Below are 54,758 nucleotides of genomic sequence, written 5' to 3'. Positions count from 1 at the left end.
GCTCAACCTGGAATACCTGAGCGCCGAGGAGTGGATCGAAGGCTGTCACGCGCTGCCTTCGCTGCAGCCCACCGGGCTGAACAAGTACTTCTTCTTTCCCGGCTTTACCGCCAAGGTGGGCGGGCTGCTGCGTGAGCAAGATCTGCTCGATCAGCGTGACGGCTTCCTCCAGGCTGCCGCGGTCCGGGACGACTTTCTCGCTGGGCTGGGCGTGCGGCGCCAGCCCGGGGAGCGGCTGTTCTCGCTGTTCGCCTACGAGAACCCGGCGCTGATCGACTGGCTCGACGCCCTCAGCGCCGGCGCCCAGCCTACCTGCCTGCTGGTGCCGGAAGGACGGGTGCTGGCGAACGTCGCCGCCTGGCTCGGCGTGGACTGGCTCAAGGCCGGCGACGGCCACCGTCGCGGCGCCCTGCGGGTGCAGGTGCTGCCCTTCGTCTCCCAGCAGGAGTACGACCGGCTGCTGTGGTGCTGCGACTTCAATGCCATCCGCGGGGAGGACTCCTTCGTCCGCGCGCAGTGGGCGGCGCATCCCTTCGTCTGGCACATCTACCCGCAGGAAGAGGACGCCCACTTCGTCAAGCTCGAGGCCTTCCTGGCGCGCTATGTGGCGTCTGGCACTCCTGAACTGGGCTCCGCGGTCAGTGCCCTGTGGCTGGCCTGGAACGGTCGCGGCGACCTGGCAGCCGCCTGGTCGGCGCTGGACACACAGGTCGGGGAATGGCGTCTGTTGGCGCGTGACTGGAGCGATCGGATGGCTTCTCACAGCGATCTTGCCGCCAGCCTGGTGCATTTCCATACAGATTGGCTATCATATGGCGCCTCGAAATCCCGTTCTTCCATCCATACGGATAACCGCATGAAAACCGCACAAGAGTTCCGTGCCGGCCAAGTGGCCATGATCGACAACGCTCCCTGGGTCATCCAGAAAGCTGAATACAACAAGTCCGGCCGTAACGCTGCAGTGGTCAAGATGAAGCTGAAGAGCCTGCTCTCCGGCAGCGCGACCGAGACCGTCTTCCGCGCCGACGACAAGCTCGAGCCGGTGATTCTGGATCGCAAGGAAGTGACCTATTCCTACTTCGCCGATCCCCTGTACGTGTTCGTCGACAACGACTACAACCAGTACGAAGTCGAGAAAGACGACCTGGGCGATGCCATCGCCTTCATCGAAGACGGCATGACCGACGTCTGCGAAGCGGTGTTCTACAACGACCGCGTCATCTCCATCGAACTGCCCACCACCATCGTGCGCCAGATCTCCTACACCGAGCCGGCCGTTCGCGGCGACACCTCGGGCAAGGTCATGAAGACCGCTCGCCTGAACAACGGCTACGAGCTGAAGGTCTCCGAGTTCTGCGACATCGGTGACCACATCGAGATCGACACCCGTACCAACGAGTACAAGTCGCGCGCCAAGGTCTAAACCCGGCGTCTCGCTAGAAAGCCCGGCTTGCCGGGCTTTTTGCTGTCTGGCGCTCCGCTGGCGGTGCGCCGGACAACGGTTTCCGAATCTGTTCGCTTCTGGGTAGTGCGCCGTGGAATTGCTGTCTCAGCTCTTGATCGATATCGCCCTCGGGGCGGTGCTGGGTGTGGTGGGTGGGTTGTTCGGCATCGGCGGTGGCTTGATCGCCATTCCGGTGCTGGCCCTGCTGTTCGGCCTCGACCAGCAACTGGCCCAGGGCACCGCCCTGGTGATGGTGGTGCCCAACGTGCTGCTGTCGGTCTACAAGTACAACCAGCGCAATCGCATCGACTGGCAGCGCGCCGGTCTGCTGGCCGCCGCCGGCATGCTCTCGGCCCTGGCGGGTACGGCGCTGGCGGTGTCCCTGGACGCCCGCTCCATGCGCCACGGCTTCGTCGGCTTCCTGCTCGTGCTGGTGCTCTACAACCTCTGGCAACTCTATCGCCGTGGCCAGCCGCCGCTGACGACGCCGAGTCGCCTGGGGCTCGGGGTGCTGGGGCTGGTGGCGGGGCTGGTCGGCGGGCTGTTTGGCGTCGGTGGCGCGGTGATCGCCACCCCCATTCTCGCCGGGGTGATGGGCATGACCCAGGTGGCGGCCCAGGGCATGTCCCTGGCCATGGCGCTGCCGACCACTGGGGTCACCCTGGCCAGCTATGCCTGGCATGGGGAAGTCGACTGGAGCGTGGGTATTCCGCTCGCCCTGGGTGGACTGCTCAGCGTGAGCTGGGGCGTGAAGTTGGCGCACCAGTTGCCGGAGCGGCTGCTGCGTCTGCTGTTCTGCGGTTTCCTGCTGCTGTGTGCGGTGCTGCTGGCGCTGCGCTGACTACTGCCGAAAGCCCTCGGCGATGTGCTCGGCGAGGGTGTCGATGATCGGCGAGGCGCTGCGCGGATTGCGCAGCAGTTCGATGGAGCAGGCCGGCAGGTCGGGCATGCCGTCGGCCTCTCCCAGCCGGCGCAGCTCGCTCGGCAGCAGGCTTTCCAGCTGCGCGGTGACGGCGAGGCCGGCCTTGACGATGCCGAGCAGGGCGGCAAGGCTCGGGCTGCTGTAGGCCAGGCGATAGCCGCGGCCGCGATTGTCCAACGCCCGGCGCGCCCATTCGCTGAGAAAGCACGAGGTGTTGAACATCGCCAGCGGCAGCGGATCGCGCTGGTGGATATCGAAACCCGGCGCCTCCGCCCAGATGAAGCGCTCGCGACGCAGGGGCAGGCCGATCTCGTTGCCCGGTTCACGGGTGACGATGGTCAGGTCCAGGTCCTGGCGTTGCAGCAGGCCGGCGGTGGTCTCGCAATGGACGTCCACCTGCACCAGCGGATAGGCCTTGGCGAAGCCCGCCAGGATGCCGGGAATGAACCTCATCACGTAATCATCGGGGGTGCCGATACGCACCGTACCCACCATGTGCGGTTCGCGCAGGGTGGTCATCACCTCCCCATGCAGCTTGAGGATGCGCCGGGCGAAGCCCAGCAGGATCTGACCCTCCGCCGTCAGGCGCACCTGGCGGCCCTCCCGTTCGAACAGCCGCCGCTGCAGTACGTTCTCTTCGAGCTTGCGCATCTGCATGCTCACCGCCGACTGGGTGCGATTGACCACCTCGGCCGCGCGGGTAAAGCCGCCTTGATCGGCGATGGCGACGAAGGTGCGCAACAGATCGGTCTCTATGCTCGGATAACTCATGGCATCAACCAGGCGAATGGATCGCATCAGAAAGATTCGTTGGATTGATGTTATGCCAGCTTTCAGACTTGAGCCATACCCCCTGGAGCAGGAGATTCACCATGGCTCAGCTCATCGCTCACCAAGATTCGTCTGCGCGTACCCCGGGTGTTCCGGGCGTCATCTTCCGTCTGCGGCAGGTCTGGGCCTGGTTGCGCCGGGCGGTCGAGCTATCTCGTCAACGCCGGGCCCTCTATCGACTGGATGAGGGCGCGCTGCACGACCTCGGCCTGAGTCGCGCCGATGCCTGGCAGGAAGCCGACAAGCCGTTCTGGCGGCAACCCGCAGAGGAGGGCCGCCGCCGATCCTGCTAGGGTGGAAGATCACCTCTCTCTGTCAGGAGCTCGGATGGATAGCCTTTCCCTGCGCGAAGCCCGGCGCCTGGCCTTGCGTGCCCAGGGTTTTGGGAGTCAACCCAAGGGCGGTGCGGGCCTGGCCGCTATGTATCGCCAGGCCGCACGCCTGAATGTGCTGCAGATCGACTCGGTCAATGCCCTGGTGCGCTCGCACTATCTGCCGCTGTTCAGTCGTCTCGGCCGCTATGCCTTCGCCGACTTCGATGCCCTGGCCTGGGGTCAGGGGCGCAAGCGGCAGCTCTATGAATGCTGGGCCCATGAAGCCTCGCTGGTGCCGGCCGAGGTCTGGGCCGAACTGCGCTGGCGACGCGATCAGGCGCGCCAGGGCATTGGCATCTATCGGCAATTGGCGCGGTTCGCCGTCGAGCAGCCGCAGGTCGTCGCCCAGACCCTGGAGGCGGTGGTGCAACGGGGCGCCCTGGGCGCTGGCAGCCTGGCGAAGCGGGTCGAGCAGGCCGGTCCCTGGTGGGACTGGAGTCCGGGCAAGCTGGCGCTGGAGTGGCTGTTCGCCGCGGGTGAGGTGACGGTGGCCGGACGGCGCGGCTTCGAGCGCCTCTATGACCTGCCCGAGCGGGTGCTCCCGGCGGAGATCCTCGCGGCGCTTGCTCCTACGCCGGAAGCCGCGCGCCGGGCCTTGCTGCTGCGCAGTGCCCGTGCCCTGGGCGTGGCGAGCGAAGTCCAGCTGCGCGACTACTTTCGCCTGAGTCCCGCCGAAGCGCGGCAGGGCATCGCCGAATTGCAGGAGGAGGGCAGTCTGCAGCTCGTTCAGGTGCAGGGCTGGTCGAAGCCGGCCTATGTGGCCGAGCCGCCGAATCCCGGGCGTCCGGTGCAGGCGGCGGCGCTGCTGTCGCCCTTCGACTCCCTGGTCTGGGAGCGCGAGCGCACCGAGCAGCTGTTCGGATTCCGCTATCGACTGGAGATCTATACCCCGGCGCCCAAACGGGTCTATGGCTACTACGTATTGCCCTTTCTCTATCGGGAGCGGCTGGCGGCACGGGTGGATCTGCGCGCCGAGCGGGCGCAGTCGCGCCTGGCAGTGCATGCGGTGCATCTGGAGGCGGCAGGCCTGGATGACGAAGGACTGGATGCCCTGGCGGCGCAGTTGCGCTCCCTGGCTGCTTGGCTGGGTCTCGCCGACCTGCAGTTGCACGGGCCGGCGGACGTCTTGCGTGAGGCTGTTGCGCGGCACTAGATCGCGCCGCGCCCTCTGCCTAGCGGCGGATGCCCTTGAGCGTCTCGGCGATCATGAAGGCCAGTTCCAGGGACTGGTCGGCGTTCAGACGCGGGTCGCAATGGGTGTGGTAGCGGTCGGACAGGGCGTCTTCGGTGACCGGGCGGGCGCCGCCGATGCACTCGGTGACGTTCTGGCCGGTCATCTCGATATGGATGCCGCCCGCGTAGGTGCCCTCGGCCTGGTGCACGCCGAAGAACTCCTTGACCTCGCCCAGCACGCTGGCGAAGTCCCGGGTCTTGTAGCCGGTGGAGGCCTTGATGGTGTTGCCGTGCATGGGGTCGGAACTCCACAGCACCTGGCGGCCTTCGCGCTCCACGGTCTGGATCAGGCGCGGCAGGTGATCGGCGACCTTGCCCACGCCCATGCGCACGATGAGATTGAGGCGCCCCGGATCGTTCTCCGGGTTAAGGGTATCGATCAGGCGGATCAGGTCTTCGCTGGTGGTGGAAGGACCGACCTTGACGCCGATGGGGTTGTTCACCCCGCGCAGGAATTCGACGTGGGCACCGTCGGGCTGGCGGGTGCGATCGCCGATCCAGAGCATGTGCGCGGAGCAGTCGTACCAGTCGCCGGTCAGGCTGTCGCGGCGGACGAAGGCTTCTTCGTAGTTGAGCAGCAGCGCCTCATGGGCGGTGAAGAAGTTGGTTTCCTTGACCTGCGGCGCGGTGTCCAGGCCGCAGGCGCGCATGAAGGCCAGGGTCTCGTCGATGCGATCCGCCAACTGGTGGTAGCGGTCGGCCAGGGCCGAGTTGGCGATGAAATCCAGGTTCCAGCGATGCACCTGGTGCAGGTCGGCGAAGCCGCCCTGGGCAAAGGCCCGCAGCAGATTGAGCGTTGCGGTGGACTGGTTGTAGGCCTGGATCAGCCGCTGCGGGTCCGGGATGCGGCTGCCTTCGGTGAAGTCGATGCCGTTGACGATGTCGCCGCGGTAGGCCGGCAGGGAGACGCCGTCCTGGATTTCGTCGCCAGAGGAGCGCGGCTTGGCGAACTGGCCGGCCATGCGGCCGACCTTGACCACCGGGCAGCCCGCGGCGAAGGTCATGACCACCGCCATCTGCAGGAGCACCTTGAAGGTGTCGCGAATCTTGCCCGCGGAGAATTCGAAGAAGCTTTCCGCGCAATCACCGCCCTGCAACAGGAAGGCCCGACCCTGGGTCACCTCGGCGAACTGCCGGCGCAATTCACGGGCTTCGCCAGCAAACACCAGGGGCGGATAGCCGGCCAGGGTGCGCTCGACATCGGCGAGGCGGGCTTGATCGGGGTATTCGGGCTGTTGCTGGATGGGCAGGCTTCTCCAGCTGGTGGGGCTCCAGGGCGCGGACATGATTCTCTCTGAGTGGTGCGACGAAGCCGTCCATGGTAACCGATGACGGGCGCAACGCTCGATAGACAGTGCCCATCGCGGCTACCATGGGCGGCTATAGAGGAGGGTAGTGATGGTCGAGCCGGAAGTGTTGCTGGAAGAGGTCGTCGACGACCATGGCCGGATCCGGGTGGTCGAGGTGGGGCCTTATCGCTTTCTGGAGTTCGGCGAGGAAGTGGAGCAGAGCTGCGTCTTCACCCAGGACCCGGCCTGGCTGGAATATGACTACAACCGCGCCATGCTGCTGGGCGCACTCTGCCACCCGCAGCCACGCCGTGCGCTGTTTCTCGGGCTGGGCGCCGGTACCCTGACTCAGGCCTGCCTCAAGTGGTTGCCCCTGGAGGCGGTGGAGGCGCTGGAGCTGCGCCCCGCAGTGCCGCGCCTGGCCCGCCAGCATCTGGGCCTGGCCGAGGATCCACGCCTGGCGATCCGCATCGGCGATGCCCTGGACCTGCTCGACAGCGCAGCGCCTGCCGATCTGATCTTTGTCGATCTCTACACCGACGTCGGCCCCTCCAGCGCCCATCTGGCCTGGCGCTTTCTGGAAAACTGCCAGGCCAAGCTCAATCCCGGCGGCTGGCTGATGATCAACCAGTGGAGTGCCACCGACGGCAAGCCGCTGGGCGCCGCGCTGCTGCGCGGGCTGTTCCGTCATCACTATTGGGAGTGCCCGGTGGTGGAGGGCAACGTGATCCTGCTGGTACCGGCGAGTCTGGAACAGGAGCTGGACGAGGCGGCTACGCGGCAGCGCGTTCGGGAACTGAGCCTGCGCATCGGCTTCGATCTGGAGTCCTATCTGGACAACTTGCGTGCGGCAACCTGACCTCAAAAGTAGACCAAGGTTCTCTGGAGAAATGTCCAGGGTTCGGGTATTATTCGCCCCGGTCTTTTTGACCTTCCGTTCAGGAACTGCATTCTCCCGGTCCGCCACCATGGCCACCCCGGTCGTGCGTTCGCCCAACGGCGAACAATCCTAGACGCTTCACCCCCTTTCATCCGCTATTTCGCAAAAAGCTCACACCTTGGCTGCCTGGGCGACTTCGGTCATTCGGATAAGCGCAGCTCTTGGCTTTGGGGTCTTTGCGAAGCACACGAGGCAAGACAATGACCCAGGACATCAGCAATTTCGCTGCGCTCAATCTCAATCCCGCCATCCTCGCCGCCATCAAGGCCGTCGGTTACGAAGAGCCGTCGCCCATCCAGTCGCAGTCCATTCCGGTGATCCTCGCCGGCCACGACATGATCGGCCAGGCGCAGACCGGTACCGGCAAGACCGCAGCCTTTGCTCTGCCGCTGCTCTCGCAGCTCGACCCGTCCCGTCGTGAACCCCAAATTCTGGTGCTGGTTCCTACCCGTGAACTGGCCCTGCAGGTCGCAACCGCCTGCGAAACCTATTCCACCGAGATGCCTGGCGTCAAAGTCGTGGCTCTCTACGGCGGCGCGCCCATGGGTCCGCAGCTGAAGTCCCTGCGCATGGGTGCCCAGGTACTGGTCGCCACCCCCGGCCGTCTGTGCGACCACCTGCGCCGTGACGACAATCTGCTGGCCACCGTCCAGCGCCTGGTGCTCGACGAAGCCGACGAGATGCTCAAGCTGGGCTTCATGGACGACCTCGAATTCATCTTCGAAGCCATGCCGGAAACCCGCCAGACCGTCCTGTTCTCGGCGACCCTGCCGCCGTCGATCCGCGCCATCGCCGAACGTCATCTGAAGAACCCGCAACACGTCCGCATCGCGGCCAAGACCCAGACCGTCGCCCGCATCGAGCAGGCGCATCTGATGGTCCATGCCGACCAGAAGCCCGCCTCGGTGTTGCGCCTGCTGGAAGTGGAGAACTTCGACGCCCTGATCGCCTTCGTGCGGACCAAGCAGGCGACCCTGGACCTGGCCGAGCTGCTCGAGCGCCAGGGCTATCGCGTCAGCGCCCTGAACGGCGACATGCCCCAGGCTCAGCGCGAGAAGACCATCGAGTCCCTCAAGGACGGTTCGCTGGACATCGTGGTCGCCACCGACGTGGCGGCGCGCGGTCTGGACGTGGCGCGCATCACCCACGTGCTCAACGTGGACATGCCCTACGATCCCGAGTCCTATGTGCACCGTATCGGTCGTACCGGTCGTGCCGGTCGTGAAGGCCGCGCGCTGCTGCTGGTCACCCCGCGCGAGCGGCGCATGCTGCAGGTGATCGAGCGCGTTACCGGTCAGCGGGTTGGCGAGATCCGCCTGCCCGACGCCGAAGCCGTGCTGGAAGCCCGTATCTCCCGTCTGGCCGATGGCGTGGGTTCGCTGCTGGCCGATGCCGATGCTACCCACGGCGCGCTGCGTCAGGAGCTGTGCGAGCGTCTGCAATGCGATCCTTCGACCCTGGCCGCTGCGCTGCTGGCCAAGCTGACCGCCGGCCGCGCCCTCGATATCGAGTCGTTGCGCCGTGAGCAGCCGCTGACCCCCGGCGCGGGCCGTGGCGACCGTCCGCGTACCGAGCGTGGCGATCGTCCTGAGCGTGGTGAGCGCGGCGAGCGTCCGGATCGTGGTGAGCGTCGCCCGATGCAGCCGCTGCCGGAAGGCCGTGTGCGTTGCCGCACCGCCCTGGGCGCCCGTGACGGCGTTGCCGCCAAGAATCTGCTGGGTGCCATCATCAATGAAGGCGGCATGGATCGCGAGGCCATCGGCCGTATCCAGATCCGTGACTCCTTCAGCCTGGTGGAGCTGCCCGAGGACGGCCTGGAGCGTCTGCTGACCAAGCTCAAGGACACCCGCGTAGCCGGCAAGGCCCTGCGCCTGCGTCGCTATCGCGAGGATTGATCCCCGCGGTCACATGAAAAAGCCCCGGAGATCCGGGGCTTTTTTCTGCCTGAAGGAAAGGCGTGGGCTAGAGGATCACCTTGTCCTTCAGCTTTTCCGCCGCCAGTTGCAGCGCCTGAATGACCCGGTCCTTGTCGTAGTTCTGGATGTTGTTGGTGTCCAGGTACATGGAGAAGCCCGGCAGTTCGTGCTCGACGTAGCTGGGGGAGGCGCCCAGGTCGCGGCGGAAGTCCACCACCTGGTAGATCTGCACCGGCTTGCTGAAACCCTTGACGGTGATCCAGCTCTTGTCGCGGCACATGATGGTTTCCTTGACCAGCGAGTAGGTCTCGTGGCTGATCAGGATCTCGCCGGCGTCGGCAGCGTTTTCCAGGCGGCTGGCCAGGTTCACTTCGCGACCGATGATGGTGTAGTCCATGCGCGTGCTGGAACCGAAGTTGCCGACCGTGCAGTAACCGGTGTTCAGGCCCATGCGGATCTCCAGGGGCTTGTTAATGCCCTGGCTGCGCCACTGCTGGCGCAGGACCTTCATGTGCTTGCGCATGGCGATGGCCATGGAGACCGCGGCCACGGCGTCCTTCTTGGCGCCCTGGCTGTTGGCGTCGCCAAAGAACACCATCACGCAGTCGCCGACGAACTTGTCGATGGTGCCACCGTACTTCACGGCGATCTTCGACATCTCGTTGAGGTAGTTGTTGAGCATGTCGGTGAGGGCTTCGGCCTCGAGTTCTTCGGACAGCTCGGTGAAGCCCTTGATGTCGGAGAAGAACACCGTGATCTTCTTGCGCTGGGTGCCCAGGGCGATGTGCTGTTTGCCGGTGAAGATGGATTCCCAGACCTGGGGCGAAAGGTACTTCGCCAGGTTGTGCGCCAGGATCGCCGACTTCTCCTGCTCGCGCTTGAGGTCGTCGTTGATCTGGATGAGGCGTTTGCGCTGCCGGTGCAGGAAGTAGCCGGTGCCCCAGAGGTGCAGCATGGTGCCCACCACGCTGGTGACCGCCACCAGCAGCGGACTGGTGAGGTCGACGCCATGAAAGAAGGTGGCACTGCCCAGCGCCGCGGCACTGGTGGCGAACAGCAGGCAGAGGCCGAGCAGGCGGGGGCCACCGCGCAGCATGCTGGTGTAGCCGAGCATGAACAGCAGCATCAGGGTAGGCATCAGCGGGAAGCGCAACACCACCGCGGCCATGCCGACGTGGATGGCGTCTATGGCGGCGAGCAGGATATCGGTCTGGGCGCCGCGGTCGCGCCGGAGCTTGAGACTCAGCGTCTGGGCCACGTGCGGATAGAGCAGGGCGTAAGGGATAAGCCAGAGGCCCACGGCATCGGCCTGGACGTAGTAGCCCGCGGTGACGCTGGCGGCGGCAATCAGATAGGCGAATACCCGGGCGTAGTAGACGCCCAGGCTGTCACCGGACGCTGCGAGGAACCGGTTGAGCGCAAACTTCATCTGTCGGGTCCGTTTCGAAAAAGGCGAGAGGTCGGGATAACTCCGTTCGCGACGATGAAAGCGGCCGGGTTTTCTTGCATTGGCGATCTTAGCCGACCGCCCCGGCGAGGGCCAAGATTGTCGGCCGTTCCGCTGCTGTGACAGCCAAATTCGACAGTCATCCCTGGGTTACACTGCGGCATCTTTACAGGAGAGACGCTATGGATGCCCTCGCAGCCCTTTGCAATCGCGCCTCGGTCGGTCGCCTGACCGGGCCAGGCCCGACCCCCGAGCAACTCGAGACCCTGCTGCGCGCCGCGGACCGGGCGCCGGACCACAAGCTGCTGCGCCCCTGGCGGCTGATCCTGGTGGCCGGCGAGGGCCGTACTGTGCTCGGCGAGCTCTATGCGGACGCCCTGCGCCGTCGCGAGCCCGATGCGGATGCAGCGGCGCTGGACAAGGCTCGGCGCATGCCACTGCGAGCCCCCCTGGTGATCGCCGTCGTTGCCACCCTGCAGGAGCACCCCAAGGTGCCCGTCCAGGAGCAGATCATTACCGCTGGCTGCGTTGCCCACGGCCTGGTCAACGCGGCCTTCGCCCTGGGACTTGGGGCGGTCTGGCGCTCCGGTGACTTCAGCTACGACCCCTGGGTGCTGCAGGGGCTCGGGTTGGCCGAAAACGAACAGCTGGTGGGCTACGTCTACCTGGGCACGCCGGAGGTAGCGCCGCGCGTCCCGGCGCCGCGTGATCTGAGCGCGCAGGTCAGCCATTGGCCAGGACCGGCCTGAGCGGCAGGATGACGGTGGCGAGAAAGCCGCCGTCCGGGTGATTGCTCAGGTGCAGCTCGCCCCCATGGCGCTCGATGGCGCGGCGGGCGATGGCCAGGCCGAGGCCGTAGCCAGTGGCGTGCTGTTGATCCGAGCGGAAGAACGGCTCACCCAGACGCGGCAGGTCGGCTGTCTTGACCCCGGGCCCGTGGTCGCGCACCTGGATGCGGACCTCGCCTTTCGCCGCCGTTGCCGAAATGACAATGGGCTGCGCGGGTGGATTGAAGCGCAGCGCATTGCGCAACAGATTGTCCAGCGCGCGTTCCAGCACGTCCGGCCAGCCATCCAGCCGCAGGGCGGTGGGCACGTCCAGTTCCACGCGCTGCTGAGGCGCGCTGAGCTGGGCATCCTCCACCAGGCCTTCCAGCAGTGGATGCAATTCCAGTTGCTCGGGTGGGCCCGGGTCGGCTTCCTGGCGGGCGAGGGCGAGGATCTCGCCGATCAGGGTTTCCAGGCGATCGCATTCCAGGGTCAGCCGCGGCCACATGTTGCCCAGGTCACGGGGATCGGAGCGTTCGGCCAGCGCCAGGGCGATGCGCAGCCGCGCCAGTGGTGAACGCAATTCGTGGGACACGTCGCGCAGCAGCTGCCGCTGGCTGTCGATCAAGCGCTGGAGGTGGGCGCCCATGCGATTGAAGTCCTCGGCCAGCACACCCAGTTCGTCCTTGCGCCGGGCCAGGCGGGCCAGGGTGTCCTGCTGATAGGCAGTCTGGCCGAGATCGTGGACGGCGCGGCGCAGATGATTGAGCGGGCGGGTCAGACTCAGGGTCAGCAGCAGGCTGAACAGGGTCAGTACCACGGTGGCGATGGCCAGCATGCCGACCGGCCAGAACAGGCTCTGCCGGCGCCAGGCACCCAGCTCGGGTGTGGGCAGGTGGTAGATGAACAGGTAGTTCTGGCCGCTCGGACTGGTGTATTCGTCGGTCAGGCGTCGCCAGGGCAGTGGCCGGTTGGGATCGCGGGCGCCAGGGCCGGGACGCTGCTGATGCTGCGGCTGGTCGAGATCCTGGTCGAAGATGCGCGGTGGCAAGGTGCCGCGCACCAGGGGCGAGCCGTTTTCGCCCAGCACCAGCACATCGATGCCGTAGCGGCCCTTGCGCTGTTCGAGCAAGCCCTGGGCGGCGGCGGGACCGTCGTTTTCATAGCGTTGCACCCATTGTTCGGGAAGGTCGCGCAAGCCGGGGTGCTGCGCGAGGATCCAGGAATCCTGGTCGGCCAGGTGGCCGAGCAGCATGGTCAGGCCCACCGCGGAGAGGATGGCCAGCCAGAAGGTGGCGAAGATGCGCCAGAAGAGGGAACGAAAAACCATGCGGTCGCCTTAGAAGCTGCTCAACGTCTGCTGTGCGTCGGCCAAGCGGCGTTGAAAATGCCCTGGAAGGCCAGCCCCGTCCGAAAGCTCATTTACCACTCTTACACGCGGCTTCCTCGGTTACTTTCGGGCCTCGTTTGTTTCTCGCTCGCGAGACGTTGGGCAGGTTCTCGGTCAGACGCTGCGCCGAGGACCGTCGGCGCAGCGATCGGGGATTACGAGGACTTGTGGTCCTGCTTCCACTGCTGGAATTCCGCCCACTCCTTGGCGCGATCCTCGCGCTTCTTTTCCATTTCGTCGAAGCGCTTCTGCTGATCGGGCTTGAGCAGGGCGCGAATGGACTGACGAGTCTTGTCGCGATTGCCATCCAGCTGATCGTGCAGGGCCTTGCGCTGATCTTCGGGCAGCTTGTCGAGATAGCTCTTGACGATCTCGCGTTGCTGCTGGCGTTCCTCGCCCATCAGCTTGCCGACCTGCTCGCGTTGCTCGGGCGTCAGCTTGAGGCCGCGCAGGGGGCCATCGCCACGCGGACCACCGTCCATCAGCTTGCCGTGGGGCGGCGGGGCGATGTCGGCGCTGTCCTGGGTCGCGGCCAGGGTCAGGGTCGGCAGCAGGGCAGCGAACAGCACGGCGGGCATGAGTTTGCGCATCGGGAAATCTCCTTGGGATGACCGGTGCAATACCGGATGAGCCCAGTCTAGGAGCGGGGGAGTCAGTGGCGGTCAGCGGGCGTAAAGAGGGGGTAAAGGCTGCGCGGAGGGCTAGACGCTGTAGTAGTAGCCGCGGCCGCGCAGGGCGAGGATGCGGGGGCGACCGTCGGCATGGCTGCCGAGTTTGCGGCGCAGATTGCTGACGTGCATGTCCAGACTGCGGTCGTAGAGCGTCAGCTTGCGTCCGAGGGCTGCCTGGGCCAGCGCCTGCTTTTCCAGGGGTTCGCCCGGCTGGCGCAGCAGGGCTTCGAGAATGCGGCTCTCGGTGAGGGTCAGGGTGATCTCGGTTTCGCCGATATTGGCGACGCCCCGCGCCAGACTCAGCGACAGATCGCCAAGCTGCAGGCGGGCCGCGGGTTGGGCCGGATGGCTGCGCCTGAGGATGGCTCTCAGCCGTGCGGTGAGTTCACGCGGATCGCAGGGTTTGGCCAGATAGTCGTCGGCGCCCAGTTCCAGGCCGAGGATGCGGTCCAGCGGCTCGCCACGTCCCGACAGCATCAGCACGGGCAGTTGCGGATGATCGCTGCGCAACTGCTTGAGCAGCTCCAGGCCACTGCCGTCCGGCAGCATCACGTCCAGTACCACCACGTCCGGCGTGGCTTCGCGCAACTGGGTGCGGGCATCGCTGCCGGCATGGCAGGCGGTGACTTCGAAGCCTTCCTGTTTCAGCCAGGCACCAAGCAGCTCGCACAGCTCCTGGTCATCGTCGATCAGCAGTATCTGGCTCATGGGATCAGTCTCGCGGTTCATCCATGGGTTGCAGATGGCGCGCCAGATAGAGGCCCTGGCCAAGCATGAACACCAGGGTCATCGCCAGGCTGCCGAAGACCTTGAAGTCGACCCAGAAGCTTTCGTAGGTGAAGGCCACATAGAGATTCGCGCAACCGCAGACGATGAAGAAGATGATCCAGGCGATGTTCAGCCGCGTCCAGATCGGCGCCGGCAGACGCACCGCGTGGCCCAGCATGCGCTGAATAAGCGGCTTGTCGCCGATGAACTGGCTGCCCAGAAAGGCCACGGCGAACAGCCAGTTCACCACCGGTGCCTTCCATTTCAGGAAGGTCTCGCTATGGAAGGCCAGGGTCATGCCGCCAAACACCAGACAGGCGATCAGCGTCAGCCACTGGCTCTTTTCCAGCCGGCGCTGGGTCGCGAAGATCGCGCCATAGACCACCAGGGACGCGATGATCAGGACCGCGGTGGCACTGAAGATGCCGCCCAGGGTAAAGGCATGCCCGGCGAATTCCAGCGGACGCGGATCGAGCTTGTAGACCAGGAAGAACAGGAGCAGGGGGATGAAATCGATGAATTGTTTCATTAACGCAGCCGATAGCAGTGCATCGCGGCATAATACCTGATGAAGCCGGAGGAGAAAGCCATGCGTATCGACCTGCACTGTCATACCACCGCGTCGGACGGCGCCTTCGCGCCCGCCGAGGTGGTCAGACGGGCCCATGAGCGCGGGGTGCAGCTGCTGGCCATCACTGATCACGACACCCTAGACGGCTACGCCGAAGCCCTGCAAGCCGCGGACGGACTGGGTCTGCGCCTGCTCCCCGGTATCGAGATGTCCTGTACCTGGGGCGGCGCCACGCTGCATGTGCTGGGCTACAACTTCGCCCCTGAGGCGCCAGAGCTGAATGCCGCCCTGGAAGCGCTGCACGAAGGTCGCTGGGAGCGCGCCCGGGAAATTGACCGGCGGCTGGCGGCCAAGGGCATGCCCGGCACCCTGGAAGGGGCTCGCGCGGTGCAACTGGCCCTGGGCGACAGCCGCAATGCGCCGGCCCGGCCGCATTTTGCCGAATACCTGGTGCAGGCCGGCCATGTCGCGGACCGCGGCGATGCCTTCCGCAAATGGCTCGGCGGCGGCAAGCTCGGCGACGTCAAGCAGCATTGGCCGACCCTGGCCGAGACCCTGGCGACGCTCAAGGGCGCCAAGGCCTGGATCAGCCTGGCGCATCCGCTGGCCTATGGGTTCACCCGCACCAAGTTGCGCAAGCTGATCGGCGAATTCGTCAGCGGCGGCGGCCATGCCATCGAGGTGGTCAACGGCGTGCAGCCGGCGGAGCAGGTCGGCACCCTGGCAATTCTGGCGCGGGAATTCGGTCTGATGGTCAGTGCGGGCAGCGATTTCCATGCGCCGGCCGAGTGGTCGGAGCTGGGCATGTACCGTCCGTTGCCCGAAGATCTGCCGCCCCTCTGGGCGCGCTTCAGTCAACCGCTATACCCTCAGATTCGGGAACCCCAATGAGCCAGTTCATCGAAATTCATCCGCAGAATCCTCAGCCGCGGCTGATTCGTCAGGCCGTGGAAATCATCCGGTCCGGCGGTGTCATCGCCTATCCCACCGATTCCTCCTATGCGCTGGGCTGCCGTATCGGCGAGAAGAGCGCGGTGGAGCGTATCCGCCGCATCCGCCAGCTCGACGACAAGCACAACTTCACCCTGGTGTGCTGCGATCTCTCCGAGCTGGGCATCTATGCCAAGGTGGATACCAGTGCCTTCCGCCTGCTCAAGGCCTATACCCCCGGGCCCTACACCTTCATCCTCAATGCCACCCGCGAGGTGCCGCGCATGCTGCTGCATCCCAAGCGGCGCACCATCGGCGTGCGGGTGCCCCAGCATCCCATCACCCTGGCGCTGCTGGAGGCCCTGGGCGAGCCCTTGATGAGCGTGAGCCTGATTCTGCCGGGGGATGACGAAGCCCTGGGCGATGCCTGGGAGATCCGCGAGCGGCTCGAGCATTTCGTCGATCTGGTGATCGAAGGCGGTCCGGGTGGCTTGCAGCCGTCCACCGTGATCAGCCTGGCCGATGACGAACCGGAAGTGATTCGGGTCGGTGCCGGGGATCCGACGCCCTTCATGATCGAAGCATGAGCGAAGCCCTGGACCCCCAGCTGCTCGAACCCGAGCAGCTGCGCCTGGCGCTGGTCTATGGCGAGGCCTTCACCGAGCTGCCCCAGGACCTCTATATCCCGCCGGATGCCTTGGAGGTCTTTCTCGAAGCCTTCGAGGGACCGCTCGACCTGCTGCTCTATCTGATCCGCAAGCAGAACATCAACATCCTCGACATCCCGGTCGCCGAGATCACCCGGCAGTACATGAGCTATGTCGAGCTGATGAAGGCGGTGCAACTTGAACTGGCCGCCGAATACCTGCTGATGGCCGCCATGCTGGCGGAGATCAAATCGCGCATGCTGCTGCCGCGCGCCGAAGGCCTGGACGCCGAGGAAGAAGATCCCCGCGCCGAACTGATCCGCCGCCTGCAGGAATACGAGCGCTTCAAGAAGGCCGCCGAGGATCTCGATGAGCTGCCGCGCGAAGGCCGCAACTTCGTGGTGCCCACCTTGCCGGCGCCGGATGCGCGGGCACGCAAGCTGTTGCCCGAGGTGGACCTGGGCGAGTTGCTGCTGGCGATGGGCGAGGTCCTGCGCCGCGCCGACCTGTTCGAGAGCCACCAGGTGACCCGCGAGGTGCTGTCCACCCGCGAGCGCATGAGCCAGGTGCTGGAGCGCCTCAAGGAGGGTGCCTTCGTGCCCTTCGTGGCGCTGTTCACCCTGGATGAAGGCCGGCTCGGCGTGGTGGTGACCTTCATGGCCATTCTCGAACTGGTCAAGGAATCCCTGGTGGAACTGGTGCAGAATGAGCCCTTCAGCCCCATCCATGTCCGCGCCCGGGTCAGGGACGCCGACGGGGAAGAGGCGTCTCAGGCGTAGGCCAAGGCTGCCGTTGCCGCCGCGCTCTTGCGCTTGCTCACCAACAACCGGGCACCTTCACCGGCCGCAACCAGGGCTGCGGCTTCAGCCACGCTGGGGCTGCCGGTGTACTGCAACACCAGATCGCTGGCGGCAGTTATGCCGCGCTCTTGCGCCAGACGCTCGGCGGTGAAGCCGTGCAGAGGCAGCTGCCAGCGCTGGGCGAGGGCGCGCAGTCCGCGTTCTTCGAGTCGACTCGCAACGGTAGCCAGTGCGGTCAGCGCAGTGCGATCGCACTGGGCTTCCTGCAAGACCCCGAGCGCCAGCTCGGCGAGTTCGTCCAGCGAACAGTCCTGACGGCAGCCGAGGCCGAGAACCAGGCCCATCAGCCTTGAAGGCCCTTGGACGAAGCGTGGCAGTCCAGTCCAGAGCCTGAACAGCACAGCGGGCGAAGGACGAACGGGCGCCACGCCGAAGTATCGGTCTGGCTCAAGGTAGCGAAGGGGCGCGTAATGGCGATCATGGCAGGTCTTGAGGCGGAGGAAGGCAGGCGGTGGCTCGCCCTTGGCGACCGCTTCGAGAAGACCACGCGCCTCGTCCGCCGGTCAAGCCTGGCGGATTGACACCCTGGCGGGGCGCTCGTAGCCTGTCGCGTTCCGAGGTGCTCTTGTCGGCAAGAGCTTGAAAGGGAACGCGGTGCGATACCGCGGCTGCCCCCGCAACTGTAAGCGGCATCTTCAGCCACTCCACCAGGCCACTGCTCACGCGGGAAGGCCGGAGCCGGGCGCCGCGAGCCAGGAGACCTGCCTCGTCACGTTTCGAACACGCAACCGGGCGGGGTGATCCGGGCTGCCACCAGGGCCTCGCCGTCACGCGGGCGTCCGGCATGCCTGCCCGTCTTTTTTCGCTTTCTTTCTAAGGGCAGCCCATGAAAACCCTGGCCAAGACTCCCGTCACCATCGTTACCGGCTTCCTCGGTTCCGGCAAGACCACCCTGCTGCGGCACATGCTCGACCATGCCGAAGGCCGGCGCATCGCGGTAATCGTCAATGAATTCGGCGAGCTGGGCATCGACGGCGAGATCCTGCGCCAGTGCAGCATCGGCTGTAGCGAGGAAGAGGCCCAGGGCCGCGTCTTCGAATTGGCCAATGGCTGCCTGTGCTGCACCGTGCAGGAAGAATTCTTTCCGGTGATGAAGGAGCTGGTGACGCGGCGGGGCGACATCGACCACATCCTCATCGAAACCAGCGGCCTGGCCCTGCCCAAGCCCCTGGTGCAGGCCTTCCAGTGGCCGGAGATCCGCACCGCCTGCACCGTGGATGCGGTGATCACCGTGGTCGACAGCCCGGCGGTGGCGGCCGGCACCTTCGCCGCCCATCCGGAGCAGGTGGATGCCCAGCGTCGGCAGGACCCCAACCTCGACCATGAATCGCCGCTGCACGAGTTGTTCGAAGATCAGCTCGCCAGTGCCGACCTGGTGATCCTCAACAAGGCCGACGGCCTGGACGCCGAGGCCCTGGCCCGGGTCCGCGCCGAGGTGAGCGAAGAGTTGCCGCCGGCGGTCAAGGTGGTGGAAGCCAGTCGTGGCGTGTTGCCCCTGTCGGTGCTGCTGGGCCTGCAGGCCGAGTCCGAGGCCCATATCGACAGCCGTCCGACCCACCATGACCTCGAAGGTCATGAAGACCATGACCACGACGAATTCGACTCCTTTGGCGTCGAGTTGCCCGAGGTGGCGGAATCGACCCTGCTGGCGGCGCTGACCGAGGTGGTCAAGCGTCATGGCGTCCTGCGGGTGAAGGGCTTCGCCGCCATCGCCGGCAAGCCGCTGCGGCTGCTGGTGCAGGGCGTGGGCACCCGCTTCGACAAGCATTTCGACCGTGCCTGGAAGACCGGCGAGACCCGCAGCACCCAGCTGGTGCTGATCGGTCAGGAGCTGGACCAGGCGGCCATCACCGCCCAGTTGCGCGCCGCGGTGGCCTGACCCCGGATGCATCTGCTGCGTACCCAGCCGGGCGGTTTCGTCCCGGACGATGGCATCGCCCACCTGGCGCAGACGCCGGGCGAGATCGTCCTGCTCTGCAGTGGCGATTCGCACCTGGCGCTGCTGGCCGAGGCGACCCGTAGCCTGGACGAGCGCTATCCCAGTCTGCGGCTGGCCAATCCCATGCAGCTGCAGAACCACGCCTCGGTGGATCTCTACGTCGACGAGGTGCTGAGCCAGGCGCGGGTGGTGTTCATCTCCCTGCATGGCGGCCAGGGTTACTGGCGCTATGGCATGGAGCGGCTGGCCGAGCTGGCCGCGCGGGGGCTGACCCTGATCGCGGTACCCGGTTGCGACCGGCCCGACCCGGAACTGATGGCCCTGGGTACGGTGGCGCCCGAGCTGGCCGAACGGTTGTGGCGCTATCTGCGCCAGGGCGGCCTGGGCAATGCCTGGGATTTCCTGCATTGCCTGGCCAGCGAGTGCCTGGATGCCCGGTACAGCTACCAGCCGCCGCGGGAATTGCCGCGGGTGGCCGTCTATCACCCAGACGCCCTGGGTCTGGATGGCTGGCGTCAGCGCTGGCGACCGGACTGGCCTGCAGTGGCGCTGCTGTTCTATCGCACCCACCTGCAGTCGGCCAACACCGCCTTCGTCGATGTCTTCTGCCAGCAGCTGGAAGCTCAGGGGCTGAATCCGCTGCCCATCGCCGTGGCCAGTCTCAAGGAGTCGGCCTGCCTGGAAGAGGTGGAACGGCTGCTGGACGAGACCGCTACGGCGCTGATCCTCAATACCACAGGTTTTGCCCAATCCAGTCCGGAACGACCGACTCTCACGCCGTTCCGCCGGCCGGTGCCGGTACTCCAGGCCATCTGCGCCCAGGACAATCGCGAGCGCTGGCAAGAGAACCCCCAGGGGCTGGGCGCCCGCGACCTGGCCATGCACATCGCGCTGCCGGAGCTGGATGGGCGCATCATCACCCGGCCGATCAGTTTCAAGGGCCTGGCCTGGCGCTGCGAGCGCAGCCAGAGTGACGTGGTCAACTACCAGGCCGATGGCGAGCGCATGGCCTTCGTCGCGCGGCTGGCGCGCAGCTGGATCGAACTGGCACAGCGTCCCGCCGCGGACAAGCGCATCGCCCTGATCCTGGCCAACTATCCGACCCGCGACGGCCGCATTGGCAATGGCGTCGGCCTGGATACCCCGGCGGCGGCGCTCAAGGTCCTGCAGGCGCTGCAGACGGCCGGCTACCCGGTGGCCAATCTGCCTGAAAGCGGTACCGCCCTGATCGAGCGCCTGCTCGGTGGGGTGACCAACGACAGCGCCCTGCGCGATCTGCGCCCGGCCCTGCAGAGTCTGGCGCTGCAGGACTACCAGTCGCTATTCGCCCAGTTGCCCCTCAGCCTGCAGCAGGCGGTGACCGAGCGCTGGGGCGGGCCCGAGGCCGATCCCATGCACCGTCGGGGTCGGCTCATGGTGGCCGGGGTGCGCTTCGGCCTCACCTTCGTTGGCATCCAGCCGGCGCGCGGCTACGACGTCGATCCGGCGGCGGTCTATCACGATCCTGCGCTGGTGCCGCCCCATGGCTACCTGGCCTTCTATTTCTGGCTGCGCGAGGCCTATGGCGCCCAAGCCGTGGTGCATCTGGGCAAGCACGGCAATCTGGAGTGGTTGCCGGGTAAGGGCGTCGGGCTGTCGGCGGAGTGTTGGCCGGACGCCATCCTCGGACCGCTGCCCAACGTCTATCCCTTCATCGTCAACGATCCGGGGGAGGGTGCCCAGGCCAAGCGGCGCACCCAGGCGGTGATCATCGACCACCTGATGCCGCCGCTGACTCGCGCGGAGAGCTACGGGCCGCTGCGCGACCTGGAGCGCCTGGCCGACGAATACTACGACGCCAGCCTGCTGGACCTCCGACGCGCCACCGAATTGCGCGGCGAGATCCTGCAGCTGGTCCGCGAAACCGCCCTGGATCGCGAGTTGGGGCTGGTGATCACCGACGATCCGGACAGCTGGCTACCGCAGCTGGACGCCTACCTGTGCGACCTCAAGGAGTCCCAGATCCGCGACGGCCTGCATGTGTTCGGTGAATCCCCGACCGGCCAGCTGCGTCGCGATACCCTGGTGGCCTTGCTGCGCATTCCCCGGGGCAATGCCCAGGGCGCCAATGCCAGCCTGCTGCGAGTGCTGGCCAAGGACCTGCAGCTGGGGTTCGATCCCCTGGCCGCCGACCTCGGCGAGTCCTGGCAGGGGCCGCGTCCGGCGTGCCTGGAGGGGCTGTCGAGCGAACCCTGGCGCACCCTGGGCGATACCCGGGAGCGGCTGGAGCTCCTGGCCCTGGTCCTGGTGGCCGCGACCGTCGATGCCGAGCCGCTGCCGTTGGCGCTGGACGAATTGCCTGCCACCCGCCCGGTGCTGGAGCATCTGGTCGGCCAGGTCGCGCCGGCCCTGGACAGCTGCGGTCCCGCTGAAATCGGCGGCCTGCTGAGGGCACTGGAGGGGCGTTTCGTTCCCGCCGGCCCCAGCGGCGCGCCGAGTCGCGGGCGGCTGGACGTGCTGCCCACCGGGCGCAACTTCTTTTCGGTGGACGTGCGCAACCTGCCGAGCATGACCGCCTGGCGGCTGGGCTGGCAGTCGGCCAACCTGCTGTTGGAGCGTCATCTGCAGGAGGAGGGCGATCACCTGCGTCAGCTGGGTCTCTCGGTCTGGGGCACGGCGACCATGAGGACCGGCGGCGATGACATCGCCCAGGCGATGGCCCTGCTGGGCGTACGCCCGGTATGGCAGACCGGCAGTGCCCGGGTCGAGGACTTCGAGATCCTGCCGCTGTCGCTGCTGGATCGCCCGCGGGTGGATGTCACCCTGCGCATCTCAGGCTTCTTCCGCGATGCCTTCGGTGGGCTGGTCAGGCTGTTCGATGCCGCCGTCCAGGCGGTCGCCGCGCTGGACGAGCCGGACGACCTCAACCCCCTGGCCGCCCAGGTGCGCCGCGAGCGTGCTGCCCTGGAAGCGGCGGGTACCGCAGCTGATCTGGCCCGCCGTCAGGCCGGCTGGCGCATCTTCGGCGCCCAGCCCGGCGCCTATGGCGCTGGCGTCCAGGGCGCGGTGGAAGAGCGACAGTGGCAGGAACGTAGCGAACTGGCCACCGCCTATCTCAACTGGGGCGGCTACGCCTATGGCGCCGAGGATGACGGCACCGCTGCCCGCGACGACTTCTCGCGCCGCCTGGGTCGCCTGCAGGCCGTACTGCAGAACCAGGACAACCGCGAGCACGACCTGCTCGATTCCAACGACTACTACCAGTTCCAGGGCGGCATGCTGGCCGCTGCCGAGACCCTGAGCGGCCAGCGGCGTGCCAGCTACTTCGGCGATCACGCCCAGGCCGACCTGCCCAGGATCCGTACCCTCAGGGAAGAACTGGGCCGCGTGGTGCGCTCCCGGGCGGCCAATCCCAAGTGGATCGCCGGCATGAAGCGCCACGGCTACAAGGGCGCCTTCGAGATGGCCGCCACCGTGGACTACCTGTTCGGCTTCGGCGCCACCACCGAGCTGGTCGAGGATCATCAGTACCGGCAACTGGCCGATGCCTACCTGCTCGATGCCGATACCCGCGACTTCGTCGAACGCCACAACCCCGAGGCGCTGCGCGACATGACCGAGCGCCTGCTGGAAGCCCAGCAACGCGGCCTCTGGCAGGAGCCAGGCGACTACCGTGAAGCCCTTGAACAGCTCCTGATGGATATGGATGAAGCCTGAGATGACCGCTCCCGTCTTTCCCCTCGCTGCCGTGGTTGGCGCCGAGTCCCTGAAACTGGCGCTGTGTCTCAATGCCATCGACCCCCGTATTGGCGGCGTATTGATCGAAGGTCCCCGGGGTATGGCGAAGTCGACCCTGGCCCGGGGTCTCGCCGATCTGCTCGGAGGCGCTTCCTTCGTGACCTTGCCGCTGGGTGCCAGCGAGGAACGCATCGTCGGCACGCTGGATCTGGATGCGGCCCTCGGCGAGGGGCGGGCCCGCTTCGCGCCAGGTGTGCTGGCGGCGGCCGATGGCGGCGTACTTTATGTCGACGAGGTCAATCTGCTGCCGGATCACCTGGTGGATCTGCTGCTGGACGTGGCGGCCAGTGGGATCAACCGGGTGGAGCGCGACGGCATATCTCACGAGCACGCCGCTCGCTTTCTGTTGGTAGGCACCATGAATCCGGAGGAGGGCGAGTTGCGTCCGCAGTTGCTGGATCGCTTTGGCTTCGCCCTGGCGCTGGACAGCCGGCCGGCACCCCGGGAGCGGGCCGAGATCCTGCGCCGCCGCCTGGCCTTCGACAGCGATCCGCCAGCTTTCAATGCCCAGTGGGAACCAGCCCAGGCGGAGCTGCGGCAGCGCTGCGCCGCGGCCCGTGCGCGGCTTGCGGACATACCGCTGGACGATGCCGCGCTGGAAGCCATCACCGCAGGCTGCCACCAGGCCGGGGTCGATGGCCTGCGCGCCGATCTGGTCTGGTTGCGCGCGGCTCGCGCCCATGCCGCCTGGCGCGGCGCGCCTGCGATCGAAAATCCCGATATCGCCGCCGTGGCCGAATTCGCCCTGCGCCACCGGCGCCGCGCGTTACCGGACACTCCGGCAGTAATACCACCCCTGAAAGATAATTCAGCTGCTGATACTCAGGAGCAGGGGCCTGGCGATCAACAGCGACAGGGTGATGCCGAGCCCGCGGCGGGTAAGGGCGATAGCTGGGGCGCCCTGGCGCCGGAGCCCACCGCGACGGGCCCCAGACGCCGCTTGGGCGCGGCAAAAAAGCCCTAGGCGTCCGATCACCTCATGCCCCGGATCGTGATGCCCGAAGCGGGACGGGCAAGGCCCTGGGCGGGCGTCAAGGCGCCCGTTCGCCAGGCACGGCAGGTCCCATCGCCTGGGTGCCGACGCTGCTCCGGGGGCGTCCGCGTCGCGCTGGTGATCTCTTGCGGCACCCGCGCCGGCAGCGCCCGGCGCAGCTCTGGCTGGTAATCGTCGATCACTCCGCGTCCACCCGCCGCCACGGCGCCCTGGCCCAGGCCAAGGGCCTGCTGGCCGACTGGTTCGAACAGGCCTATCGCCAACGGGTCAGGGTCGCGGTCCTGCAGACGGCAGGGGAGCGACCGGAATGGTCGTTCCAGGGTCAGCGCAGCGGTCAGGCATTGCAGGCCTGGCTGGAGCAGTTGGGAGCGGGAGGCGGAACGCCTCTGCTGGCGGGCCTGTCCGAATCTCAAGCATGGCTGCGAAGTCGTCGGCGGCAGCGCCCTGGCGAGGAATGCCAGCTGCTCCTGGTCACTGACGGGCGCCTGCGCAACCTGGAAGAGCTGGCAGTACCGGACTGTCCTGTCCAGGTGCTGGATATCGAACTGGGACCGCTGCGCCTGGGACGGGCCGGGGAGCTCGCCCGGCGCCTGGGCGCGGAATACCGGCACCTGGAAGAGGTGCCGGTGGTCTAGCTAACCAGCTTTCTGGCGTAAGTTGGGTTGAGACGGCTCCACCGTCGAAGCCCAACGTGAAGGTGCTGAACCCTCACGCTGATGGGCTTCGCTGCGCTCAGCGCCAACCTACCAGAAGACCTTTAACCTCAATGCCCGCCCTTCATAGCCTTGACCAGGGTATCCACGTTGTAGCGGAACATGGCCGCATAGGTCGCAGCCGGGCCGTCTGCCGGGGATAGCGCCTCGACGTACAGCTCACCACCCGGTTGGGCGCCGCTGGCCTTGGCGATCTGCTGCACCAGGCGCGGATCGTTGGAGTTCTCGAAGAAGTAGGTGGCGACATGCTCCTGCTTGATCTGGCGGATCAGCTTGGCGACGTCCTGGGCGGAGGCTTCGGCCTCGGTCGACAGACCCAGCGGCGAGATGAAGGTCACGCCATAGGCGTCGGCGAAGTAGCCAAAGGCATCGTGGGAGGTCAGCACCTTGCGCTTGGCCTGGGGGACCTGACCGATCTGTTCGCGGGCATAGCGATCCAGGGCTTCCAGTTCGGCGATGTAGCGATCACCGTTGGCCTTGAAGGTGGCAGCCTGCGCCGGATCCACCGAGGACAGCGCCTTCACCACGTTGCGGGTGTAGACGACCACGTTGAGCGGGTTGTTCCAGACATGGGGATCGATGCCGCCATGGTCGTGATCGTGGTCGGCGTGGCCGTGTTCATCCTCGTCGTCCGCCAGCTCGCGGGTCTTGATCCCTTCGCTGAGCACTACCGGCGGGCGCGCCTGGCCGGAGGCCTTGATCAGGCGATCCATCCAGCCTTCCAGGTGCAGGCCGCTCATGAACACCACATCGGCCTGTTTCAGCGCCTGGGCATCGGTGGGCGTCGGTTCGTAGGCATGGGGATCGCCATTGGGACCGACCAGGGAGGAAACCTGCACCTGGTCGCCACCGACCTGTTTGACCACGTCGGCGATCACGGTAAAGGTGGCGACAGCCTTGACCGGTGCGGCCTGGGCCTGGCCGGCAGTGGCGAGCAGCAGGGCAGCGCCCAGGGAAAACAGGGATTTCATGATGACTCCTTTCAGTGGGTGAGGTGAGGGCGAGGGCGCAGCCGCCGGTAGAGTCCCAGGCGACCGAACAGCAGGGAGAGGAGGTAGCAGCCGCCCGCGGTCAGGACGATGGCCGGACCCGAGGCGCAGCCCAGGTGATAGGACAGCACCAGGCCGATCAGGCCGCTGAGACTGGCGATTAGGCTGGCCACCGCCATCAGTCCGGGCAGGCTGTTGGCCCAGAAGCGCGCCGCGGTGGCCGGTAGCATCATCAGGCCCACCGCCATCAGCGTACCCAGCGCCTGGAAACCGGCGACCAGGTTGAGCACCACCAGCAGCAGGAACAGCAGGTGATAGAGCGAGCCGCGCCCGCCTACGGCGCGCAGGAAGCCCGGATCGAAGCACTCCAGCACCAGCGGTCGGTAGATCACCGCCAGCACCACCAGCGACAGGGTGGCGATGCCGGCGACCAGATAGAGCGCCGTGGCGTCGATCGCCAGGATGGTGCCGAACAGCACATGCAGCAGATCCACACTGGAGCCGTGCAGCGAAACGATCAGCACCCCGGCGGCCAGGGAAATCAGATAGAAGCTGGCGAAACTGGCATCTTCACGCTGACTGGTGAAGCGGCTGACCAGGCCGGCGAGTCCGGCCACCAAGAGTCCGGCAAGCATCCCGCCGATGCCCATGGCCGGTAGCGACAGGCCGGCGACCATGAAGCCCAGGGCCGCGCCTGGTAGCACGGCGTGACTCATGGCATCGCCCACCAGACTCATGCGCCTGAGCATCAGCAGGACGCCCACCGGACCGGCGCCCAGCGCCAGGGCCAGGCAGGCCACCAGGGCGCGACGCATGAAGCCGAATTCGACGAAGGGTTCGAACAGGAGTTGATAGAGGGTCATGCGCGCTCACAGACCGCCGCATTGGCGTCCCAGTGCTCGGCGAGATTGCGCGCGCGGGCCAGATGCTCGCTGACCAGCACCTGATCGGTGGCGCCCCAGGCGATGGCTTCCCGAGCCAGCAATAGGGTCTCGGGGAAGTGCTGGCGGACCTGCTCCAGGTCGTGCAGCACGGCGATCACCGTGCGACCCTGACCATGCCAGCGACGGACGATGGTCAGCAGGTCCGCGGTGGTGCGAGCATCGATGGCGGTGAAAGGCTCATCCAGCAGCAGCACCGGCGCATCCTGCAACAGCAGCCGGGCGAACAGCACTCGCTGGAATTGCCCGGAGGACAGGGCGCCGACCAAGCGATCCTCGAGGCCTTCGAGGCCGACCGCCTGCAACGCCCGGGACGCTTCCTCGCGATGGGCGGCGGTGACCCCGCGCCAGACGCCCAAGCCGCGCCAGGCGCCCAGTATCACGGTTTCTAGCACGCTCAAGGGAAAGCTGCGGTCGATCTCCGCGGCTTGCGGCAGATAGCCCAGCCGGCGCTGGGGCACGGCCCGGTCCACGCGACCACTGACCGGTCTCAGGGTGCCGGCGATGGCCTTGAGCAGGGTGGACTTGCCCGCCCCGTTGGGGCCGACGATGGCGGTCAGACTGCCGGTCCGGAAGCTACCACTGAGATGATGGATGGCCGGATGCCGCTGATAGGCCAGGGTCAGGTCCTGAAGTTCGATGGCGGCGCTCATGGCAGGGCGACCGCCCAGAGTACCGCCAGCCAAAGCGCGACCAATGGGATGGCGGCGAGCGACAGCCGAACGGGCACGGAAATGAGGAGAAGGGAAGCGCGAGGGGATGCCATGACGGAGCCTTGAATGACGTGCAAAAGTTATAACATAACAAATGCGGCGTCGTCATCTGGGCGTCGGGAAGGAGTCACGCCAGGCGAGCATGACTGGCGCCTGGCGCAGAATGCTCCCCGCCCCGTCCCGCCCCGCACAGGGGGCAGGGTAGCGTGCGACGTGGTCAGGCCGCCTGGGTCTCCGCCATCCGCTGTTCCAGCCGTTGCAGGAAGTTGAGTAGCAGCACCTCTTCCTCCTTGAGCCCCTTGCGCTTGCGCGGTTTGGGCAAGGTGCAGAGGTCGCCGGCGAGGAAGGCATCCAGCACGCCCGGATGGATATAGCACTTGCGGCAGACCGCCGGGGTGTTGCCCAGGGTGCGGGATACCGCCTTGACCATGTCCACCAGCTCCTTCTTGGCATCGGTCTGGGTTTCACACCGCAACTCGCGCAGGGCTTCCAGCGCCAGGGCACTGCCGGCCCACGTGCGGTAGTCCTTGGCGGTGAAATCGGCGCCCGTGAGTTCATGCAGGTAGGCGTTCACGTCGGACGAGGTAACGGTATGGCGATCGCCATCGGTATCCACGTACTGGAAGAGGTGCTGGCCAGGCAACTCCAGGCATTTCTTCACGGTACGCGCCAGCCGCGGATCGCTGACCTTGATGTCATGCTCCACCCCACTCTTGCCGCGGAAGTGGAAGGCTATGGTGTTGCCATGCACCTCAGCATGTCGGTTGCGCAGGGTGGTGAGGCCATAGGACTTGTTGCTCTTGGCGTACTGGGCGTTGCCGACCCGGATCAGGGTCGCGTCGAGCAGGCTGATGACCGTGGCCATGACCTTTTCCCGACACAGGCCGCGCCGGGCGAGATCCTCTTCCACCCGCTGCCGCAACTTGGGCAGGGCCTGCCCGAACGCCAGCATCCGCTCGTACTTGTCGGTATCGCGGATCTCGCGCCAGCGCGGGTGGTAGCGGTACTGCTTGCGGCCGCGGGCGTCGCGTCCGGTAGCCTGCAGATGGCCATTGGCGTCCGGGCAGATCCAGACATCGGTATAGGCCGGCGGGATGGCCAGCTTGTTGATGCGCTCGACTTCCGCCTGATCGCAGATGCGTTCGCCATCGGGGGTGAAATAAGCCCATTTGCCGCGCAGCTTGCGTCGGCTCAGGCCCGCCTGGCAGTCATCGACATAATTGAGGTCGGGCGGCAAGGGCGTGCAGAGGGCGGTACCAGTGTCGTCACGCTCATCGGCGGGGATGGGCAGGTCGGTCTGGGCGAGGCGTTGCATTACTTTCGAGACTTTCGAGCGAGAGGTCATGACTGCACCGACAATTTCCTGGTCGAAACGGTGGACTCTTGGAGAAGGGACCCGGTTCTCATGACAGCGCTCAAGCCGACCGACGCACAATTGCGCGAAGCCTTGCTGGCCAAGGCACAGGCGCGCCGTCCAGGGACGACCTTCTGTCCGTCGGAGGTGGCGCGTGACCTGGCTGCGGACTGGCGGCCGCTGATGGAGCCCCTGCGCGCTATGGCGCGTGAGCTGGCTCGCGAGGGCCGGCTGCAGGTGACGCAGAAGGGCGAAGCCCTGGATGCCGAAGCACCCTGGCGTGGTCCGATCCGCTTAAGCCTGGCTTAATCGGCGTTTAAGTTTCGATTAATGGCGGATCGCTACTCTGGACCCAGATCAAACAGCAACCAGAGAGAATCATCATGAAAAAGCTGACCGCCCTCGCGACTGCCGCCCTCCTGCTCACCGGTATGGGCGTCGCCCAGGCCCGGGATCTCGGCCCCGACGAGGCCCTCAAGCTGCGTGACAGCGGCAAGATCAAGAGCTTCGAGGTGCTCAACCAGGCTGCCATCGCCAAGCATCCGGGCTCGACGACCCACGAGACCGAACTGGAAGAAGAGTACGGCCGCTACATCTACCAACTGGAACTGCGTGACCCCAAAGGTGTGAAATGGGATCTGGAACTCGACGCCACCACTGGCGAAGTCCTGAAAGACCAGCGCGACGACTGACCGTCGGGCTCGCCGGGCTGGTGCTGCTCGGCAGCCTCTCGCCCCTGATCCAGGCCCGTGACCTGGATCAGGACGAGGCGCTCAAGCTGCGCAAGGAAGGCGTGATCCGTCCGCTGGAAAGCCTGCTGCAGCGAGTCAACGAACGCTATCCCCAGGCGCGGCTGCTGGAAGCCGAACTGGAAGAGGAGGACGGCCAGTATCGCTACGAGATCGAGATCCTCGTCGGCGATGTCGTCCGCGAACTGGAAATCGGCGCAATGGATGGCGCCATCATGAAGGATGAGGTGGACGACTAGATGCGCCTGTTGCTGGTGGAAGACGATGTGGCTCTGGCCGACGAGATCACGGCGTTCCTCACTCGGCAGGGCTACGCCATCGACTGGCTGGCCGATGGCCGCGATGCCGCCTGGCAGGGCGCCCAGGAACCCTATGACCTGATCGTGCTCGACCTGGGTCTGCCCGGCCGGCCCGGGCTGGAGGTGCTTGGGGAGTGGCGTGCAAAGGCGCTGGCGACTCCGGTACTGATCCTGACCGCCCGCGACAGCTGGGCGGAGCGCATCGACGGCCTCAAGGCCGGGGCCGATGACTACCTCACCAAACCCTTCCACCCCGAAGAACTGGGCCTGCGCATTGCCGCATTGCTGCGGCGGGTGCGCGGCGTGGCCAACCAGCCGTTGCTGCAGGCTGCCGGACTCGCGCTCGACGAGGCGCGCCAATGCGTGGTGCGTGGCAGTGAAACCATCGCCCTGAGCGCGGCGGAGTTTCGCCTGCTGCGCTGCTTCCTGCTGCATCCCGGGCAGATCCTGTCGAAGACGCGGCTCAACGACCATCTCTACGACGGCGAGAGCGAGCGCGACTCCAATGTCATCGAGGTCCACGTCAATCATCTGCGGCGCAAGCTGGGGCGCGCGGTCATCGAGACGCGGCGCGGCCAAGGCTATCGCCTGGGCGGTGTCGATTGAAATCCATCCAGGCCCGGCTCAGGGTCGGGCTGGTGGCCATCCTGCTGGTGGCCGGTCTGGTGCTGGTGCTGGGGGGAGCCTGGCTGGTGGACCATGCCTTGCGCCGTTATCTGGAAACCGGTCTGCGCGGCGAGACGGAGAACCTGCTCGCCGCCCTGGTGCGCGGTCCCCATGGCCTGCAACTGGATGAGGGCCGGCTGGGCAGTCTCTATACCCGCCCGCTGTCCGGCCGCTATTTCCTTATCGAGATCCCGGCGCTGGACATTCGCTGGCGCTCGCGCTCGCTGTGGGACGCACAACTGGAAGCGCCACCGGGCACCGGCCTGAGCGAGAGCCTGGCGGACGGCCCCAGTGGCCAGCGACTGCTCGCCTATCGCGCCGATTACCAGCGCTACGGCCAGGCAGTGCAGGTAACGGTCGCCGACGACTACAACCCCCTGCTGGGCAACCTGACGCGCATCCTCGCGTTCGGTGGCTTGCTGGGGCTGGCGACCCTGCTGCTGGTCCTGCTGCTGCAACGGCTGATCGTGCGCCGGGCGCTGCGCCCGCTGGAGCAGGTGCGCGAGCAGATCGCCCAGCTGCATCAGGGACGCCGTTCGACGCTGGACGCCAGCGTGCCGGCTGAACTCGAGCCGCTGGTGGGAGAAATGAATGCCCTGCTGCGCCACACCGAAGACGGCCTCAAGCGCGCGCGGCATGGCATCGGCAATCTGGGTCATGCGCTCAAGACCCCGCTGGCGGTGCTGACCAGCCTGGCCGAGCGTCCCGAATTGCAGGCTTTGCCCGAACAGCGCGAGGTGTTGCGCGAACAACTGGACCGTATCCGCCAGCGCCTGGAGCGGGAATTGCGCCGTGCCCGGCTGGCCGGCGAGGCCCTGCCGGGCGCACACCTGGACGGCGCCGAGCTTCGCGAGCTCTGCACGCTGCTCAATCGGCTGCATGGCGAGCACCTGCAGTTCGAGTGTCGGCTGCCCGCGGGGCTGCGGCTGCCCTGGGACCGGGAAGACCTGCTGGAACTGTTCGGCACCCTGCTGGACAACGCCGGCAAATGGGCGGATCAGCAGGTCCGGCTTGAGGTGGCGCAGGGTGCAGAGGGCTATCTGATCCAGGTCGAGGACGACGGGCCCGGTGTGCCGCAAGCCCAGCGCGAGACGATCCTCGATCGGGGTGCCCGGCTGGATGAAGCGGTCAGCGGTCACGGCCTGGGGCTGGGGATCGCCAAGGACATCGTCGACAGCTGCGGCGGAACCCTCGTTCTCGAAACCTCCGGGCTGGGTGGGCTGGCAGTGGTCATCCGGCTGCCGGCGCCAGCGCGTATCCCGTCACTCAGGTGACTCCCTGGTCAAGTTATCGGGCAGGGCGCCGATAACCGCCCAAGCTCTTGCGACCAAGGAGAACCTCGTGAGCCTCAAATTCAAAGTCACCTTACTGGCCGTCCTGCCCGTCTGCCTGTTCACGCTGGTGCTGGGTGGACTGTCCTATTGGGTTTTGCACGAGCAGGCCGCCAGGGACGTCGCCGACGCTCGCGAGCGGCTGATGGTCCAGAGTCGCAACGCCCTGCAGAACAGCGTGGAAGCGGCCATGACCGTGGTCAAGCCGCTGTACGACAAGGCCGCTGCGGGCGATTCCGAGGCGCGCAAGGAGGCCATCGGCCTGCTGTCGGCCATCAGCTACGGCAAGGACGGCTACATCTTCGGCTACGATTCCAACGTGGTCCGCCTGTTCAAGGGCAACGATCCGGCCGGTATCGGCAAGAGCTTCAAGGACAATCGCGATCCCAGTGGCCTCTACCTCAACCAGGAACTGGTCCGGGTCGGCAAGGATGGCTCGCATTTCAGTCGTTACAGCTCTTCGCTGCCCGGCAACAAGGACGTGCTGGTGCCCAAACTCGCCTACACCGACTACCTGCCCAAATGGGATCTGGTGATCGGCTCGGCGGTGAATCTGGATGGCGTGGAGGCCGAGGTCGCGGCCGTGGCCCAGCAGGTCGCCAAACGCACCCAGGACCAGCTCTGGCTGATCTTCGGCGTGGCCGGCGTGCTGCTGGTGGTGATCGGCATCGCCGCGCAGCTGTTTGCCGCCCGCACCCTCAGACCCCTGGCGCAGATCCGGGAGAATCTCGACGACATCGCGGCCGGGGAGGGCGATCTGACCCGCCGCCTGCCGGTCAACGGGCGCGACGAGATTGGTGAGCTCGCCGCCGCCTTCAATCGCTTCGTCGATCGCATCCAGGGCACCATCGCCCAGGTCGTCGACATCACCCACCAGTTCACCGGTCTGCTCGACGACGTCTCCCAGCAGGCCCAGCGCACCGATCGCGACATGCAGCGCCAGCGCAGCGAAACCGACCAGGTGGCCACCGCCATCAACCAGATGTCCGCGGCGGCCCAGGAGGTGGCGAGCAGTGCCCTGCAGGCCTCCGAAGCCACCCGTCAGACCGAGGAGAAAGGTCGGCTGGCCCGCGAGACGGTTGCCACCAGCGTGGCGCGCATTCACGAACTGGTCGAGGAGGTACGCCAGAGCAGCGTGTCCCTGGATGGCCTCAAGCAGGACGTGGGCGCCATCGTCGGCGTGCTCGACGTGATCCGCGCCATTGCCGAGCAGACCAATCTGCTGGCGCTCAATGCCGCCATCGAAGCGGCCCGGGCGGGCGAGGCCGGTCGCGGTTTCGCCGTGGTCGCCGACGAGGTACGCGCCCTGGCCAGCCGGACCCAGCAGAGCACCCAGGAAATCCAGGGCATGATCGATCGCCTGCAACAGGCCACCGGCCGCGCGGTCGGGGCCATGGAACGCTCGGGCGGCATGGGCGAGGCCACTACGGCCCAGGCCGAGCAGGCCGGTACCGCCCTGGCCGCGATCAGCGAGCTGATCGCCACCATCAACGCCATGAACAGCCAGATCGCCAGTGCCGCCGAGGAGCAGACGGCGGTGGCCGAGGAGGTCAATCGCAGCGTCCACACCATCGCCAGTGCCGTCGACAGCATGGCCCAGGGCGCCCAGCAAGGCGCGCGCAACACCGCCGGCATGGTTGGCCTCGGTGAGCGCCTGGACGGCCTGGTACGTCAGTTTCGCGTATGATCCCGGGCGCGCCGGCTACGCCGGCGCGCCTCTTCGGGCCAAGTTGGGGGTGCTTATGGGAACCCCACGGCTTCCGAGGCTCTAAGCAAGGCCTGTCATCCTTGTTTGGAATCGCGAAAGCCAATGAAAAGTGCTCGGCTGGAAAACAAGACGTTCCTGATCCTGCTGGTGGTGGTCTCGCTGGCCTTCGTCTGGATCCTCACGCCCTTCCTGGGGGCGGTGTTCTGGGGCGCCATCCTCGCCATCCTGTTCGCCCCGCTGCAGCGCTGGTTCGTCCGGCGCTTCAACAACAGACGCAACCTCGGGGCGCTCTGCACCCTGTTCGTGATCCTGCTCATCGTCATCCTGCCGGTGGTGTTCATCGCCATTTCCCTGGTGCAGGAAGGCTCGCTGCTGTACCAGCAGGTCAGCAGCGGTCAGCTCAACTTCGGCCAGTACTATCAGCAGATCTGGGGCGCCTTGCCGGGTTCGGTGCGTGGCGTGCTGGAGCGCTTCGGTGCCGGTGACCTGGATGGCATTCGCCAGAAGCTCTCCGAAGGAGCCATGCAGGGCAGCCAGTTCGTCGCTACCCAGGCCTTCAGCTTCGGTCAGGGCACCTTCCAGTTCCTGATCGGATTCGGCGTGATGCTCTATCTGCTGTTCTTCCTGCTGCGCGATGGTTCGCAGCTGGTGGCGCTGATCCGCAAGGCCATTCCGCTGAGCGACATGCACAAGCGCAGCCTGATGGCCAAGTTCACCGCCGTGGTGCGTGCCACGGTCAAGGGCAACATCATCGTCGCCGTGGTGCAGGGTGCCCTTGGCGGCTTCATTCTCGGCGTGCTGGGTGTCCAGGGCGCGGTGCTCTGGGGCACCTTGATGGCCTTCCTGTCGCTGCTGCCCGCGGTCGGCTCGGCGCTGATCTGGGTGCCAGTGGCCATCTACTTCCTGGCCACCGGTTCGGTGATCAAAGGGGTCATCCTGATCGTCTTCGCCGTGGTGGTGATCGGCCTGGTGGACAACCTGCTGCGCCCCATTCTGGTCGGCAAGGACACCAAGATGCCCGACTACGTGGTACTGATCTCCACCATTGGCGGCATGTCGCTGTTCGGCCTGAATGGCTTCGTGATCGGCCCGCTGATCGCCGCGCTGTTCATGTCGACCTGGGACTTGTTCAGTCACCGCGACGACATCTAAAAACCTGCTCACGATCTGCTGCGCGTCGGCCAGACCGCGTTGAAAGCACCCTGGAAGGCCAGCCCCGTCGGAATGCTCATTTACTCTAGGTAAACGCAGCTTCCTTAGGCGCTTTCGCGGGGCCGCCCAGGCCTTGTCTGGCTCTGGCTCGCGAGATCCTAAGCAGGTTTTGCACAGTGAGGGCGCTTAGCCCTGGTCGGGCTCCGAGGGATAGCGGGTGGCGACTAGGCTTTCCTTGACCTTGCGCAGGTGCGGCTGGAAATCCACGCCGCGCTTGAGCGTGACCCCGGTAGCCAGGATGTCCAGCACGGTGAGCTGGATGATACGCGAGGTCATGGGCATGTAGATGTCGGTGTCTTCCGGCAGCGGGATGTCCAGGCTGTGGGTGCAGACCTTGGCCAGCGGGGTGTTGCTGGCGGTGAGGCCGAGCACCGAGGCGCCGTTGTCGCGGGCCAGCTTGGCCACGTCCACCAGTTCGCGGGTGCGGCCGGTGTAGGAGATGATCACGAAGAGATCGCCGGTCCTGGCGATGGAGGCGAGCATCCGCTGCATCAGCACGTCCGAATGCGCCGATACCGCCATGTTGAAGCGGAAGAACTTGTGCTGGGCGTCCAGGGCCACGGGGGCCGAGGCGCCCAGGCCGAAGAAGTGGATCTGCCGCGCCTGGATCATCAGGTCCACCGCGCGATCCACCGTGCGGGCGTCCAGTCGCTGGCGGGCGCTGTCCAGCGAGGCGATGGTGCTGCTGAAGATCTTTTCCGCGTAGGCTTCGGATTCGTCGTTGGCTTCCACCGCCTGGCTGACATAGACCGCGCCGCTGGCGATGCTCTGCGCCAGCTGGATCTTCATCTCCGGGTAGCCGCTCACGCCCAGGGAACGGCAGAAGCGATTGACGGTGGGCTCACTGACCTGGGCCGCCTGGGCCAGGGCCGCGATGGTGTAGCGCGTGGCCTGCCGGGGATTCTGCAGGATGACCTCGGCGACCTTGCGTTCCGCGCGGTTGAGTTCGCCGATGCGGTTCTGGATGGTTTGCAGCAGGGTGCTGGCACGATCCATGAGAACTCCTAGTGGTTGTTGTGCCTCTATCCTAAGGCTATAAAAGGTATGGGCTGGGCTTACCCCTGCGCCGTATTTTTTAATATAAAGACTACGCGAATCGCCCCGGCTCCCCTATGATGGTGCTGGAATATCTCAAACTTTAAGTAAAAGAACGAATATTTATGGCTGGCGTCCGAGTTCTACCCTGTACCCTGGCAATCTTCGGCGCGTTGGGCGACCTGGCCCTGCGCAAACTTTTCCCTGCCCTGTATCAGCTGGATCGCGAAGGTCTGCTGCACGAGGATACCCGCATCATGGCGCTGGCGCGTGACCAGGGCGATGGGGTCAAGCAGCTGGAGCACATCGAGGAGCGCCTGCGCCACTATGTGCCCAAGGCCGATTGGGACGAAGCGGTATGGACCCGGATGCGCGGTCGCCTGGGCTATCGCGCCATCGATTTTCGCAATCGCGAAGACTATACGGGACTTGCCGAGGATGTGGGCGAGACCTCGCCACTGATCGCCTATTTCGCCACCCCGGCACTGGTCTACAGTGCCATCTGCGAAAACCTCGCCGCCGTCGGCCTGTGCGAGCGCACCCGGGTGGTGATGGAAAAGCCCATCGGCTACGACCTGGAATCCTCCAAGGTGGTCAACGACGCCGTGGCGCGCTTCTTCCCGGAAGACCGCGTCTACCGCATCGACCATTACCTGGGCAAGGAGACCGTACAGAACCTCATCGCCCTGAGATTCGCCAATAGCCTGTTCGAGACCCAGTGGAACCAGAACTACATTTCCCACGTGGAAATCACCGTGGCCGAGAAGGTCGGGATCGAGGGTCGCTGGGGCTATTTCGACCAGGCCGGCCAGTTGCGCGACATGGTGCAGAACCACCTGCTGCAGCTGCTCTGCCTGACCGCCATGGACCCGCCGGCGGATCTGTCGGCCGACAGCATCCGTGACGAGAAGGTCAAGGTCCTCAAGGCGCTGGAGCCCATTACCGCCGACCAGCTCGCCAGCCGCGTGGTCCTGGGTCAGTACACCTCCGGCTACAGCGACGGCAAGCCGGTGCCGGGTTATCTGGAAGAACCCAATTCCAACACCGAAAGCCGCACCGAGACCTTTGTCGCCATCCGCGCGGACATCCGCAACTGGCGCTGGTCAGGCGTGCCTTTCTATCTGCGTACCGGCAAGCGCATGCCGCAGAAGCTGTCGCAGATCGTCATCCACTTCAAGGAACCACCGCACTACATTTTCGCCCCCGAGCAGCGCAGCCTGATCAGCAACCGCCTGATCATCCGCATCCAGCCGGACGAAGGCATTTCGCTGCAGGTGATGAGCAAGGACCAGGGCCTGCGCAAGGGCATGCAGCTGCGCAGCGGTCCGCTGCAGCTCAATTTCTCCGAGACCTTCAAGCACCTGCGCACGCCGGATGCCTACGAGCGACTGCTGCTGGAAGTCATGCAGGGCAATCAGTCGCTGTTCGTTCGCAAGGACGAGATCGAAGCGGCCTGGAAGTGGTGCGATCAGCTGATGGATGGCTGGTCGAAAATGGGCGACTCGCCCAAGTCCTATGCCGCCGGCAGCTGGGGTCCGCTGACCTCCATCGCACTGATCGCACGAGACGGGAGATCCTGGTATGGCGACGTCTGATCTGGGGCAGGGTGTGACCCTGCGCCAATTGCCCGACCGCGAGGCCCACGCCACGGCGCTGGCCGAAACGGTCACGGCGGCGCTGCGCGAGGCCCTGGCGGCCCGCGGCGAGGCGCTGCTGATCGTTTCCGGCGGCCGCAGTCCGGTGCCCTTCCTGGAGCGCCTGGCGCAGGCCGAGCTGGATTGGTCCAAGGTGCTGGTCACCCTGGCGGACGAGCGCTGGGTACCCGGTGACCATCCGGACAGCAATGCCGGCCTGTTGCGCCAGCACCTGTTCCAGGGACCCGCTGCCGCCGCAGGTTTCGTCGATCTCTATAGCCCGGCCGCTTCCACGGAAGAGGGTATGGCCCAGACCGAGGCCCGGCTGCGCGACACCCTGGCAACCCCCGATGTGCTGGTGCTGGGCATGGGCGACGACGCCCATACCGCCTCGCTGTTCCCCGGTAGTCCCGGCCTGGAAGAGGCTCTGGATCCGGCCAGCGAGCGCCTGAGTTTTCCTGGCGTGGCACCGTCCGCGCCCCAGACCCGCATCACCCTGAGCCGTGCCTACCTGAGTCGCGCGCGGCAGCAGATCCTCGCCATCCAGGGCGCGGGCAAGCGACAGGTGCTGGAAACCGCTCTGGCCGAGGGCGATGAGCTGGCCACTCCGATCAAGGCGTTCCTGCGCGAACCCCTGGTCGTCTATTGGTGCCCCTGACGAGGAGTTGAGTTTTGGACATGCAGAACAAGATCGCGACCCTAGATGCCCTGTGCGCCCGCGCGCGGATCCTGCCGGTGATCGTGATCAACGATCCCGCCGACGTGCTGCCCTTCGCCGACGCCATGGCCGCGGCGGGGCTCACCGCCCTGGAAATCACCCTGAGATCGGCCCACGGGCTTGACGCGGTGCGCCTGCTGCGGCAGGAACGTCCCGAGCTGGATGTTGGCGTGGGCACCGTGCTTGACGTGCGGATGTTCGACGCTGCGGTCGAGGCGGGCGCCCAGTTCATCGTCACTCCGGGCACCACTGAGGAAATTCTCCAGGCCGGGGTATCGGCGCCCATCCCGCTGCTGCCGGGCATCGCCACGCCCTCGGAGATCATGCAGGCCTACCGCCTGGGTTATCGGCGCTTCAAGCTGTTCCCTGCCAACGTCTATGGCGGCGTGGATGCGCTCAAGGCGTTCGCCGGTCCCTTCGCCGAACTCAAGTTCTGCCCCACCGGTGGCGTCAACCCGGGCAATGTGAAGAACTATTTCCAGCAGCCCAACCTGCTGTGCGTCGGCGGCAGCTGGATGCTGCCCGGCGACGTGGTGAAGGCCAAGGACTGGACGCGCGTCGAGCAGCTCTGCCGCGAAGCCCTGGTCACGCTGGACTAAGCCTGCGGCCATCCGTCACCCGCCAGGCTAGTGCGGTGTCTCTGAAGTTCGCACAAGAATTGGCGAGTGTTTTTTTGGCTTTGGCCAGGCGCCGGTACGAGTCATAGCAGGGCTATGGCGAGGAGTGGCAACGCTGCCAGAGCCGAAAAAGCGCCGCCAAGATTGTGCAGTCAACTGCTGAGACACCACACTCGCTAGGCTGGCGCGAGCAGGGGCGCTATCATGCGCCCCTGTCTTTTTCCTGGCGCCCGTTCCGCGGCGCCTTTGTCGTCCACTACACCGGGAGGTGCCTGATGACCCTCGACAAGAATCCCCCAAACGAATCCCTCGATGAAACCGTCCCCGCGCCGGCGGGCGAAAAGCTGCAGAAGGTGCTGTCGCGCCTGGGCGTCGGCTCGCGGCGTGACGTCGAAGCCTGGATCGGCGAAGGCCGTATCAAGGTCAACGGCGTGGTCGCGCCCCTGGGTCTGAGGGTCATGCCCAAGGACGCCATCGCGGTAGACGGCCGTCTGCTCAAGCGCGACCAGGCCGAGGAAGTTGTGCGGCGCGTGCTGATCTACAACAAGCCCGAAGGCGAGATCTGCACCCGTGACGATCCCGAAGGTCGGCCCACCGTCTTCGACCGCCTGCCCAAGCCCAAGCAGGGCCGCTGGATCAATGTCGGTCGCCTGGACATCAACACCACCGGCCTACTGCTGTTCACCACCGATGGCGAACTGGCGAACCGGCTGATGCACCCGTCCTACCAGATGGATCGCGAGTACGCGGTACGGGTCCGGGGCGAGGTGACCGAAGAGATGCTGCTGCGCCTGAAGAACGGGGTGATCCTCGAAGACGGCCCGGCGCGCTTCACCGACGTCCAGCAGGCGCCGGAAGGTGATGGCTTCAACCACTGGTTCCATTGCGTGGTGATGGAAGGTCGCAACCGCGAAGTCCGTCGGCTGTGGGAATCCCAGGGACTGGTGGTGAGTCGTCTGAAGCGCGTACGTTTCGGTCCGGTGTTCATGACCAGCGATCTGCCGGTCGGCCGTTGGCGCGAGATGACCCAGGGGGAGATCGACATCCTCGCGGGGGAAGTCGGCCTGCCGCCGGTGGCGCTGCCGGCCATGGGCGGCAAGACCAAGGAAAAGCTCGAGCGTCAGCAGCGCAAGACCGCGCGGCCGATCGATGCCGGTCGGGGTTCGCGCAACAAGCTCAACAAGACGGGCAAGGCCAGCAAGCCCCAGGGGTCGGCCGTGGCCGAGCGTCCCAGCGAAATGGGCCGCAAGCCGGTCAGCAAGGGCCGTACCTCGCCGGGCATTGCGCCGCGTCGCGGGCCGAGCGGTGGCGGTACCGGCAAGGGCGGTCGCCGCTAAGCAGAGCGGTCGCCTGGCCCCAGGCGACCCTCAGGCCAGGCTGCAGAATCGATTGCGGCCTTCGGCCTTGGCCTGATAGAGGGCCCGATCCGCGCGCAGCAGCAGACAACGCGGTGACTCGACGTCGCGCAGGGTCGCCAGACCCAGGCTCAGGGTGACTGGCAACGGGATGGCGCCGGCCGTCTCCGACTGGGCCTCCACCGCCGCTCTCAGGCGTTCCGCCACGATATGCGCCGCTTCATGGCCGGTGGCCGACAGCAGCACACAGAATTCCTCGCCGCCAAAGCGAAAGACCATGTCCATGCTTCTCAGGCTGTTGCCAAGGGTGCGGGCAGTCTGGCGCAGCACGTCGTCACCGACGCTATGGCCGAAGCGGTCGTTGATGCGCTTGAAGTGGTCCAGGTCCAGCATCAGCAGCGACAGCGGCTGCTGGGTCCGTCGGGCCAGTTCCAGCTCACGCACCAGGGCACGATCCAGGGCGCTGCGATTGCCGACACCGGTCAGGGCATCGCGCAGGGCATTGTTCTGGGCCTCGCGATAGAGCAGGGCATTGCGCAGGGGAAACAGCAGGCTGCCGAGCAGGTATTCCAGCGCGCCGAGTTCGCTGTCCTGGAAGCGCTCCTGGCGGTAGAACGTCAGATCACCCAGGCGCAGGTCTCCCTGGCTCAGGTGATAGTGCACCTGATGACCCTGGTCTTCACCCAGGTCGATGGCCACGTCCTCCGCGGCATTGCGGTAGGTGAGGCCGGGCAGGTCCACCAGCGTATCCACCTCCTGCCGGAAGAGTTGCAGGACCCGCTCGAGATCCAGCGATGTCTGCAGGACGCCGAGCAGGCGCTGGCGCAGGGCGCCCAGCACCGCCGGATCGCTGTCGCGGGCGGGGCCAGCCAGGTTGGCGTTGCGCTGCTGGCGAGCGCGATCGAGATTGATGGTGTTGGACGAGGGCGGGACCATGCCTGTTCTCCTTGGCGGATAGTCCCCCTACAGCGAGAAGCGTGCCAGTCTTATAGTGTCAACCAAATCAATGGCTTAGCACGATGGTGGCGATTGGCCGTCTGTAACTTGACGCCTGAAGCCCAGACGGGCCGCCATTGCGGCCCGCTGGTGACGACTTTCCGACGCGCGACCTAGACCTTGAGCACCAGCTTGCCGAAGTTCTCGCCGGAGAACAGCTTCATCAGGGTCTCGGGGAAGGTATCGAGGCCTTCCACCACGTGCTCGCGGGATTTGAGCTGGCCGTCGGCCAGCCAGATCGCCAGCTGCTGCTGGGCCTCGGCGTAGCGCGCGGCGTGGTCCAGCACGATAAAGCCTTCCATGCGCGCGCGATTGCTGAGCAGCGCCAGGTAGTTCTGCGGGCCCTGCACCCTGTCACTGTTGTACTGGCTGATGGCGCCGCAGAGCACTACCCGTGCACGGAAATTGATCTGCGCCAGCACCGCGTCCAGAGTCGGACCACCGACGTTGTCGAAATAGACGTCGATGCCGTTGGGACATTCGCGGTGCAGGGCGGCCGCGAGGTCAGGTTCGGCCTTGTAGTCGATGGCGGCGTCGAAACCCAGTTCCTCGATCAGATAGCGGCATTTTTCCGCGCCACCGGCGATACCTACCACATGGCAGGCCTTGAGCTTGCCGATCTGGCCGACCATGCTGCCGACCGCGCCGGCAGCGCCGGAAACCACGATGGTCTGGCCGGCCTTGGGCTCGCCGACTTCCAGCAGGCCGAAGTAGGCGGTCAGACCGGTCATGCCGAGTACCGAGAGATACTGGGGCAGGCTGGCCTTGCTGGGGTCCACCTTGTAGAAGCCCTGGGGCTCGCCCAGGTAGTAATCCTGAATGCCGAGCATGCCGTTGATCGTGTCGCCGACCTTGAATTCCGGGTGGTTGGATGCCACTACCTCGCCCACGCCCAGGGCACGAATGACTTCGCCGAGGCCGATGGGCTTGATATAGGACTTGCCCTCGTTCATCCAGCCGCGCATGGCCGGGTCGAGGGAGAGATAGAGATTCTTGATCAGCACCTGACCGGCGCCGGGTTCGCCGATCGGCTGCTCGACACGCTCGAAGGTGTCGGCGGTGGGTTCGCCGGACGGGCGCTTGGCGAGCAGGAACTGGCGATTGGTACGGGACATGGTGTTCTCCTGACGTGAAGGATCCAGTTCCGACCCGTCAGGAGGGGCGCGGGTTCTAACGGCGGCGTGCGGTGAGTAGCAAACTGGCCAAAAGGCCGGCGACCAGGCCCCAGAAGGCCGAGCCGATCCCGGCCAGGGTCAGGCCCGAGGCGGTGACCAGGAAGGTGATGAGCGCCGGCTCGCGCTGGCCAGGGTCGGCCAGGGCGCCGTGCAGGCCATTCATGATGGAGCCGAGCAGCGCCAGGGCAGCCACCGAGATCACCAGCTCGCTCGGCAGGGAGGCGAACAGCGCCGCCAGGGTGGCGCCGAACAGCCCGGCGATACCGTAGAAGAGTCCGCACCAGACCGCCGCTGTATAGCGTTTGCTGGCATCTTCATGGGCCTGGGGGCCGGTGCAGATCGCCGCGCTGATGGCCGCCAGGTTGATGCCATGGGAGCCGAAGGGCGCCAGCAGCAGCGAGGCGAGGCCGGTGGTGGCGATCAGCGGCGAAGCCGGAACCGCATAGCCATCGGTACGCAGCACGGCGATACCCGGCATGTTCTGCGAGGCCATGGCCACCACGAACAGCGGGATGGCGATGCCGATGGTGGCCGCCAGGGAAAAGGTCGGGGTGGTCCACACCGGCACCGCCAACTCCAGCCGCAGACTGTGGAAGTCCAGCAACCCCAGCCCGGCGGCCAGCAGCAGGCCGACTACCAGGGCGACCAGTACGCAGTAGCGCGGCCACAGCCGCTTGGCCACCAGATAGGCCACGGCCATGCCCAGGACCAGTGCGGTCTGGTGCTGGGCCGCGGCGCAGATCTCGATACCGATGCGGAAGAGGATGCCGGCCAGCAGGGCAGCGGCGAGTGCTGGCGGTACCCGGCGCAGCAGACGGTCGACGCTGCCGGTGAGACCGCAGAGGGCGAGCAGTACGGCGCAGATGACAAAGGCGCCGATGGCGTCGCTGTAGGGTACCGACGGCAGGCTGGTGACCAGCAGCGCAGCGCCGGGGGTCGACCAGGCGATGACGATGGGAGTGCGGTATTTAAGCGACAGGCCGATGGTGGTCAGGGCCATGCCGATGGACAGCGCCCAGATCCATGAGGAGATCTGCCCGGTGCTGAGGCCGGCATTCTGGCCCGCCTGGAACATCAGCACCAGGGAGCTGGTGTAGCCCACCAGCATGGCGACGAAGCCGGCGACCACGGCGGCGGGGGAGGTATCGGCCAGCGGGGTAAGGCGTTGTGGAGCCGCGTGCATCGAAAAACCTCAGTGATGGCCGAACAGGATGGGGTAGAGGGACAGCACCAGCAGCAGCGCCATGCTCCAGTTGAACAGCCGCAGGCGTGCCGGACTGCTGAGCAGACGGCGCAGGCCCATGCCGAACAGCGTCCAGAGGCTGACGCTGGGCAGGTTGATCAGGGCGAAGAGCAGGGCGACCAGCAGCAGATTGGCGGTGAAGTTCTCGGCCGGAATATAGGCGGTGACCGCACCGATGGCCATCACCCAGGCCTTGGGGTTCACCCACTGGAAGGCCGCTGCCTGGAAGAAGCCGAAGGGCTTGCCGCTGCCCGACTCCCGCGGCGTCGGGGCAGCGGCGGTGGCCAGTTTCCAGGCCAGATACAGCAGATAGCCGCCGCCGATGACCCGCAAGGCGATCTGCAGCGGTGGATAGAGCACGAACAGCTGACCCAGGCCGAGACCGGTGCAGATGACCAGCAGCATGTGGCCCAGGCTGATGCCGAACATGTGCGGCAGGGTCCGCCGAAAGCCGAAATTGACCCCTGACGCCAGCAGCATCATGTTGTTGGGGCCGGGCGTGGCGGAGGAGACGAAAGCGAAGAGCATGAAGGCGGTGAGCAGTTCGACGGTCATGAGGGCATCCCTGGGCTTTGCGCCAGCTTAGCCAGGCGTCCCTGGCGGGTATCCGTACACCGAGGTCGCGAACCAGCGGTACAGTTTTCAGGAGTCGACCGAGGGTAGCGAACTGTCCTGGCTACCTTCGGCCTCATGGCGCCCGGCCAGCGCCTGGTTGAAGGCCAGCCAGCCTTCGGCGGCGTCCGCTCCGGCCATGGCCAGGGCGGCCTGCACCAGACGCATCTGCTCGCGTCTAAGGGTCTGCTCCAGCGCGGCGCCGCCGCGGGTGAGCGACAGCCGTCGCTTGCGCTTGTCCGCCGCGTCCGTCGCCATGGCCACCAGTTGCATCTCCAGCAACTGCCGCAGCGGAATGTTCAGCGCCTGCTTGCTGACGTTGAGCACGTCCAGCAGGGCCTTGTTGCTCAGTCCCGGTTCGCGAGCGATGAAGAACAGGATGCGCTGGTGGACCCGGCTCAGGCCGCGCCGCGCCAGCATGTCGTCGGCCTTGGCGGTGAACGCCTGATAGCCGAAGAAGAAGGTCTCCATGACCAGGCGCTGCTGGGTGGTCTGATTTAGGTCAAGCATATTGACTTGTCTTTCCGGAGTGCATTAGGGTCGGTCAAGTAGTTTGACTCATTAGCCGGCCACGGGCCACAGGAGGGCAGATGGCATTTTCCGAACGGGTAAGCCGACTCAAGAGCAGCCTGATCCGCGACATCCTGGCGGCAGCGCAGCGTCCGGAGGTGATGTCCTTCGCCGGCGGCCTGCCCGCCGAGCGCTGTCTGCCGGCGGTGGACTGGAGCCGGATGCCGGCCGGCCTGGGTCAGTACGGCATGAGCGAGGGCGAGCCGGCGCTGCGCGAAGCCATCGCCGCTCAGGCGCGCGGCTACGGTCTGGACTGCACGGCGGACCAGGTGCTGGTGACCACGGGTTCGCAGCAGGCCCTGGACTTGATCGCCAAACTCTATCTCGACGTCGGCACGCCGGTGCTGGTGGAAGGCCCCACCTATCTCGCGGCGCTGCAGAGCTTCCAGTTCTTTGGCGCGGATTGCCTTGAAGTCAGTCTGGCCCCGGAGGGGCTGGATCTGGCTGCCTTGCGTCTGCAGCTGGAACGGCGGCGTCCGGCCTTCGCCTATCTGATCCCGACCTTCCAGAATCCTTCCGGCGTGCGCTATTCCGCGGCCAACCGAGCGGCGGTGGCGGCCCTGCTGGACGAGTACGCTGTGACCCTGGTCGAGGACGAGCCCTACCGGGAGCTCAGCTATGACGGCGCGCCGGCGCGACCGCTCTGCGCCCAGCTCCGACGCAGCGCCTGGATCCACACCGGCAGCCTGTCGAAGACGCTGCTGCCCGGTCTGCGCGTGGGCTATCTGATCGCCTCGCCCGACCTGCTCAAGCCCCTGCGGGCGCTCAAGCAGGCCGCCGATCTGCATACCTGTCGCATGAGCCAGTGGCAGGTACAGCAATGGCTGGGCAGCGAGCGCTACGCCCAGCACCTGGAGGAGGTGCGGGCCTTCTACCGTGAACGCCGCGATGGCTTCGCCCTGGCGCTGACACGACATTTCGGCGATATCGCCGATTGGCAGATTCCGCAGGGCGGTCTGTTCTTCTGGTTACGGCTGAAAACGCCCCTGGATACCCGTACGCTGCTGGACGCCGCCCTGGCGCAGGATGTCGCCTTCATGCCGGGCGAGCCGTTCTTCGCCGAGCCGGAGCGTCACCGCGGTCTGCTGCGGCTCAATTTCAGCCACGTACTGCCCGAGCGGCTGGACACGGGCCTCGCCCGCCTGGCCGGCGTGATCCGGGAAGCCACCCCCTCTAACAAGGAGCTGTGAGATGTATCGGGTCTATGGCGATCGTCGTTCCGGCAACTGCTACAAGGTGGTGCTGATGCTGCACCTGCTCGGCGTGGAGTATCGCTGGCACGAGGTCGATATCCTCGCCGGCGAGACCCGGAGCGACGCCTTCCTGGCGAAAAATCCCAACGGCAAGATTCCGGTGCTGGAGCTGGAAGACGGCACCTGCCTGTGGGAGTCCAACGCCATCCTCAACTTCCTCGCCGACGGCACGCGCTTTTTGCCCAGCGAGCCGCGCCTGCGGACCCAGGTACTGCAATGGCAATTCTTCGAGCAATACAGCCACGAGCCCTATGTGGCGGTGGCGCGTTTCATCCGGCTCTACCAGGGGCTGCCGGCGGAGCGCCTGGAGGAGTACGAGGTCTGCCAGGTACGCGGCTACAAGGCCTTTCGGGTGATGGAGCAGCAGCTGCAACGCACGCCCTTCCTGGTCGGGGAGCAGTACTCGATCGCCGACATCGCGCTCTATGCCTATACCCACATTGCCCATGAGGGCGGCTTCGGACTGGACGACTATCCGGCGATCCAGGCCTGGCTGGCGCGCGTGGCAGCGCAGCCGGGACATGTCGCCATCGGCTGAAAGGCGAACAGGGGAGCCGGGCTCCCCAGGGGATGCCAGGGCGTGATCAGCGGGCGCTGACCACGAATTGCCAATACTGGTTGAGGCGACGCTCGCCACCATTGGCGGTCAGCAGCACCGAGGATGGCGGCTTGGACTGCAGCTCAGGCAGGGATTTCATCAGCGTCAGCCAGTTGCTGTAGTAGGTCTGCAGACAACGTCGGGCGGTGCCGTTGTTCTGCAGGGAGGTGAGGGCTCGCTGATAGGCCGGCTCGATCTGCGACAGCGCCTGGACGACGCAGGTGTCGGTATCGGAGAAGCGGGCAGTGTCGCCAATGCGCGTTCCGGCGATCACCGCCTTGTTCGCGCAGCTCTTGAAGGCAATCATGCTGGCCTGCTCGAATTGCAGGGCATTCTGATCCATGGCGAAGGCGGGTGCGCTGCAGACGGCGGCGGCAACGAGGGCAAAGGCGTAAAGGTGGCGTTTCATGTGGCGTCCCTGACTACGTCGGTACAACGTGGTTGCATCAATGCACAGCGGCAGACTGCGCCGCCGAACGAATGTTCAGCGCGCAAGGCGGCAAAGCGCCATCAGGTGAATTCCACCAGACCGACGGTAGTGAAACCTATGAACAGGGCGGTCAGAGCGACCATGGCGAACGCCAGGAGATAATCTTCCATCAGGGCTTTCCCTACTACGATGACGGCAGTAGGACCGATGGCAAATGGCCAGGTTCTGGCGAGGTCGAGAGCGAGAGCGGCTGGCCGACGAAAGGTCGTCAGGCCGGGGGGAGGGTGACGACGCCCGGTGGACGTCGTCACCGTGGCATCACTCTTCCAGACGGTTCTTGTCGAGTTGCTTGGCCAGGCCGGCGCCCAGGTCGGCACCCGTCACCGGCGCGGCGTTCGGATCTGACATCGTGCGGGTGGCGAGCTGTTCGATCGCCTTGGCCTGCATCGGAGGCAGCTTGACGCTGGCCAGGCCATCGCCGCCGTCCACGGCCGGTCCGGGCTGTTCGACGAACTCCCAGTCCTGACCCTGATTCCAGGGTCCACGCATGTCGCCTTCGCCTTGCGACATATTGTAGTAGACGCTGGCGAATTCGGGACGGGGTGGCATCTTGCCCTGGGGGAAGTTGGGCTGAATGGAATGCAGCGCGTTCTCGAAGGATTTCTGGTGCGCGATCTCGCGGGTCATCAAAAAGCTCAGGGTGTCCTTGATGCCGGCATCGTCGGTGACATTGATGAGGCGCTCGTAGACAATCTTGGCCCGGGCTTCGGCAGCGATGTTGGACCTGAGATCGATGGTCGGTTCACCGATGGTGTCGATGTAGGCCGCGGTCCAGGGTACGCCAGCCGAATTGGTCAGGGCCGGACCACCACCATAGAGAATCTGGGTGAGGTGGGAGTCGTTGCCGGCACCGGTCAGCGAGCGGTACAGGTCCGCTTCGTCCTGGGTCTTTTCCGCCAGGTCGCCCTTGGCACCCTTGTTCAGCATGGCGATCATCGAGCCGATGATTTCCAGGTGGCTGAGCTCTTCGGTGGCGATGTCGAACAGCATGTCTTTGCGGCCCGGGTCGAGCTCGGCTATCGCCTGGGTGAAGTAGCGCATGGCGGCGGCGAGTTCGCCTTGGGGGCCGCCGAATTGCTCCAGCATCAGGTTGGCCAGGCCGGGATTGGGCTCGGACACGCGCACGGTGTATTGCAGTCGCTTGTTATGGACGAACATGTAACCTCCAGGGGCTAGTCACGGTATAACTCGGGCGGTTCAGCGCTTCGCGGTCAGATCGGGATCGGCGGAGCGTTCGAGGAAGGCACGGGTGGTGGCGGGCAGGTCTTCCAGCAACCAGGCTGCCATGGCCTTCTCCTGTTCGAGGATGCGTTCGCAGGCCTGCTGCGTTTCGGTGTCGCCGATCTCCGCAGCCGCCGCGATCAGCGTGGTGTAGGTGGCAATCTCGATGTTCTCGAAGACATAGCCGGCGATGGCGCCCTTGATGACCTCATCGCTCATGGGCGCGCCGCCAAGGGCCTGGCCCAGCGCCATCAACTTGCCGCCCATGTCCTTGAGGGTCGAGGCGCTGCTGCCATGACGACTCAGGCAGCCTTCGATGAGCTGGCGCTGCTCCTGGGTTTCCCTGATGTGCTGTTCGATGCGCTGGCGCAATTGCGGATAGTGCTCCAGCCGGGCGGACTGAGCGGAGAGCATCTTCTCGGCCTGTTCCTCCATGGCATGGGCATCGCGCAGCCAGTCGATGAGGTTGTCCTGCTTGGAAGCGGTCATGGAAAACTCCTGCTCGTGAAGAGGGGCGACAACGGGTTGGAGAGCCCCGCCAGATTGCGTACTGTCTGCTTATTAGTGGTCCTGGCTTAGCGAGAGATTCGCGTCGCGACAGTCTTTCGGATCGATGGGCAAACCCCGTGCGCTTTGTTTTACAAGCCCAGCGGCAGGGCGTTGTCTGGCAGGTCGGGTTATTGGACAGGGGGCTCGTGGCTGTACAACTCTTGTCCCAGTCAATCCGGGCCTTTAGTCATATCTTTGCCGTTCGCGCCCCTAGGGAAACCGTTCATTCCGTAGTTGCCGAAGCCCGGGGCATCTGTGTCAGGATTCGGGGAATGCACGGGAAGGAGTCAGCATGAAAGGGCCTGAGGAACAGTCGCCAGGTGCACGCCTGGCCAGGCCGTCGGAGACACGCTGGCCGGATCCGAATGCGCCGGGGTTGGCGGCGGAGCAGATCATCGCGCAACTGCGTGCAGCCGCTGCCGATGCCGACTGGGCCTGGTACCAGCGCCGTGGCAACTGGTCGTGCATGGCCACCGGCAATGGCGCCAGTGCCTGGCCGGAATTGCTCGACGACGAGGAACTGGCGCAGCTGTCGGTCAAGACCGGGCTCCGCTGCCATCCCACCGGCAGCGGCCCGACCCCGCTGGGCTGGTTGCTCGCCCGCCCCGATGACCACACCGATTTCGCCGCCCTGGCCCTGAGATTCGGCTTTGTCCTGCAGCGCCTGCAGCTGCAGCGGGCCCAGGCGATCCAGCAGGTGCTCTACGACATCACCTATCTGGCGAGTTCGACCCTGGATCGCCAGCTGTTCATGCAGCGTACCCACGAGCTGCTGGTCTCGCTGATCGATGCCGAAAATTTCTTCCTGGCGCTGCAGGACGCTGACTCGGAGCAGATCCACTATCCCTATTATTTCGACCAGCGCGACGAGAGTCCGCCCGAGCCCGGCTCCTTCGAATTGCTGGATCGCGAGCGGCCGTGCCTGACCGCCTATGTGCTCATGCACGGGACACCGCTGCTGCTGCCCAAGGAAGCCATCGAAGCGGCGCAGGTGTCAGGGCCCTACTATTGCCAGGGCTCGGTCCCCGAGTTCTGGATGGGCATCCCGCTCAAGGACGGTGCCGATCGCACCTTTGGCGTGCTCAGCCTGCAGGTCTACGATCGCGAGCGTCGCTACGGCCCCGAGGATCAGGCGCTGTTCCAGGTGATCGCCCGCGATGTGGCCATGGCCCTGGATCGCATCCTCCGGCGCGAATCCCTGGAAGCCACCGTGGGCCAGCGCACCCAGGAGCTTTCGGAGGTCAATGCTCGGCTGCGCGAGCAGATCGCCGAGCGCGAACGCGCCGAGCAGCTGCAGGCGGCGCTGTTTCGCATTGCCGAGCTGTCCAGCGCCAGTACCGACATGCCGGACCTCCTGGGCGGTCTGCACCGCGTCGTGGGTGAGCTGCTCTATGCCCACAACTTCTATATCGCCCTCTACGACGATGCCTCGGGGGAGGTGAGCTTCCCCTATTTCGCCGATGAGCGCCGTACCAGCGCACCCGTCGCCCGACGCGGCACCCGCGGCTATACCGAGTACACCATCCGCCAACGGCGACCCTGCATCATCGATCGGCACAAGGCCCGGCTGCTGATCGAGCAGGGCGAGATCACCCCGGTCGAGGGCACCCCGGAAGCCTGCTCCTGGCTGGGTATCCCCCTCTACGACGGCAAGCACGTCCGCGGCGTGCTGGCGGTACAGAGCTATCGCGAAGACGTCTACTACAGCCGGCGCGACCAGGAGCTGCTCACCTTCGTCTCGCGCCATATCGATACCGCGCTGTCCCGGCGCAGCGCCGCGGAAGCCATCCAGCAGTCGCGCCAGGCCCTGGAGGTCAGGGTGCAGGAGCGCACCCGGGCGCTGGACGCCGCCAACGCCCGACTGCTGTACGAGAACAACCACGATGCCCTGACCCGGCTGCCCAATCGCAGCTTCTTCCAGCAACGCCTGGGCGAGCTCTGGGCCGCGCTGGAGCGTGACGGGGCCGGTCTGGCGGTGATGTTTCTCGACCTGGACAGATTCAAGCGCATCAACGACCAGTTCGGCCATCCCTTCGGCGACCTGCTGCTGGTGGCGGCCGGTGAGCGATTGTCGAGCTGCCTGCGCGAGACCGACCTGCTGGCACGACTGGGCGGTGACGAATTCGCCATCCTGGTGCCCGGTGGCGGCCTGGATTCACCGGTAGCCATCGGCCAGCGCATTATCGAAGCCTTCGACCGGCCACTGGTGATCGACGACCACAGCCTGTTCACCTCCTGCAGCATCGGCATCGTGCTGGCCGATCCCAGCCTGCATCGCCAGCCGGATGACCTGCTGCGCGACGCCGATACGGCGATGTATCGGGTCAAGCAGGGTGGGCGCGACAACTTCGCGGTCTTCAACCAGGAACTGCGCCAGGTGGTGTCCGATCAGGTGGTCCGTGAAGGCGCGCTGCGCAAGGCGCTGAAGAATGGCAACGAACTGGAGCCCTTCTTCCAGCCGATCATCGACGTCACCAGCGGCCGCGTGGCGGCGCTGGAGGCGCTGATCCGCTGGCGTCAGCCGGACGGCAGCGTCCTGGCGCCAGGGGCCTTTCTACCCGAGCTGGAAGGCCTGCGGCTGATCGGTCGCCTGGATACCTACATGCTGACGCGCATCGCCGCCACCCTCGCCGAACCGGCCCAGGCGCACTGGCCGGTGGTGCACGTCAATTGCTCCAGCTACAGCATCGTGCGCCCGGAGTTCGCCGACGAGGTGCTGAGCATCCTGGCCGCGTATGGCGTGGCGCCGTCGCGGATCTGCCTGGAGTTGACCGAAGGTGCCCTGGTCGCCGAACCGGAACGCGCCAAGGCGGCCATGGAGGCCCTGGATCGCCATGGCGTCTCGGTGGTGCTGGACGATTTCGGCGCGGGCTTCTCGTCGCTGGGCTATGTCCACGAGTATCGCTTTCGCGGCCTCAAGATCGACAAGTCCTTTGTCCTGCGTCTGGCCGAGAGCGCACGCAGTGTCGCCATCGTTCGCGCCATCGTGCGCATGGCCGAGTCACTGGGGCTGGATGTGGTCGCCGAGGGCGTCGAGGACGCCCAGGCGTTGCAACTGCTCAGGGACATGGGTGCCCGCCACGCCCAGGGTTATTTCTTCGCCCGCCCGCTGGATCTGCTGGCGACCCGGCGGCTGCTGGCCAGGGCCGCCGACTAGAAGGCGACGCCGGCCATCAGGATCAGGTTGGTGTAGGGCTGGCACTCGCCGGTGCGGATCTGCACCCGTGCCTGGCGACACAGCGCCTTCATCTCGTCGTGGGAGACCAGCCGGCGGCTGCCCAGGGCGCCGCTCCCGGTCAGGCGTTCCAGTTCGCCCAGGGCCGGGGGCTGGGCGCTGAGGGTTTCCTCGGCGAGCAGATGGCTTTCCACCTGCATCTCGCTGAGCAGCGCCTGCAGCACACTGAGAAAGTCCGGCACGCCCGGGGTGACGGCCAGATCGACCAGCGGGGTGCCCGGCGGTACCGGCATGCCGGCGTCACCGATGACCACCAGGTCGCCGTGACCGAGACTGGCGACGGCCTGGGACAGGGCGATGTTGAGCAGAGAAGTCTTTTTCACCGGGCGAGCTCCTGGCGGGTGGGGATGGACGGCTGGGCGCCCGGGCGGGTGACGGCGATGGCGGCAGCCTGCTGGCCGAGGGCGATGGCGGCCTCCACGCTTAGACCTTCTGCCAGTCCGGCGGCGAAGCCCCCGAGGAAGGTGTCGCCGGCGGCGGTGGTGTCCACCGCCTTGACCGGCGTGGCCGGGTGGTGGCGGCAGCTGTCGGACGTGACCTGCAGCAGGCCCTGGCCACCCAGGGTCAGCAGCACCTGGCGGGCACCGGCGGCGACCAGCTGGCGCGCGGCGGCTTCGGCCTGCTCCAGGGTGTCCACCGGCAACCCGGTCAGCAGGCTGGCTTCGCTTTCGTTGGGCACCAGGTAGTCGATATGGGCGTACCATTCGGCCGGCAGCGGACCGGTGGCCGGCGCCGGATTGAGGATCACCGTCTTGCCCAGCGCATGGGCGCGGGCGAGGGCGTCGCCCACGGTGGCCAGCGGCACCTCCAGCTGGGCGATCACCAGCTTGGCCTGGTCGAGCACGCGCTCCTGGGCCTGCAGGTGCGCGGCGGACAGTTCGCCGTTGCCGCCGGCGACGATGACGATGGCGTTCTGGCCCTGGTCATCCACCAGGATGGACGCGATGCCGGTGGGGACATCGGCCGCCACCGAGACACCCTGGCAGTCGATGCCTTCCTGCACCAGGCTGCGGGTGAGGAAGTCACCGTAGGGATCGGCGCCGACGCAGCCGATCATGGCGACCCGGGCGCCCAGGCGTGCCGCGGCGACGGCCTGATTCGCGCCCTTGCCGCCGGGTGCGGTGGTGAAGGTATGGCCGGCGAGGGTCTCGCCGCCCTTGGGCAGGCGCGGGGTGCGCACCACCAGGTCCATGTTCAGGCTGCCGATGACGACGACGTCAGGGTGCATGGGAGGTCTCCAGAGCAGAGGGCGCCGCGGTGGATTCGCGCAGCACCAGCCGGGGTACGGCGATGTCGTGGGTGGAGGGGCTGCCGACCGTCTCGCGGCGCGCCAGCAGGAGCTGGGCGGCGCGCTCGCCAAGGTCGCGGATCGACTGGCCGATGGTGGTCAGGGCCGGATAGAGATAGCGGCTGAGTTCGATGTCGTCGAAGCCCACCACCGAGAGCTGGCCGGGGACGTCCAGGCCCAGCTCGGCGGCGGCGCGCAACACGCCCAGGGCGATGGTGTCGTTGCCGGCGAAGATCGCGGTCGGACGCTCCCCCGAGGCCAGCAATTCGCGGGCCGCGGCATGACCGGCGGCGGCGGTGAAGGGACAGCGCTGGATGGCGCCAGGCGCGATGCCGGCGTCCGCCAGGGCCTCCTGGTAGCCGGTGATCCGCTCGCTGGCGACGGGCGAGTCGGCCGGGCCACCGATGCAGGCGATCCGCCGATGGCCGAGCTCCAGCAGATGGCGGGTGGCGAGCAGGCCGCCCTGGTGGTGATCGATGCGGATATGCGCGGCCTGGACGCCGTCCAGCGGCCGGTCGGCCAGCACCAGCGGGATGCGCAGGCCGGCGAGGGCGCGGGCAAAGCGCGGATCGCCGTCCACGGTGGCGACCACCAGGCCGTCGATGCGGCGCTCCTTGAGCACCCGCAGATAGCGCAGCTGCTTGTCGGCATCGTCATCGGAATTGCAGAGGATGACGCTGTAACCCTGGCGCTCGCAGTGATCCTCGATCCCCCGCGCCAGTTCGGCGAAGTAGGGGTTGACCGCATTGGGCACCAGCACGCCGAAGGTGCCGGTGGCGCGACTGCGCAGGGAGCGGGCCACGCCACTGGGCACGTAGCCCAGCTCGGCGATGGCCGCCTCGACCTTTTTGCGGACGCCCGGACTGACCGGGCGACTGTTGTTCACCACGTGGGAGACGGTGGTGTAGGAGATGCCGGCGCGGGCGGCGACATCCTTGATGGTCGCCATCAGCCCTTGCTCTTGGCGCGCTGGCTGCGATAGGTGTCGAGGATCACGGCAACCACGATGACCGCGCCGGTGATGATGCGCTTGGTCGGCTCGCTGGCGCCGATCTGGGCCAGGCCTGCGGCCAGTACCGAGATGATCAGCACGCCGAAGAAGGTGCTGATCACCGAGCCGCGGCCGCCCATGAGGCTGGTCCCGCCGATCACCACGGCGGCGATCACCTGCAGTTCCAGGCCCACGCCGGCATTGGGATCGGCGGCTTCCAGGCGGGAGATCTGGAACAGTGCGGCCAGGCCCGCCAGCAGGCCCATGAGGGCGAAGACGATGACCTTGTAGGGCTTGGGATTGATCCCGGCCAGGCGCACCGCTTCCTCGTTGGTGCCGATGGCGATCAGGTAGCGCCCGAGCACCGAGCGGGTCAGCAGCAGCTGCGCGACCACGATCACCAGCAGGGCGATGACGAAGGAGGGCGAGATGCCGAAGGCGAAGGGCGTCGACAGCCAGGCGTAGGCATCGCCGATATAGGCGGTGCGCGAATTGGTCAGCTGGTAGGCGGCGCCACGGGCCATTTCCAGCACGCCGAGGGAGACGATGAAGGAGGGGATGCGCCAGGCCACGGTCACACTGCCGGTGAGGGTGCCGGTCAGGGCCGCGCAGAACATGCCCAGGGCGGCCGCCGGCAGGATGCCCCAGCCCCATTCCAGGGTGGCGACGCTGACCACGGCGGCGGCCAGGGCGACCACCGAACCCACCGAGAGATCGATGCCGCCGATGATCAGGATGAAGGTCATCCCGGTCGCTAGCACCATCAGATCGGGGATCTGGTTGGCCAGGGTGG

Annotated in this window: 53 protein-coding genes, 2 pseudogenes and 1 riboswitch (2 of these 56 running past the window's edge); of the genes and pseudogenes, 30 read left to right on the top strand and 25 right to left on the bottom strand. The window is 66.2% G+C overall.

The window, feature by feature from the left end; all coding sequences use genetic code 11:
- The 3 genes and pseudogenes from earP to OMP44_RS09745 all read left to right on the top strand — a co-directional run.
- Positions 1 to 808: pseudogene (gene earP / locus OMP44_RS09755) on the top strand (elongation factor P maturation arginine rhamnosyltransferase EarP) (its annotated part extends 320 nt beyond the left edge of the window); the annotation flags it as partial.
- A gap of 48 nt (positions 809 to 856) precedes the next feature.
- Positions 857 to 1,423 (top strand): elongation factor P, encoded by a 567-nt coding sequence (efp, locus tag OMP44_RS09750; RefSeq protein WP_166655901.1) that lies wholly within the window; start codon positions 857 to 859, stop codon positions 1,421 to 1,423.
- Between the two features lie 121 nt (positions 1,424 to 1,544).
- Entirely contained in the window at positions 1,545 to 2,285 is a 741-nt protein-coding gene (locus OMP44_RS09745) for a sulfite exporter TauE/SafE family protein (RefSeq protein ID WP_187981359.1), read from the top strand.
- Here OMP44_RS09745 and OMP44_RS09740 read toward each other — a convergent pair whose 3' ends face one another.
- Positions 2,286 to 3,137, bottom strand: coding sequence for a LysR substrate-binding domain-containing protein (locus OMP44_RS09740; protein ID WP_187981358.1), 852 nt, complete (start codon positions 3,135 to 3,137; stop codon positions 2,286 to 2,288).
- A 101-nt stretch (positions 3,138 to 3,238) separates the two neighbouring features.
- Here OMP44_RS09740 and OMP44_RS09735 point away from each other — a divergent pair, with 101 nt between their 5' ends.
- On the top strand, positions 3,239 to 3,490 hold the full coding sequence (locus OMP44_RS09735; protein WP_187979382.1) for a DUF1127 domain-containing protein: 252 nt from the start codon (positions 3,239 to 3,241) through the stop codon (positions 3,488 to 3,490).
- 34 nt (positions 3,491 to 3,524) lie between these two features.
- Positions 3,525 to 4,724 (top strand): winged helix-turn-helix domain-containing protein, encoded by a 1,200-nt coding sequence (locus OMP44_RS09730; RefSeq protein WP_280307553.1) that lies wholly within the window; start codon positions 3,525 to 3,527, stop codon positions 4,722 to 4,724.
- 19 nt (positions 4,725 to 4,743) lie between these two features.
- Here OMP44_RS09730 and OMP44_RS09725 read toward each other — a convergent pair whose 3' ends face one another.
- The gene (locus OMP44_RS09725; protein WP_133860659.1) at positions 4,744 to 6,090 is read right to left on the bottom strand and encodes a class II 3-deoxy-7-phosphoheptulonate synthase; all 1,347 of its coding nucleotides are present in this window, start codon (positions 6,088 to 6,090) and stop codon (positions 4,744 to 4,746) included.
- A gap of 112 nt (positions 6,091 to 6,202) precedes the next feature.
- Between OMP44_RS09725 and OMP44_RS09720 the strand changes: the two genes are divergently transcribed.
- Together OMP44_RS09720 and OMP44_RS09715 are read left to right on the top strand one after the other, a co-directional pair.
- Positions 6,203 to 6,952, top strand: a complete 750-nt coding sequence (locus OMP44_RS09720; protein WP_280307552.1) for a spermidine synthase — start codon at positions 6,203 to 6,205, stop codon at positions 6,950 to 6,952.
- A 281-nt stretch (positions 6,953 to 7,233) separates the two neighbouring features.
- Positions 7,234 to 8,928 (top strand): DEAD/DEAH box helicase, encoded by a 1,695-nt coding sequence (locus OMP44_RS09715; RefSeq protein WP_133860657.1) that lies wholly within the window; start codon positions 7,234 to 7,236, stop codon positions 8,926 to 8,928.
- Positions 8,929 to 8,995: 67 nt separating this feature from the next.
- On the opposite strand, the gene OMP44_RS09710 is transcribed toward OMP44_RS09715, so the two are convergent.
- The gene (locus OMP44_RS09710) at positions 8,996 to 10,378 is read right to left on the bottom strand and encodes an adenylate/guanylate cyclase domain-containing protein (protein WP_133860656.1); all 1,383 of its coding nucleotides are present in this window, start codon (positions 10,376 to 10,378) and stop codon (positions 8,996 to 8,998) included.
- A 200-nt stretch (positions 10,379 to 10,578) separates the two neighbouring features.
- Between OMP44_RS09710 and OMP44_RS09705 the strand changes: the two genes are divergently transcribed.
- Positions 10,579 to 11,145, top strand: a complete 567-nt coding sequence (locus OMP44_RS09705) for a nitroreductase family protein (RefSeq protein ID WP_280307550.1) — start codon at positions 10,579 to 10,581, stop codon at positions 11,143 to 11,145.
- Here the strand turns inward: OMP44_RS09705 and OMP44_RS09700 are convergent.
- The 4 genes from OMP44_RS09700 to OMP44_RS09685 all read right to left on the bottom strand — a co-directional run bounded on the left by OMP44_RS09700 (position 11,120) and on the right by OMP44_RS09685 (position 14,521).
- The gene (locus tag OMP44_RS09700; protein WP_133860654.1) at positions 11,120 to 12,493 is read right to left on the bottom strand and encodes a sensor histidine kinase; all 1,374 of its coding nucleotides are present in this window, start codon (positions 12,491 to 12,493) and stop codon (positions 11,120 to 11,122) included. The genes OMP44_RS09705 and OMP44_RS09700 overlap by 26 nt on opposite strands.
- 215 nt (positions 12,494 to 12,708) lie before the next feature.
- The gene (locus tag OMP44_RS09695) at positions 12,709 to 13,143 is read right to left on the bottom strand and encodes a Spy/CpxP family protein refolding chaperone (protein ID WP_187979372.1); all 435 of its coding nucleotides are present in this window, start codon (positions 13,141 to 13,143) and stop codon (positions 12,709 to 12,711) included.
- A 111-nt stretch (positions 13,144 to 13,254) separates the two neighbouring features.
- Positions 13,255 to 13,932 (bottom strand): response regulator transcription factor, encoded by a 678-nt coding sequence (locus OMP44_RS09690; RefSeq protein ID WP_133860652.1) that lies wholly within the window; start codon positions 13,930 to 13,932, stop codon positions 13,255 to 13,257.
- A gap of 4 nt (positions 13,933 to 13,936) precedes the next feature.
- A complete protein-coding gene (locus tag OMP44_RS09685) occupies positions 13,937 to 14,521 on the bottom strand; it encodes a septation protein A (RefSeq protein ID WP_183629893.1) in 585 nt (194 codons plus the stop codon).
- 60 nt (positions 14,522 to 14,581) lie between these two features.
- On the opposite strand from OMP44_RS09685, the gene OMP44_RS09680 reads away from it, so the two are divergent.
- From OMP44_RS09680 to OMP44_RS09670, 3 genes are read left to right on the top strand one after another with little or no spacing between them, the layout of a single operon-like run.
- Entirely contained in the window at positions 14,582 to 15,454 is an 873-nt protein-coding gene (locus tag OMP44_RS09680; protein WP_187979370.1) for a PHP domain-containing protein, read from the top strand.
- Positions 15,451 to 16,080: an L-threonylcarbamoyladenylate synthase gene (locus OMP44_RS09675; RefSeq protein WP_158893925.1), complete on the top strand. Its 630-nt coding sequence runs from the start codon at positions 15,451 to 15,453 to the stop codon at positions 16,078 to 16,080. Before OMP44_RS09680 ends, OMP44_RS09675 begins: the two co-directional genes overlap by 4 nt.
- Complete coding sequence (locus OMP44_RS09670; RefSeq protein WP_488803452.1) at positions 16,077 to 16,919, top strand: segregation and condensation protein A; 843 nt, start codon at positions 16,077 to 16,079, stop codon at positions 16,917 to 16,919. Before OMP44_RS09675 ends, OMP44_RS09670 begins: the two co-directional genes overlap by 4 nt.
- Here OMP44_RS09670 and OMP44_RS09665 read toward each other — a convergent pair.
- Positions 16,910 to 17,284 carry a cobalamin biosynthesis protein gene (locus OMP44_RS09665; RefSeq protein WP_280307545.1) on the bottom strand — a complete coding sequence of 125 codons (375 nt, stop codon included), beginning with the start codon at positions 17,282 to 17,284 and terminating at the stop codon, positions 16,910 to 16,912. The two genes, OMP44_RS09670 and OMP44_RS09665, sit on opposite strands and share 10 nt — an antisense overlap.
- 256 nt (positions 17,285 to 17,540) lie before the next feature.
- Positions 17,541 to 17,723: riboswitch (cobalamin riboswitch) on the top strand.
- A 103-nt stretch (positions 17,724 to 17,826) separates the two neighbouring features.
- Here OMP44_RS09665 and cobW point away from each other — a divergent pair.
- Genes cobW through OMP44_RS09645 form a run of 4 tightly spaced genes read left to right on the top strand, consistent with a single transcriptional unit; the run spans position 17,827 to position 24,345 of the window.
- Entirely contained in the window at positions 17,827 to 18,879 is a 1,053-nt protein-coding gene (cobW, locus tag OMP44_RS09660) for a cobalamin biosynthesis protein CobW (protein WP_280307544.1), read from the top strand.
- A 6-nt stretch (positions 18,880 to 18,885) separates the two neighbouring features.
- The gene (gene cobN / locus OMP44_RS09655) at positions 18,886 to 22,635 is read left to right on the top strand and encodes a cobaltochelatase subunit CobN (protein ID WP_280307543.1); all 3,750 of its coding nucleotides are present in this window, start codon (positions 18,886 to 18,888) and stop codon (positions 22,633 to 22,635) included.
- A gap of 1 nt (position 22,636) precedes the next feature.
- Entirely contained in the window at positions 22,637 to 23,680 is a 1,044-nt protein-coding gene (locus tag OMP44_RS09650; protein ID WP_280307541.1) for a magnesium chelatase ATPase subunit I, read from the top strand.
- Between the two features lie 56 nt (positions 23,681 to 23,736).
- The gene (locus tag OMP44_RS09645; protein ID WP_280307730.1) at positions 23,737 to 24,345 is read left to right on the top strand and encodes a vWA domain-containing protein; all 609 of its coding nucleotides are present in this window, start codon (positions 23,737 to 23,739) and stop codon (positions 24,343 to 24,345) included.
- A gap of 128 nt (positions 24,346 to 24,473) precedes the next feature.
- On the opposite strand, the gene OMP44_RS09640 is transcribed toward OMP44_RS09645, so the two are convergent.
- The 4 genes from OMP44_RS09640 to OMP44_RS09625 all read right to left on the bottom strand — a co-directional run bounded on the left by OMP44_RS09640 (position 24,474) and on the right by OMP44_RS09625 (position 28,381).
- A complete protein-coding gene (locus OMP44_RS09640; RefSeq protein ID WP_280307540.1) occupies positions 24,474 to 25,394 on the bottom strand; it encodes a metal ABC transporter substrate-binding protein in 921 nt (306 codons plus the stop codon).
- An 11-nt stretch (positions 25,395 to 25,405) separates the two neighbouring features.
- Positions 25,406 to 26,275, bottom strand: coding sequence for a metal ABC transporter permease (locus OMP44_RS09635; RefSeq protein ID WP_280307538.1), 870 nt, complete (start codon positions 26,273 to 26,275; stop codon positions 25,406 to 25,408).
- Positions 26,272 to 27,006: a zinc ABC transporter ATP-binding protein AztA gene (gene aztA / locus OMP44_RS09630; protein ID WP_280307537.1), complete on the bottom strand. Its 735-nt coding sequence runs from the start codon at positions 27,004 to 27,006 to the stop codon at positions 26,272 to 26,274. The genes OMP44_RS09635 and aztA overlap by 4 nt, the downstream gene beginning before the upstream one ends.
- A gap of 277 nt (positions 27,007 to 27,283) precedes the next feature.
- Entirely contained in the window at positions 27,284 to 28,381 is a 1,098-nt protein-coding gene (locus OMP44_RS09625) for a DNA topoisomerase IB (RefSeq protein ID WP_273862029.1), read from the bottom strand.
- Between the two features lie 90 nt (positions 28,382 to 28,471).
- On the opposite strand from OMP44_RS09625, the gene OMP44_RS09620 reads away from it, so the two are divergent.
- The 8 genes and pseudogenes from OMP44_RS09620 to OMP44_RS09590 all read left to right on the top strand — a co-directional run bounded on the left by OMP44_RS09620 (position 28,472) and on the right by OMP44_RS09590 (position 34,325).
- Positions 28,472 to 28,729, top strand: coding sequence for a DUF3253 domain-containing protein (locus OMP44_RS09620; RefSeq protein ID WP_187979363.1), 258 nt, complete (start codon positions 28,472 to 28,474; stop codon positions 28,727 to 28,729).
- 74 nt (positions 28,730 to 28,803) lie between these two features.
- On the top strand, positions 28,804 to 29,112 hold the full coding sequence (locus OMP44_RS09615) for a PepSY domain-containing protein (protein ID WP_158896648.1): 309 nt from the start codon (positions 28,804 to 28,806) through the stop codon (positions 29,110 to 29,112).
- 20 nt (positions 29,113 to 29,132) lie between these two features.
- On the top strand, positions 29,133 to 29,408 hold the full coding sequence (locus OMP44_RS09610) for a PepSY domain-containing protein (RefSeq protein WP_133860636.1): 276 nt from the start codon (positions 29,133 to 29,135) through the stop codon (positions 29,406 to 29,408).
- A complete protein-coding gene (locus tag OMP44_RS09605; RefSeq protein ID WP_133860635.1) occupies positions 29,409 to 30,074 on the top strand; it encodes a response regulator transcription factor in 666 nt (221 codons plus the stop codon).
- Entirely contained in the window at positions 30,071 to 31,408 is a 1,338-nt protein-coding gene (locus OMP44_RS09600) for an ATP-binding protein (protein WP_280307533.1), read from the top strand. Before OMP44_RS09605 ends, OMP44_RS09600 begins: the two co-directional genes overlap by 4 nt.
- A pseudogene (locus OMP44_RS24945) lies at positions 31,350 to 32,294 on the top strand (cache domain-containing protein); the annotation flags it as partial. The gene OMP44_RS09600 and the pseudogene OMP44_RS24945, both read left to right, overlap by 59 nt.
- A 102-nt stretch (positions 32,295 to 32,396) precedes the next feature.
- Positions 32,397 to 33,152 carry a methyl-accepting chemotaxis protein gene (locus OMP44_RS24940; protein WP_410003733.1) on the top strand — a complete coding sequence of 252 codons (756 nt, stop codon included), beginning with the start codon at positions 32,397 to 32,399 and terminating at the stop codon, positions 33,150 to 33,152.
- 123 nt (positions 33,153 to 33,275) lie between these two features.
- On the top strand, positions 33,276 to 34,325 hold the full coding sequence (locus tag OMP44_RS09590) for an AI-2E family transporter (RefSeq protein ID WP_017640512.1): 1,050 nt from the start codon (positions 33,276 to 33,278) through the stop codon (positions 34,323 to 34,325).
- Between the two features lie 186 nt (positions 34,326 to 34,511).
- On the opposite strand, the gene OMP44_RS09585 is transcribed toward OMP44_RS09590, so the two are convergent.
- Positions 34,512 to 35,381, bottom strand: a complete 870-nt coding sequence (locus OMP44_RS09585) for a MurR/RpiR family transcriptional regulator (RefSeq protein ID WP_133860632.1) — start codon at positions 35,379 to 35,381, stop codon at positions 34,512 to 34,514.
- Between the two features lie 164 nt (positions 35,382 to 35,545).
- Between OMP44_RS09585 and zwf the strand changes: the two genes are divergently transcribed.
- The 4 genes from zwf (at position 35,546) to rluB (ending at position 39,726) form a co-directional block, all read left to right on the top strand.
- On the top strand, positions 35,546 to 37,015 hold the full coding sequence (gene zwf, locus OMP44_RS09580) for a glucose-6-phosphate dehydrogenase (protein WP_027602213.1): 1,470 nt from the start codon (positions 35,546 to 35,548) through the stop codon (positions 37,013 to 37,015).
- Complete coding sequence (pgl, locus tag OMP44_RS09575) at positions 37,002 to 37,712, top strand: 6-phosphogluconolactonase (RefSeq protein ID WP_280307529.1); 711 nt, start codon at positions 37,002 to 37,004, stop codon at positions 37,710 to 37,712. The genes zwf and pgl overlap by 14 nt, the downstream gene beginning before the upstream one ends.
- A gap of 20 nt (positions 37,713 to 37,732) precedes the next feature.
- Complete coding sequence (locus OMP44_RS09570) at positions 37,733 to 38,371, top strand: bifunctional 4-hydroxy-2-oxoglutarate aldolase/2-dehydro-3-deoxy-phosphogluconate aldolase (protein WP_280307528.1); 639 nt, start codon at positions 37,733 to 37,735, stop codon at positions 38,369 to 38,371.
- A gap of 293 nt (positions 38,372 to 38,664) precedes the next feature.
- Positions 38,665 to 39,726 (top strand): 23S rRNA pseudouridine(2605) synthase RluB, encoded by a 1,062-nt coding sequence (rluB, locus tag OMP44_RS09565; protein ID WP_133860628.1) that lies wholly within the window; start codon positions 38,665 to 38,667, stop codon positions 39,724 to 39,726.
- Between the two features lie 30 nt (positions 39,727 to 39,756).
- On the opposite strand, the gene OMP44_RS09560 is transcribed toward rluB, so the two are convergent.
- The 5 genes from OMP44_RS09560 to OMP44_RS09540 all read right to left on the bottom strand — a co-directional run bounded on the left by OMP44_RS09560 (position 39,757) and on the right by OMP44_RS09540 (position 44,280).
- The gene (locus OMP44_RS09560) at positions 39,757 to 40,680 is read right to left on the bottom strand and encodes a GGDEF domain-containing protein (protein WP_280307526.1); all 924 of its coding nucleotides are present in this window, start codon (positions 40,678 to 40,680) and stop codon (positions 39,757 to 39,759) included.
- 173 nt (positions 40,681 to 40,853) lie between these two features.
- Positions 40,854 to 41,855, bottom strand: coding sequence for an NADP-dependent oxidoreductase (locus tag OMP44_RS09555; protein ID WP_187979357.1), 1,002 nt, complete (start codon positions 41,853 to 41,855; stop codon positions 40,854 to 40,856).
- Positions 41,856 to 41,910: 55 nt separating this feature from the next.
- Entirely contained in the window at positions 41,911 to 43,098 is a 1,188-nt protein-coding gene (locus OMP44_RS09550; protein WP_273862024.1) for a benzoate/H(+) symporter BenE family transporter, read from the bottom strand.
- Positions 43,099 to 43,107: 9 nt separating this feature from the next.
- Complete coding sequence (locus OMP44_RS09545) at positions 43,108 to 43,713, bottom strand: LysE family translocator (RefSeq protein WP_133860624.1); 606 nt, start codon at positions 43,711 to 43,713, stop codon at positions 43,108 to 43,110.
- 87 nt (positions 43,714 to 43,800) lie between these two features.
- A complete protein-coding gene (locus OMP44_RS09540; RefSeq protein ID WP_273862023.1) occupies positions 43,801 to 44,280 on the bottom strand; it encodes a MarR family winged helix-turn-helix transcriptional regulator in 480 nt (159 codons plus the stop codon).
- A gap of 80 nt (positions 44,281 to 44,360) precedes the next feature.
- Here OMP44_RS09540 and OMP44_RS09535 point away from each other — a divergent pair, with 80 nt between their 5' ends.
- Both OMP44_RS09535 and OMP44_RS09530 read left to right on the top strand, forming a co-directional pair.
- Positions 44,361 to 45,530: an aminotransferase-like domain-containing protein gene (locus OMP44_RS09535; protein WP_187979354.1), complete on the top strand. Its 1,170-nt coding sequence runs from the start codon at positions 44,361 to 44,363 to the stop codon at positions 45,528 to 45,530.
- Position 45,531: 1 nt separating this feature from the next.
- The gene (locus OMP44_RS09530) at positions 45,532 to 46,131 is read left to right on the top strand and encodes a glutathione S-transferase family protein (RefSeq protein WP_280307522.1); all 600 of its coding nucleotides are present in this window, start codon (positions 45,532 to 45,534) and stop codon (positions 46,129 to 46,131) included.
- Between the two features lie 46 nt (positions 46,132 to 46,177).
- Here the strand turns inward: OMP44_RS09530 and OMP44_RS09525 are convergent, their stop codons facing one another.
- From OMP44_RS09525 to OMP44_RS09515, 3 genes are all read right to left on the bottom strand, one after another.
- The gene (locus OMP44_RS09525) at positions 46,178 to 46,600 is read right to left on the bottom strand and encodes a hypothetical protein (RefSeq protein ID WP_273862020.1); all 423 of its coding nucleotides are present in this window, start codon (positions 46,598 to 46,600) and stop codon (positions 46,178 to 46,180) included.
- Between the two features lie 339 nt (positions 46,601 to 46,939).
- A complete protein-coding gene (locus OMP44_RS09520; protein WP_280307521.1) occupies positions 46,940 to 47,839 on the bottom strand; it encodes a manganese catalase family protein in 900 nt (299 codons plus the stop codon).
- A gap of 39 nt (positions 47,840 to 47,878) precedes the next feature.
- On the bottom strand, positions 47,879 to 48,391 hold the full coding sequence (locus tag OMP44_RS09515; RefSeq protein WP_187979352.1) for a ferritin-like domain-containing protein: 513 nt from the start codon (positions 48,389 to 48,391) through the stop codon (positions 47,879 to 47,881).
- Between the two features lie 352 nt (positions 48,392 to 48,743).
- Here OMP44_RS09515 and OMP44_RS09510 point away from each other — a divergent pair, with 352 nt between their 5' ends.
- A complete protein-coding gene (locus tag OMP44_RS09510; RefSeq protein ID WP_280307519.1) occupies positions 48,744 to 51,608 on the top strand; it encodes a sensor domain-containing phosphodiesterase in 2,865 nt (954 codons plus the stop codon).
- On the opposite strand, the gene rbsD is transcribed toward OMP44_RS09510, so the two are convergent.
- The 4 genes in view from rbsD to OMP44_RS09490 are tightly spaced (each overlapping or abutting the next) and all read right to left on the bottom strand, a layout consistent with a single transcriptional unit that may run on beyond the window.
- A complete protein-coding gene (gene rbsD, locus OMP44_RS09505) occupies positions 51,605 to 52,009 on the bottom strand; it encodes a D-ribose pyranase (protein ID WP_273862017.1) in 405 nt (134 codons plus the stop codon). The two genes, OMP44_RS09510 and rbsD, sit on opposite strands and share 4 nt — an antisense overlap.
- A complete protein-coding gene (gene rbsK / locus OMP44_RS09500; RefSeq protein WP_280307517.1) occupies positions 52,006 to 52,914 on the bottom strand; it encodes a ribokinase in 909 nt (302 codons plus the stop codon). The genes rbsD and rbsK overlap by 4 nt, the downstream gene beginning before the upstream one ends.
- A complete protein-coding gene (locus tag OMP44_RS09495; protein WP_187979350.1) occupies positions 52,904 to 53,923 on the bottom strand; it encodes a LacI family DNA-binding transcriptional regulator in 1,020 nt (339 codons plus the stop codon). Before OMP44_RS09495 ends, rbsK begins: the two co-directional genes overlap by 11 nt.
- A protein-coding gene (locus OMP44_RS09490) for an ABC transporter permease (RefSeq protein ID WP_280307516.1) crosses the window boundary here: on the bottom strand, positions 53,923 to 54,758 show its 3' portion. Its footprint extends 142 nt past the window's final position; the window shows 836 of its 978 coding nt (coding positions 143-978); its start codon lies off the right edge, out of view; it ends in the stop codon at positions 53,923 to 53,925. The genes OMP44_RS09495 and OMP44_RS09490 overlap by 1 nt, the downstream gene beginning before the upstream one ends.

Source organism: Pseudomonas flavocrustae, from assembly GCF_029872515.1.
Lineage (GTDB): Bacteria > Pseudomonadota > Gammaproteobacteria > Pseudomonadales > Pseudomonadaceae > Chryseomonas > Chryseomonas aestiva.
The sequence above is the reverse complement of the archived record's forward strand: the minus strand, read 5'-3'. Positions and strand labels throughout refer to the sequence as shown.

Bases quoted from the DNA above. Each gene is read 5' to 3' on its own strand.
- efp (WP_166655901.1), top strand. From the start codon at position 857: ATGAAAACCGCACAAGAGTTCCGTGCCGGCCAAGTGGCCATGATCGAC.
- OMP44_RS09740 (WP_187981358.1), bottom strand. From the start codon at position 3,137: ATGAGTTATCCGAGCATAGAGACCGATCTGTTGCGCACCTTCGTCGCC.
- OMP44_RS09735 (WP_187979382.1), top strand. From the start codon at position 3,239: ATGGCTCAGCTCATCGCTCACCAAGATTCGTCTGCGCGTACCCCGGGT.
- OMP44_RS09730 (WP_280307553.1), top strand. From the start codon at position 3,525: ATGGATAGCCTTTCCCTGCGCGAAGCCCGGCGCCTGGCCTTGCGTGCC.
- OMP44_RS09725 (WP_133860659.1), bottom strand. From the start codon at position 6,090: ATGTCCGCGCCCTGGAGCCCCACCAGCTGGAGAAGCCTGCCCATCCAG.
- OMP44_RS09720 (WP_280307552.1), top strand. From the start codon at position 6,203: ATGGTCGAGCCGGAAGTGTTGCTGGAAGAGGTCGTCGACGACCATGGC.
- OMP44_RS09715 (WP_133860657.1), top strand. From the start codon at position 7,234: ATGACCCAGGACATCAGCAATTTCGCTGCGCTCAATCTCAATCCCGCC.
- OMP44_RS09710 (WP_133860656.1), bottom strand. From the start codon at position 10,378: ATGAAGTTTGCGCTCAACCGGTTCCTCGCAGCGTCCGGTGACAGCCTG.
- OMP44_RS09705 (WP_280307550.1), top strand. From the start codon at position 10,579: ATGGATGCCCTCGCAGCCCTTTGCAATCGCGCCTCGGTCGGTCGCCTG.
- OMP44_RS09700 (WP_133860654.1), bottom strand. From the start codon at position 12,493: ATGGTTTTTCGTTCCCTCTTCTGGCGCATCTTCGCCACCTTCTGGCTG.
- OMP44_RS09695 (WP_187979372.1), bottom strand. From the start codon at position 13,143: ATGCGCAAACTCATGCCCGCCGTGCTGTTCGCTGCCCTGCTGCCGACC.
- OMP44_RS09690 (WP_133860652.1), bottom strand. From the start codon at position 13,932: ATGAGCCAGATACTGCTGATCGACGATGACCAGGAGCTGTGCGAGCTG.
- OMP44_RS09685 (WP_183629893.1), bottom strand. From the start codon at position 14,521: ATGAAACAATTCATCGATTTCATCCCCCTGCTCCTGTTCTTCCTGGTC.
- OMP44_RS09680 (WP_187979370.1), top strand. From the start codon at position 14,582: ATGCGTATCGACCTGCACTGTCATACCACCGCGTCGGACGGCGCCTTC.
- OMP44_RS09675 (WP_158893925.1), top strand. From the start codon at position 15,451: ATGAGCCAGTTCATCGAAATTCATCCGCAGAATCCTCAGCCGCGGCTG.
- OMP44_RS09670 (WP_488803452.1), top strand. From the start codon at position 16,077: ATGAGCGAAGCCCTGGACCCCCAGCTGCTCGAACCCGAGCAGCTGCGC.
- OMP44_RS09665 (WP_280307545.1), bottom strand. From the start codon at position 17,284: ATGGGCCTGGTTCTCGGCCTCGGCTGCCGTCAGGACTGTTCGCTGGAC.
- cobW (WP_280307544.1), top strand. From the start codon at position 17,827: ATGAAAACCCTGGCCAAGACTCCCGTCACCATCGTTACCGGCTTCCTC.
- cobN (WP_280307543.1), top strand. From the start codon at position 18,886: ATGCATCTGCTGCGTACCCAGCCGGGCGGTTTCGTCCCGGACGATGGC.
- OMP44_RS09650 (WP_280307541.1), top strand. From the start codon at position 22,637: ATGACCGCTCCCGTCTTTCCCCTCGCTGCCGTGGTTGGCGCCGAGTCC.
- OMP44_RS09640 (WP_280307540.1), bottom strand. From the start codon at position 25,394: ATGAAATCCCTGTTTTCCCTGGGCGCTGCCCTGCTGCTCGCCACTGCC.
- OMP44_RS09635 (WP_280307538.1), bottom strand. From the start codon at position 26,275: ATGACCCTCTATCAACTCCTGTTCGAACCCTTCGTCGAATTCGGCTTC.
- aztA (WP_280307537.1), bottom strand. From the start codon at position 27,006: ATGAGCGCCGCCATCGAACTTCAGGACCTGACCCTGGCCTATCAGCGG.
- OMP44_RS09625 (WP_273862029.1), bottom strand. From the start codon at position 28,381: ATGCAACGCCTCGCCCAGACCGACCTGCCCATCCCCGCCGATGAGCGT.
- OMP44_RS09620 (WP_187979363.1), top strand. From the start codon at position 28,472: ATGACAGCGCTCAAGCCGACCGACGCACAATTGCGCGAAGCCTTGCTG.
- OMP44_RS09615 (WP_158896648.1), top strand. From the start codon at position 28,804: ATGAAAAAGCTGACCGCCCTCGCGACTGCCGCCCTCCTGCTCACCGGT.
- OMP44_RS09605 (WP_133860635.1), top strand. From the start codon at position 29,409: ATGCGCCTGTTGCTGGTGGAAGACGATGTGGCTCTGGCCGACGAGATC.
- OMP44_RS24940 (WP_410003733.1), top strand. From the start codon at position 32,397: ATGCAGCGCCAGCGCAGCGAAACCGACCAGGTGGCCACCGCCATCAAC.
- OMP44_RS09590 (WP_017640512.1), top strand. From the start codon at position 33,276: ATGAAAAGTGCTCGGCTGGAAAACAAGACGTTCCTGATCCTGCTGGTG.
- OMP44_RS09585 (WP_133860632.1), bottom strand. From the start codon at position 35,381: ATGGATCGTGCCAGCACCCTGCTGCAAACCATCCAGAACCGCATCGGC.
- zwf (WP_027602213.1), top strand. From the start codon at position 35,546: ATGGCTGGCGTCCGAGTTCTACCCTGTACCCTGGCAATCTTCGGCGCG.
- pgl (WP_280307529.1), top strand. From the start codon at position 37,002: ATGGCGACGTCTGATCTGGGGCAGGGTGTGACCCTGCGCCAATTGCCC.
- OMP44_RS09570 (WP_280307528.1), top strand. From the start codon at position 37,733: ATGCAGAACAAGATCGCGACCCTAGATGCCCTGTGCGCCCGCGCGCGG.
- rluB (WP_133860628.1), top strand. From the start codon at position 38,665: ATGACCCTCGACAAGAATCCCCCAAACGAATCCCTCGATGAAACCGTC.
- OMP44_RS09560 (WP_280307526.1), bottom strand. From the start codon at position 40,680: ATGGTCCCGCCCTCGTCCAACACCATCAATCTCGATCGCGCTCGCCAG.
- OMP44_RS09555 (WP_187979357.1), bottom strand. From the start codon at position 41,855: ATGTCCCGTACCAATCGCCAGTTCCTGCTCGCCAAGCGCCCGTCCGGC.
- OMP44_RS09550 (WP_273862024.1), bottom strand. From the start codon at position 43,098: ATGCACGCGGCTCCACAACGCCTTACCCCGCTGGCCGATACCTCCCCC.
- OMP44_RS09545 (WP_133860624.1), bottom strand. From the start codon at position 43,713: ATGACCGTCGAACTGCTCACCGCCTTCATGCTCTTCGCTTTCGTCTCC.
- OMP44_RS09540 (WP_273862023.1), bottom strand. From the start codon at position 44,280: ATGCTTGACCTAAATCAGACCACCCAGCAGCGCCTGGTCATGGAGACC.
- OMP44_RS09535 (WP_187979354.1), top strand. From the start codon at position 44,361: ATGGCATTTTCCGAACGGGTAAGCCGACTCAAGAGCAGCCTGATCCGC.
- OMP44_RS09530 (WP_280307522.1), top strand. From the start codon at position 45,532: ATGTATCGGGTCTATGGCGATCGTCGTTCCGGCAACTGCTACAAGGTG.
- OMP44_RS09525 (WP_273862020.1), bottom strand. From the start codon at position 46,600: ATGAAACGCCACCTTTACGCCTTTGCCCTCGTTGCCGCCGCCGTCTGC.
- OMP44_RS09520 (WP_280307521.1), bottom strand. From the start codon at position 47,839: ATGTTCGTCCATAACAAGCGACTGCAATACACCGTGCGCGTGTCCGAG.
- OMP44_RS09515 (WP_187979352.1), bottom strand. From the start codon at position 48,391: ATGACCGCTTCCAAGCAGGACAACCTCATCGACTGGCTGCGCGATGCC.
- OMP44_RS09510 (WP_280307519.1), top strand. From the start codon at position 48,744: ATGAAAGGGCCTGAGGAACAGTCGCCAGGTGCACGCCTGGCCAGGCCG.
- rbsK (WP_280307517.1), bottom strand. From the start codon at position 52,914: ATGCACCCTGACGTCGTCGTCATCGGCAGCCTGAACATGGACCTGGTG.
- OMP44_RS09495 (WP_187979350.1), bottom strand. From the start codon at position 53,923: ATGGCGACCATCAAGGATGTCGCCGCCCGCGCCGGCATCTCCTACACC.